The 43,423-nt window shown below is 46.1% G+C and carries 30 protein-coding genes and 2 pseudogenes; 22 read left to right on the top strand and 10 right to left on the bottom strand.

The window, feature by feature from the left end; genetic code table 11:
• Positions 1-95 precede the first annotated feature (95 nt).
• Complete coding sequence (gene ruvC / locus LAY57_RS23660) at positions 96-581, bottom strand: crossover junction endodeoxyribonuclease RuvC (protein WP_249069557.1); 486 nt, start codon at positions 579-581, stop codon at positions 96-98.
• 328 nt (positions 582-909) lie between these two features.
• On the opposite strand from ruvC, the gene LAY57_RS23655 reads away from it, so the two are divergent.
• From LAY57_RS23655 to LAY57_RS23645, 3 genes are all read left to right on the top strand, one after another.
• Positions 910-2,277 carry a gluconeogenesis factor YvcK family protein gene (locus tag LAY57_RS23655; RefSeq protein WP_249069556.1) on the top strand — a complete coding sequence of 456 codons (1,368 nt, stop codon included), beginning with the start codon at positions 910-912 and terminating at the stop codon, positions 2,275-2,277.
• Positions 2,278-2,308: 31 nt separating this feature from the next.
• On the top strand, positions 2,309-2,773 hold the full coding sequence (gene tsaE / locus LAY57_RS23650) for a tRNA (adenosine(37)-N6)-threonylcarbamoyltransferase complex ATPase subunit type 1 TsaE (protein WP_249069555.1): 465 nt from the start codon (positions 2,309-2,311) through the stop codon (positions 2,771-2,773).
• 71 nt (positions 2,774-2,844) lie between these two features.
• Positions 2,845-6,402, top strand: coding sequence for an AAA-like domain-containing protein (locus LAY57_RS23645; protein WP_249069554.1), 3,558 nt, complete (start codon positions 2,845-2,847; stop codon positions 6,400-6,402).
• Between the two features lie 506 nt (positions 6,403-6,908).
• Here the strand turns inward: LAY57_RS23645 and LAY57_RS23640 are convergent.
• Positions 6,909-7,319 carry a hypothetical protein gene (locus LAY57_RS23640; protein WP_249069553.1) on the bottom strand — a complete coding sequence of 137 codons (411 nt, stop codon included), beginning with the start codon at positions 7,317-7,319 and terminating at the stop codon, positions 6,909-6,911.
• Positions 7,320-7,322: 3 nt separating this feature from the next.
• Positions 7,323-8,654: a dihydroorotase gene (locus LAY57_RS23635; protein WP_249069552.1), complete on the bottom strand. Its 1,332-nt coding sequence runs from the start codon at positions 8,652-8,654 to the stop codon at positions 7,323-7,325.
• Positions 8,655-8,754: 100 nt separating this feature from the next.
• Between LAY57_RS23635 and lepB the strand changes: the two genes are divergently transcribed.
• Positions 8,755-9,357 (top strand): signal peptidase I, encoded by a 603-nt coding sequence (gene lepB / locus LAY57_RS23630; protein ID WP_249069551.1) that lies wholly within the window; start codon positions 8,755-8,757, stop codon positions 9,355-9,357.
• Positions 9,358-9,485: 128 nt separating this feature from the next.
• On the opposite strand, the gene LAY57_RS23625 is transcribed toward lepB, so the two are convergent.
• Positions 9,486-10,775 (bottom strand): dihydroorotase, encoded by a 1,290-nt coding sequence (locus LAY57_RS23625; protein WP_249069550.1) that lies wholly within the window; start codon positions 10,773-10,775, stop codon positions 9,486-9,488.
• Positions 10,776-10,870: 95 nt separating this feature from the next.
• Positions 10,871-12,247 (bottom strand): histidine phosphatase family protein, encoded by a 1,377-nt coding sequence (locus LAY57_RS23620; protein WP_249069559.1) that lies wholly within the window; start codon positions 12,245-12,247, stop codon positions 10,871-10,873.
• A gap of 310 nt (positions 12,248-12,557) precedes the next feature.
• On the opposite strand from LAY57_RS23620, the gene LAY57_RS23615 reads away from it, so the two are divergent.
• From LAY57_RS23615 to LAY57_RS23600, 4 genes and pseudogenes are all read left to right on the top strand, one after another.
• Positions 12,558-12,965, top strand: coding sequence for a hypothetical protein (locus tag LAY57_RS23615; RefSeq protein ID WP_249069549.1), 408 nt, complete (start codon positions 12,558-12,560; stop codon positions 12,963-12,965).
• Between the two features lie 127 nt (positions 12,966-13,092).
• Positions 13,093-13,416, top strand: a pseudogene (locus LAY57_RS23610) (hypothetical protein); the annotation flags it as partial.
• 58 nt (positions 13,417-13,474) lie between these two features.
• Positions 13,475-13,831: a hypothetical protein gene (locus LAY57_RS23605; protein WP_249069547.1), complete on the top strand. Its 357-nt coding sequence runs from the start codon at positions 13,475-13,477 to the stop codon at positions 13,829-13,831.
• Positions 13,831-14,286, top strand: a complete 456-nt coding sequence (locus LAY57_RS23600) for a pepsin/retropepsin-like aspartic protease family protein (protein WP_249069546.1) — start codon at positions 13,831-13,833, stop codon at positions 14,284-14,286. Before LAY57_RS23605 ends, LAY57_RS23600 begins: the two co-directional genes overlap by 1 nt.
• Before the next feature lie 104 nt (positions 14,287-14,390).
• Here LAY57_RS23600 and LAY57_RS23595 read toward each other — a convergent pair whose 3' ends face one another.
• Positions 14,391-14,792, bottom strand: coding sequence for a hypothetical protein (locus tag LAY57_RS23595; protein ID WP_249069545.1), 402 nt, complete (start codon positions 14,790-14,792; stop codon positions 14,391-14,393).
• 375 nt (positions 14,793-15,167) lie between these two features.
• On the opposite strand from LAY57_RS23595, the gene LAY57_RS23590 reads away from it, so the two are divergent.
• The 3 genes from LAY57_RS23590 (at position 15,168) to LAY57_RS23580 (ending at position 20,674) form a co-directional block, all read left to right on the top strand.
• Complete coding sequence (locus LAY57_RS23590) at positions 15,168-16,769, top strand: CPBP family intramembrane glutamic endopeptidase (protein ID WP_249069544.1); 1,602 nt, start codon at positions 15,168-15,170, stop codon at positions 16,767-16,769.
• A gap of 778 nt (positions 16,770-17,547) precedes the next feature.
• Positions 17,548-19,983 (top strand): heavy metal translocating P-type ATPase, encoded by a 2,436-nt coding sequence (locus tag LAY57_RS23585; RefSeq protein WP_249069543.1) that lies wholly within the window; start codon positions 17,548-17,550, stop codon positions 19,981-19,983.
• A gap of 265 nt (positions 19,984-20,248) precedes the next feature.
• Positions 20,249-20,674, top strand: coding sequence for an FHA domain-containing protein (locus tag LAY57_RS23580; protein WP_249069542.1), 426 nt, complete (start codon positions 20,249-20,251; stop codon positions 20,672-20,674).
• A 72-nt stretch (positions 20,675-20,746) separates the two neighbouring features.
• Here the strand turns inward: LAY57_RS23580 and LAY57_RS23575 are convergent, their stop codons facing one another.
• Positions 20,747-21,079, bottom strand: coding sequence for a hypothetical protein (locus LAY57_RS23575; protein ID WP_338022472.1), 333 nt, complete (start codon positions 21,077-21,079; stop codon positions 20,747-20,749).
• Between the two features lie 190 nt (positions 21,080-21,269).
• On the opposite strand from LAY57_RS23575, the gene LAY57_RS23570 reads away from it, so the two are divergent.
• The 4 genes from LAY57_RS23570 (at position 21,270) to LAY57_RS23555 (ending at position 28,662) form a co-directional block, all read left to right on the top strand.
• Positions 21,270-22,223 (top strand): DNA polymerase III subunit delta', encoded by a 954-nt coding sequence (locus LAY57_RS23570; protein WP_249069541.1) that lies wholly within the window; start codon positions 21,270-21,272, stop codon positions 22,221-22,223.
• A 788-nt stretch (positions 22,224-23,011) separates the two neighbouring features.
• Entirely contained in the window at positions 23,012-23,740 is a 729-nt protein-coding gene (locus LAY57_RS23565) for a DUF305 domain-containing protein (protein WP_249069540.1), read from the top strand.
• A 341-nt stretch (positions 23,741-24,081) separates the two neighbouring features.
• Positions 24,082-25,458: an efflux RND transporter periplasmic adaptor subunit gene (locus LAY57_RS23560; RefSeq protein ID WP_249069539.1), complete on the top strand. Its 1,377-nt coding sequence runs from the start codon at positions 24,082-24,084 to the stop codon at positions 25,456-25,458.
• 78 nt (positions 25,459-25,536) lie between these two features.
• Positions 25,537-28,662, top strand: a complete 3,126-nt coding sequence (locus LAY57_RS23555) for an efflux RND transporter permease subunit (RefSeq protein WP_249069538.1) — start codon at positions 25,537-25,539, stop codon at positions 28,660-28,662.
• Here LAY57_RS23555 and LAY57_RS23550 read toward each other — a convergent pair.
• The gene (locus LAY57_RS23550; RefSeq protein WP_249069537.1) at positions 28,641-29,807 is read right to left on the bottom strand and encodes a precorrin-8X methylmutase; all 1,167 of its coding nucleotides are present in this window, start codon (positions 29,805-29,807) and stop codon (positions 28,641-28,643) included. The genes LAY57_RS23555 and LAY57_RS23550 overlap by 22 nt on opposite strands.
• Before the next feature lie 55 nt (positions 29,808-29,862).
• On the opposite strand from LAY57_RS23550, the gene LAY57_RS23545 reads away from it, so the two are divergent.
• The 6 genes and pseudogenes from LAY57_RS23545 to rppB all read left to right on the top strand — a co-directional run bounded on the left by LAY57_RS23545 (position 29,863) and on the right by rppB (position 36,116).
• Positions 29,863-31,791, top strand: coding sequence for a heavy metal translocating P-type ATPase (locus tag LAY57_RS23545; RefSeq protein WP_249069536.1), 1,929 nt, complete (start codon positions 29,863-29,865; stop codon positions 31,789-31,791).
• A gap of 246 nt (positions 31,792-32,037) precedes the next feature.
• Positions 32,038-32,211 (top strand): annotated as a pseudogene (locus tag LAY57_RS36605) (efflux RND transporter permease subunit); the annotation flags it as partial.
• Positions 32,212-32,272: 61 nt separating this feature from the next.
• Complete coding sequence (locus LAY57_RS23540; RefSeq protein WP_249069535.1) at positions 32,273-32,776, top strand: hypothetical protein; 504 nt, start codon at positions 32,273-32,275, stop codon at positions 32,774-32,776.
• A gap of 338 nt (positions 32,777-33,114) precedes the next feature.
• On the top strand, positions 33,115-33,591 hold the full coding sequence (locus LAY57_RS23535; protein ID WP_249069534.1) for a DUF2808 domain-containing protein: 477 nt from the start codon (positions 33,115-33,117) through the stop codon (positions 33,589-33,591).
• 532 nt (positions 33,592-34,123) lie between these two features.
• Complete coding sequence (gene rppA / locus LAY57_RS23530) at positions 34,124-34,828, top strand: two-component system response regulator RppA (RefSeq protein WP_249069533.1); 705 nt, start codon at positions 34,124-34,126, stop codon at positions 34,826-34,828.
• A complete protein-coding gene (gene rppB / locus LAY57_RS23525) occupies positions 34,773-36,116 on the top strand; it encodes a two-component system sensor histidine kinase RppB (protein ID WP_476727023.1) in 1,344 nt (447 codons plus the stop codon). Before rppA ends, rppB begins: the two co-directional genes overlap by 56 nt.
• 104 nt (positions 36,117-36,220) lie before the next feature.
• Here the strand turns inward: rppB and LAY57_RS23520 are convergent, their stop codons facing one another.
• Complete coding sequence (locus LAY57_RS23520) at positions 36,221-37,372, bottom strand: quinone-dependent dihydroorotate dehydrogenase (RefSeq protein ID WP_249069532.1); 1,152 nt, start codon at positions 37,370-37,372, stop codon at positions 36,221-36,223.
• 152 nt (positions 37,373-37,524) lie between these two features.
• On the opposite strand from LAY57_RS23520, the gene LAY57_RS23515 reads away from it, so the two are divergent.
• Positions 37,525-40,455 carry a GAF domain-containing protein gene (locus tag LAY57_RS23515; protein WP_249069531.1) on the top strand — a complete coding sequence of 977 codons (2,931 nt, stop codon included), beginning with the start codon at positions 37,525-37,527 and terminating at the stop codon, positions 40,453-40,455.
• A 98-nt stretch (positions 40,456-40,553) separates the two neighbouring features.
• Here LAY57_RS23515 and secA read toward each other — a convergent pair whose 3' ends face one another.
• Positions 40,554-43,331, bottom strand: a complete 2,778-nt coding sequence (gene secA / locus LAY57_RS23510; RefSeq protein ID WP_249069530.1) for a preprotein translocase subunit SecA — start codon at positions 43,329-43,331, stop codon at positions 40,554-40,556.
• Positions 43,332-43,423 lie beyond the last annotated feature (92 nt).

The raw sequence follows: 43,423 nt of genomic DNA, 5'->3' as shown, positions 1-43,423 counted from the left end.
TTTTATTTCTTTTCTCCTCTCCCACTCTCCCCCTCTCCCACTCCCCCACTCTCCCCCTCTACTCAAATAGCATAGTAAGTACGGAAGAGCCTTATTTAGTCATGGCATTGAAACCACGCAGTCAACGCCACAGCCAAACCATCCGCCGCATCATCAGGTTTGGGAATATAATCTAAATTTAACTCTCGCGCTACCGCCAGCTGCACATCGTGCTTATCGGCATTTCCCATCCCAGTAAGCGCCTGTTTTATTTGCGCCGGTGTAAACTCGACTAACGGCATCTTATGCTGGGCCAATACCAACATCAGCACGCCCCGCGCCTGGGCCACAGCAATAGTATTCCCCATGCGATAAAAAAACAGTTTCTCGATCGCAACTAGATCTGGTTTCCACTGCTGCATTAGCGTATGCAAATCTTCATAAATTATGCAGAGGCGTTCCCCAATTTCCAGATCTGATGAAGTTTTAATAACGCCAAAATCGAGTAGCGTCACAGGACTCTGCTCAATTTCGGGGCAGAGAATTGCCCCAAAGCCAACAACTGCCAGTCCTGGGTCTAATCCCAAAATTCGCTGCCCCATAGGAATCAATTTTAGATTTTATTTCAATTTTGTTATCTGAAATCTACTTTATCCGCTAGCCCCTATTTTCTTTTGAATGAGTGACTTTTGAATGAGTGACTTTTCTAGCCCCTAGCCCCTAATTTTATTTTGCTCAAACACCCAGATTTCGCGGTATGCAGGCTGAATCTTATGGGATACAAGCCTACGGTTGATCTATAGGCAGCTACTCTGGTAACAAATACCTAGTAGAATATGCTGGACAAGTGGAGGTACTCGATCAATAGAGTAAACTCTCTATTATATACTTGTCTGCCCAAACCTTTGAATACTGTGCCCTAAATCAGTTATGTCAATCAGTATATTCAAACAAGCCCTTCTAGTTCTGTCGCATGAGTCACGCAGTCGCACTCCCCAGCGGGTCAACACATGGTTCAAGTGGTTGGCTCCTGGCTTGTCGGTAAAACGGTGGTTGCTTTTAAGTGCTGGTGGCGTCTTGATCACCAGTCTCGGATTGGCGATATGGACAAAGCTGACTCCCATTAATCGCCTGATTCAGTTCCTCATCGACATCTTGGAGAAAATTACGATTATTGTTCCCAGCTATATTAGCGGCCCGATCGTGGTAATCGGCGGCGTGTTGTTGATTTTGTGGGGTCACACCCGCAGTCTGGGTGCGATTACCGAAGTTTTGAACCCAGCAGGGGATGAAGAACTGATTGATATGCTGCTGGCTCATCGCCGCTTAAATCGTGGCCCAAAAATTGTGGCGATCGGGGGAGGTACTGGTCTTTCTACATTGCTGAGAGGTTTGAAGACCTACAGCGCCAACATTACAGCGATTGTGACGGTGGCGGATGATGGGGGATCTTCTGGGCGTCTGCGGCGGGAAAATGGGGTGCTGCCGCCAGGTGATATTCGCAATTGTTTGGCGGCGCTGGCAGATGAGGAAAAGTTATTGACGGAATTGTTTCAATATCGCTTTCACGCTGGGGATGGTTTGACAGGTCACAGTTTTGGCAATCTGTTTCTGACGGCGATGAGCGATATTACTGGGGATTTGGAAAGAGCGATCGCTGCTAGTTCTAAAGTCTTGGCAATCAGAGGACGGGTGCTACCCGCAACGCTTAGCGATGTCCGTCTTTGGGCAGAATTATCTGATGGACGCCGGATTGAGGGAGAGTCTAATATTACCAAAGCTAACGGAAATATTGTCAAAATTGGCTGTATTCCAGAAAATTCACCAGCTTTGCCGAAAGCTTTGCAGGCGATCGAGGAAGCAGATTACATTATCGTTGGCCCCGGTAGCCTTTACACTAGCGTGATTCCCAATCTGTTGGTACCGGAGATTCGGGAGGCTATAGCCAAACGAGAAGTTCCCCGTATCTACGTTTGCAACATCATGACTCAGCCTGGAGAAACTCAGGGCTATACTGTTTCAGACCATATCCGTGCGATCGATAATGCTTGCGGTGGTAAGCAGTTGTTTAACGCTGTGTTGATGCAGCGGAAAACACCATCGGCTAATGCGCTGACTCGCTATGCTTTGGAAAATTCCCACCCGGTTTTTCTCGATCGCGAGGCAGTCGTACTGTTGGGACGTAGAATTGTTTTGGCAAATGTGATGGATGAGGATAAAAATACTGCTCTGTTGCGCCATAATTCCCAGCGACTAGCACGAGTCTTACTGCGTTGGTACAGTCGCGCTCAATCTTAATGGATTTTCTTTTTTTGATTTTGGATTGGAAATGACGGTAGAGTCGAGGACAATTTCTCTTGCAGATGCTGAGGCGACGCGATCGCTCGGTCGTGCTTTGGGCCAGTCTCTGACCGCTGGTAGCGTAATTTTACTCGCAGGGGATTTAGGCGCAGGCAAAACTACTCTAGTTCAAGGTATTGGTGAAGGACTGGCGATCGCAGATCCGATTGTTAGCCCCACTTTTACTTTGATTAACGAGTATACCGAAGGGCGATTACCCCTATATCACTTGGATTTGTACCGTTTGTCCCCTGAAGAAGTGGATTCTTTGCATCTAGAAACTTACTGGGAAGGCGTCGAAGTGCCTTTGGGAATTGTCGCGATCGAATGGCCCGATCGATTGCAGTATCAGCCACCCAGCCACATACATATCTATCTTGCCTATCAAGAAGATAATAGCCGTCAGGCTAAAATAGCCTCAATGGTAGAATTTAACTTAGAATTTCTAGGCTAACAGTTATAGAACCCATTAGTCAAGTCAGAAAAGTAGGAAGTTAGAAAATCGTATTTGCGATTCTTCAGTTTATGGCCCCAGATAGATATCAGCTTGGCGGCAGTTTAACCATTAATGCACCTAGTTACGTACAGCGGCAAGCCGACTCCCAACTGTATCAAGCCCTCAAGCAAGGAGAGTTCTGCTATGTCCTCAACTCCCGACAAATGGGTAAATCCTCACTGCTGGTACGAACCAAACATCGCCTTGAGCAAGATGGCTTTCGCTGCGCTGCTGTGGATTTGAGTGTGGTGGGCAGCGAAGAAATTACTCCACTGCAATGGTACAAGGGATTCGTAGCTGACTTGTGGCTACAGTTGGGGCTACTGGAAACCTTAAACCTGAAAACTTGGTGGCAAGAACGCAACGATCTCGGTTTACTGCAACGGCTGCGGTGGTTTATTGAGGAATTGCTATTGGTACAGTTTCCCCAACAACAGTTGTTTATTTTTGTCGATGAAATTGACAGTTTGCTGGGGCTGAACTTTTCGATTGATGACTTTTTTGCCTTAATTCGCTTCTGCTACAACCAACGAGCAATCAACCCTGAATATGAACGCATTACCTTTGCCATTTTTGGGGTAGCAACTCCCTCGGATCTAATTCGAGACAGAACGAAGACACCGTTTAATATTGGGAAAGCGATCGAACTAAAAGGGTTTGAGTGGGATGAAGTAACTCCCTTAATTCAAGGGTTGGAAAAGACGGTGGATGCGCCAGCATCGGTTGTGAGAGCAATTTTAGACTGGACGGAGGGACAACCATTTCTGACTCAGAAGTTGTGTCGTTTAGTCGTGCAATTGAGCCAGCGGACAAGGGAAGGCGATGGATTCAATGGCATTCCACCCGGTACGGAATCGTTCTGGATTGAGAACTTAGTCAAAACTCGCATCATTGAACGTTGGCAATCACAGGATGAACCAGAACACCTGAAAACCATTCGCGATCGCATTGAACGTAACGGTCAGCGGGCTGGTAGAATACTAGGCATTTATCAACAAGTTTTGCAAGGAATTGAAATAAAAAGTGATGATAGTCGAGAACAGATTGAATTGTTACTCAGTGGCTTAGTTATTAGACACGAGGGAATACTAAAGGTAAAAAATCGCATCTATCAACAAGTATTTAATCTTCAATGGGTTGAAAAAAGATTAGCAGACTTGCGTCCTTACTCTCAGGCGTTTGATGCTTGGGTAGCTTCAGGGCAAAAAGATGAATCGCGATTGTTGCGCGGACAAGCCTTAAAAGACGCTTCATACTGGGCGCAGGGCAAAAGTTTAAGCGATTTGGACTATCATTTCTTAGCAGCTAGCCAAGAAGTAGACAGACAAGAATTGCAATTATTTTTAGAAGCGGAACGTCTTAAAGAAGTAGAAGCTAGGCTGGCACTCAAGAAAAAAAGCGCCAAACGCCAAACTTATTTAATTGCTGGACTTTCCTTCGCTTTAGTAAACGCGATCGCAGCGGGAATTTTCGCTTTCTCCCAGTATCAGAAAGCGCTTACTAGCCAACGCAATGAAGAAATTGAAAAAATTCAAGGCAGGGCTAGATATTCGGAAGCTCTCTTTGCCTTAGATAAAAGGTTAGATGCTTTAATTGAAGCGCTCAAGGCCAGAAGAGAACTCAAACACTTGGCACGAAGCGACCCGCAGACAGAAACAATGGTGGAGTTAGCTTTGCGACGATCAATTTATGGAGCTGTTGAATCTAACCGCTTTTCGGGTTATGCCTCCGTCAATAACGCCTTAGATGTCAGTTCTGATGGCGAAATTATTGCTGTGGCAACAATGGGAGATGGTGTCCAAATTTGGCAGCGCGATGGCAGGTTGCTGGGTACTCTCAAAGGACATCAAGGCCCAGTTATAGGAGTGTCCATCGGCCCCAACGGTCAGCTAATTGCTTCATCAAGCGGAGACACAACCGTCAAACTCTGGCAACGTGACGGCACTCTCGTAAAAACGTTGACAGGGTTTAAAGCTGCAGCTGGCAAAGTCAAGTTTAGTTCCGACGGAAAACTGATTGTTGCCTCCAGTGGGGACGGTACGATCAAACTCTGGCGCGGCGATGGCAGATTGCTAAAGACCTTGAAGCATGGCGTGATCCTGACACCAGTAGTTTTTAGCCCCGATGGAGAGCTGATAGCCTCGGCTGCTGACAACGGCACTTTAAAACTCTGGCAGCCCGATGGCACGTTATTGAAAACACTTTCAGATATGCCATCTCCTGTTTTCTCAATTGCCTTTAGTCCTGACAGCAAAACCCTGGCAACCGGCAATGGAGACGGTCAACTGCAACTGTGGGGGCGTGACGGCAGTTTGTTAAGGACTTTCACCGCACACGATGCGGCAATTAACGCCCTAACATTCAGCCCCAATGGGCAGATTGTTGTCTCTGGCTCTGACGACAAGATGCTAAAGTTTTGGAGCAAGGACGGTACTTTTTTGAATGCTATTAAAGGCCATGACAGTGGCATTCAAGATCTTGCATTTAGTCCCAGCGACGACACCCTATTCTCTGCATCTTGGGATGGCACTGTAAAACTATGGAAATTACGCAATCGGTTGCTGACAATTCTGCGGGGACATACGGCTGGAATTTGGGGAATCGCTTTTAGTCCCGACGGACAGTTCGTGGCTTCATCGAGTCCGAAGGAGACTCTCCTCTGGCGCAAGGACGGAATGATCAATAAGCGCTTAAAAGGGCCAAGCCCACGGTTTGGCTCAGTTGCTATCAGTCCAGATAGCCAAACGATCGCTACTGTTGGTGCAGACCAATCAGTCAAGCTTTGGAGGAAAGACGGTACATTGCTTCATAGTCTCAAAGGTCATCAGGGTAGTGTTAAGCGAGTCGCTTTTAGCCCTGACGGTAATATGGTTGCATCTTCGAGTAGCGATCGCACAGTCAAACTTTGGCGCATCGACGGCATCGAAATCGCTACTTTGAGAGGACACACAGCAGGGACTTGGGGGGTTGCTTTTAGTCCCGATGGTTCGACACTTGCATCCAGCAGTGGCGACAAGACAGTCAAGCTTTGGCCTTTAGCTGCGGTTTTGAACAACAAGCGCGAACTAAATTCTCAATCAGAGGTCAAAAGTGAAGATAGCTTATTCAAGACTCTTCAAGGTCATACTAATACAGTCATTGGTGTAGCTTTCAGCCCTAATGGTGAATTGATTGCTTCGGTGGGTGAAGACAGAACGGCTAAACTTTGGAGTCGTGACGGCAAGTTACTGCATACTCTTAAGGGACATGATTCTGGGATTTGGAGTGTAGCGTTTAGCCGTGATAGCCAGACGATCGCTACAGGCAGTAATGATGGCATAATTAAACTCTGGAAGAGTAATGGCACATTGCTAACAAATCTGATTGGACATAGCGCTGGGGTGAAGGGATTAGCTTTTGCTCCTGATGGCAAAACTTTGGCTTCGGCTTCTGAGGACAAAACGGTTATTTTGTGGAATTTAGAGCAGTCTGTAGAGCTAGATAAGGTAGTTGCAGTGGGTTGCGATTGGGTGCGAGATTATCTGCTCACTAATGCGGAGGTGAAGGAGGAGGATAGACATTTGTGCGATCGCTCTGCTCGCGATTAAGCTGTGGAAATAATAATTCTATAGAAGGGATTTTGTTTCTACAAAGCAACCAATGGGATTAAGCGGCATCTAGCCGTTGACACGCTTGGGTTTCCCTTCTTCACTCACTGCACAAAAGCCAATGTTTCAGATGATGCGGGATTGATTGAGATGCTGACGCTCAACATCGATTATTTCAAATTATAGCAACCGCCTTGGCGGTTAAGCCATAAATCTGGGGTAGGGGCGAGGGGCGAACGCGAGTGCGTGCCGAGTTCATTAGCATTCGGGTAGTAAATCTTCTGTTTTAACCAATAAATTATATGCCCGAATGCTTCGCCCCTACTGCCCTAATCGCCTTGGCGGTTGCTATATAGTAGGAGTGTTACGAAAGTTCGTTTTTCTTACATTTGGGATTTACGTTGTACCTAACCGTCAAATATTAGTGCTTTCGTTTTCCATAAACAAACTCAGTGCCGACAATAGTTAAAATAATTGTAGGTTGGGTTGAGGTAACGAAACTCAACCTACGCCTGAACCCTTTGCGATCGCACATACTCAATCATCACCAAGCGCAAATAATCCAGCATCCTAATATAAGCTTTAATTTGCTCGTATTCTCCATCGGGTGCAAAGTATAATTGAGAGACGGCAGAGAAATCCAAAAATTGCATATTTTGCAATTTTTCCATTGCCTCTTGTTCATTTTCAATCCAACCTCGTGCTTGAATTTGACTGGCATAACCTCGGATATCCACGGTTACCAGTTCGATTTGTTCTAAAAATGTAAATTCTTCATCAGAAGCTGGAAACTCAGAAGCAATTTTTTTTCGCTCTGCTTTGGTATTTTTATAATCAACAGTTAACTGTTTTAACAAATGCTCAATGTAGTTTCTGGCGATTTCAGCGGTTTGAGTATTAAGAGCGACTTCAGTCATAAACTAACCATCAAATGTCAATGCTTTACCTCGCACATCGGTGTACAACTTACCTTTTTCATAAACAACTTGACCGCCGACAATAGTAAATTGAGGCCATCCAGTCAAACTCCATCCCTCAAAAGGACTCCAACCGCATTTTGTTAGCACTTCCTCGCGCAAAACAGGCCGATAATTGTTTAAATCTACCAATACTAAATCGGCGTCGTAACCAGGTGCGATCGCACCTTTTTTAGGAATATTATACGCCTTCGCCACAGCGGTAGACATCCAATTAGAAACCTGTGTCACAGTACAGCGTCCCTGCATCGCCTGAGTCAGCATTAACGGTAAAGATGTTTCCACTCCCGGCATTCCAGATGGAGTATTCGGATAAACTTGAGCTTTTTCTGATAAAGTGTGCGGCGCGTGGTCTGTGGCGATAAAATCGATAACGCCATCCAGTAGCGCTTGCCAGAGAACTTCGTTATCGTGGTGCGATCGCAACGGCGGATTCATCTGCGCCAGTGTGCCTATTTTTGCATAAGCATCCGTATTTAACAGCAAATGCTGGGGCGTCACCTCAGCAGTTACCCAGCTAGGTTTATCCTGACGTAGCAAATCTGCTTCTTCCCCGGTTGATAGATGTAAAATATGTAAGCGTCGCCGATATTTCTTGGACAAATGTAGCGCCAACTGGGTAGCATTTAAGGCAGCTTGATTGTCCTGAATTTGGGAGTGAACGGCGGGATCGGTAATTCCAGCAAATTCTTGCCGTCGTCGGTTAATTCGGTCTTGATCTTCTGCATGAACCGCGATTAGTCGAGATCCCTTAGCAAATATAGCTTCCAGCGCCGCTTCTCCATCTACTAACAACGCGCCGTGCATCGACCCCATAAAAATTTTAATTCCTGGAGTGGGGTTAGCCGAGAGCAAGTCTGGCAAGTTTTCTGCCGTTGCGCCAATAAAAAAGCCATAATTAACTAGGCACTTCTGGGCTGCCCGTTGCAACTTATCATCGAGATTAGTCTGCGTTGTCGTGAGAGGACGAGTATTGGGCATCTCCAAGAACGAAGTTACCCCGCCTTTGGCACAAGCGCAACTGGCCGTAAACAAGTCTTCTTTGTGTTCCAGTCCCGGTTCCCGAAAGTGTACCTGGGGGTCAATTACTCCCGGTAACAATGTCAAACCCTGGGCGTCGATTTCCCGATCTCCCGTATTTGTGGCAGAATCTGATATTATGGGTGCGACTTCTACAATTTCGCCCCCACAGGTTTTTACATCTCCAACCAGAAATTCACCACTGGGTAAGAGAATAGTTGCACGGCGGATAAACAAGTATTGACTAGAAGACATGGTTATTAAAGGAGGGAATATTTTTAGTGTAATTATTAGATTCAGATCGCCTATCTTGACTAATTTGCTAATGTATATTATATCCAGTGATTGAAAGCTTATGACTCGCGTGCAAGATCAAAATTCAGATAAAAATCCTCAATCTACACCCGAAAGTCCCTGGTTGGAAGGGCTGAAAACCATCGGTCTAAGCGTAGTTTTGGCCTTGGGAATTCGCACTTTCGTAGCGGAAGCTCGTTATATTCCGTCTGGGTCGATGCTGCCAACGCTAGAGATTAACGATCGCTTGATCATTGATAAGTTGAGTTACCACTTCCAATCTCCGCACCGGGGCGACATTGTGGTATTTTCCCCAACAGACACGCTCAAAGAGCAAAATTTCAAAGACGCTTTCATCAAGCGGGTGATCGGTTTACCAGGCGACAAGGTTCAGGTCAAAGGAGGAAGGGTTTATATCAATGATAAACCTATACAGGAAAAGTATATTGAAGATAAGCCAGATTACCAATACGGCCCAAAAACGGTACCGGCTAACCAGTACTTAGTTCTAGGTGATAACCGTAACAATAGCTACGATAGCCACTACTGGGGTTTTGTACCGCGCGATCGCATCATCGGTCGGGCAATAGTTCGCTTCTGGCCCCTAAATCGCATGGGAGAACTCGATCCAGATCCACTCTATCCTTCTTCTTCTTCAAAATAAAGGAGCAGAGGAGCTAAAAAAGTCAAAAGTCAAAAGTCAAAAGTCAAAACAAAACAGGGGCTAGGGGCTAGGGAAAGAGAGAGAAGAATCCTTCTTTTGACTTTTGACTTTTGACTTCCCACTTCCCGCTATTGGACTACGCGACCAGTCACCTGCTGTCCCAGCCAAGGTGTGTTGCTGGAACGAGATTTAAGAGTTTGCTTCTCGACTGTCCAGGTCAACTGAGGGTCAAAAAGGATGAGTTCGGCTGGCTGACCGGGAGCGATCGCAGCTGGGGTTTGTTTCAGACATAAAGCTGGCTGAGTACTCAAAACTCGCCACAGTTCCAAGGCAGACCATTCCCCAGTTGCCACCAAAGTCTGCCAAAGCAGGGGCAAAGCCAGTTCCAAGCCGATCGCACCTGGAGGCGCTTCCGCAAAGGCAACGGTTTTTTCTTCATAGCTGTAGGGCCGATGGTCAATGGCGATCGCATCCAGTATGCCCTGCTGTACCGCCCGCCTCAACGCCGTGCGATCGGCTGGGCTACCCAAAGGCGGGTCTAAATGCAGACTGGGATTATAACTGCTAACCGCTTCCGTGTCAAGCAATAAGTGCATCCAAGTAGTGCTAGCCGTAACGGGTAAGCCGCGCACCTTCGCTTCCCAAATCAGCTGCACGCTGCGCCCAGTGGAAACGCGCATGATATGGACAGGCGTGCCAATGGCTTCCACCACTTCCAACAAAGCTGCGAGGGCGGACGTTTCAGAGATCGCAGGGATTCCCGGCAACCCCAACCGGATCGAATCGAAACCTTCGCGCATCACCCCATTTCCCGCCAGTTCGAGGTATTGAGGCCAAATAGCGATCGGTTTTTGCAAAGGTTTGAGATATTCCAACAAACGCCTCAGCAGAGCCAGATTTTGCAACGGCTGACCATCGGAAAAGCCCACAACTTCCGAATTAGCCAGCTCTGCCAATTCCGTCATTTGCTGCCCTTGGACGCCCAGAGTCATAGCACCCCAGAAATAGAGCGGGAGAGCGGGAGAGCGGGAGAGCGGGGGAGAAATTGATAACTTGTCGGTTATATCTGCTGCTAACTTCTGCAACCGAGCCAAACCCGCTGGGTTATCCAATGGCGGTTTCGTATCGGGTAAGATGGCGACGCGGGTAAAGCCGCCAGCTTGAGCCGCTTGCATCAAAGATTCCAGAGTTTCCCGTTCTTCAAAACCCGGTTCACCTGAGTGGCTGTATAAATCCACCAGTCCTGGGCCTAAAATGATGCCCCGGCAATCCCGCACCAATGTATCGGATGACAAATCAGAAATTGTTTCTTCGACAGCTGCGATCGCACCGTCTGCAATCAGAACATCGGCAATCCGATCATTTCCAGAAACCGGATCTATTACTCGTACTTGTTGCAGCAATTCGCTATTGGTCATCGGTCAAGCATAGCGGGAGGGATAAGGGAGAGGGGTAAGAAGAACTCACAAATGACAAATGACAATTGACTAATGACTAATGACTAATGACTAATTTACAACGCTCCAGCTGCTGTCCGATCGAGAACACCCCCACCCAAGTGAGTAGTGATATTCATACTTTGCAGCACAGGATAACCATCCGAACCTTGAGGATAGTCAATCACGCTAACTGCACCATTGCCTTGTTTGAAATTCCAGAAATGTTCTGGCCCCAAACCGAACACATGGCAGAGAATGGCTTTATTGATAGCGTCGTGAGCTACTACCAAAACAGTTTTGGGCTGTTTGCTGTATTTTGCTACGATCGATTCCCAAGCTGCGATCGCTCTTTCCCAAACCTGCGCCAAATTTTCCCCTTCCGGCATTTGCACCGTTTCTGGCGCTTCCTGCCATTCTTTTAGCAGACCGGGATACGCTTGCTCAATCTCTCCTTCAAATTTTCCTTCCCAAAGTCCATGACTGATTTCACTCAAATCTGTGAGCAATTCTAGTTCCACATTGGGATGATATTTCAGAATAATCTCAGCAGTTTCCTTCGGACGCAGCATCGGACTGCTAACGGCAGAGTCGATCGGCACATCCTTGAGAAACTCACCAGCTGCTGCTGATTGTTTTCTACCATTATCGTTGAGTGGAACATCTATTTGTCCCTGAAACTTTTTCTGGCGATTCCACTCAGTTTCCCCGTGACGCACCAGTAATAGACGCGGGCCTTGATGACCGGGACGAGGTTTCGGCAAAGGATCTCCCAAATGGTCAATCAAATTCATTGACTCCATCTGAACCGATCCACCCCCCCTTGCGTCCCCCCCGTCTACAGGGGGGAAAGAGGAAGATTCAGGGAAATTCAGCACATTGATACCGCAATTAGACTGCTGTATCGAGTGGTAGCGGGACGGTGGAATCCCAAGTGCAGTACTAATCAAAGCGCGATTAATACCGTTATGCGCCACCACGAGAATAGTTTTACCAGCATGGCGAGGCAAAACTTCCTGCCAAAACTGCTTAGCTTGCTCGTAAAGAGATAAGACTGGGAAATGTTCCCTTGTTCCCTCTGCTGCTGGTATCGGCATTCGCAGTTCGTGGGGACGTTCTTTCCAGAGGCGATATTGTTCGGCAAATTGCGCTTTTACCTCATCTTTTTGCAGACGCTCCCACAATGGCAGATCGATTTCCATCAGTTTATCTGCTACCTGCAATTTCGGGGGATTCGACAAACAGGACTGAACGATCTCTGCTGTCTCTTTGGCCCGTTGCAGGGGACTGCTGTAAATAGCATCGAATGCGATGCCAGTGAGGGCAGGGGCAACCTGACGTGCTGTGGCGCGACCTGCCTCAGTTAAGACAGACTCGTCAAGACGACCTTGGATGCGCTGCTGTTGATTAAAAGTGCTTTGCCCGTGACGGACAAGGATTACGCGAGTTGACAGGGGTTTATCCTCCACAAAGGTAGGGGACTGGGATGGTTAATCAGGATCAGAAAGATTTTAACCTTTCTGGGATGCGCTGGGGCTACCCTTGCCCCTGCCCCCAACCCCCTCCCCGTCTACGGGGAGGGGGCTTTTAGATTTAATCAAATTACTTATAATCCAGCAACTATCAGATAAAATTACATCCCAGTTCAAATCAGATAATAAAAATGTTAAAAAGTTTATCCTAGAAAGATTACCTGAATTAGGCTCTTAAAGATCCTATACACCGCTCCAAGTACAGATACTTTTTATTTTGGTCAACTTTGAAATGAAAGAGGGTGTGTGGTATAATATACTCGGTTGCTACAGAATTAACATCATGTACAACACACCAGAAGAATTTATAGTTGCCGCAGACAAAGAATTAGATCGCTATGACTGGAACGCCGCATGGAAGATAGCAACAGAAGGTCTTAAACATTATCCAGAACACGCAGAACTTCAGAAATATGCTTATATTTTAGCTCCTCCCAAGATAACATCTGTAGACCGAGGGGGTCATCCAGAAGTACAGGCAGATCACGAATGGATGAAAAAAAATCGCTTGGAGTATCGAGGACGCTGGGTGGCAATTAAAAACGGTCAGCTTTTAGCATCTGGCAAAAGTCACGATGAGGTAATCGCGCAGGTTGGGCCTGTTAAGAATACTGGTATATTGGTGACGGCGATCTACTAATGGTACTACTCTTTTCCAACGGTGATTATTTTGCAACGGGTGCTATCCCTTATGCTTATCGTCCCGCGACTGAAGGTGAGACGACAAATCGAATCATAATCCGGGCGGAGATTCAGGCGTTCCAACTAGAGCTGTAGTTGATACTGGGGCACCTTATGTTATCTTAGCGCCGAAAGTTGCTTCAGATGCAGGAGTCGATCGCGCTTCGGCACTGGAAACGAGAACAATGTTGATTCGAGGAATGCGACTGGAAGGGTTTGTTGTTCGTTTGAATATAAAATTAGTCGCAAGAGAAGGGCAAGATTTGGATGTTGACTCTACTGTTTTTGTGCCGGAAGTAGAGGAGTATTGGGGTGATTTTCCTTCTTTTATTGGGTTGACTGGATTTTTGGAAAGGATTCGGTTTGCGATCGATCCTAGTACCGACACTTTTTATTTTGGGCAACTGTGAGAGAACGATCGCTATCTGTTACAATTAGAAAAGCTTGTACTGCTACCAAATCTATATCATGTACAACACACCAGAAGAATTTATCAGGGCTGCTGACAAAGAATTAGATCGCTATGACTGGAACGCCGCGTGGAAGATAGCAACAGAAGGTCTTAAGCATTATCCAGAACACAAAGAACTCCAAAAATATGCTTATATTTTAGCTCCTGCTAAAGTGACAGTCGTGCAGCGAGATCCCAATAGAGACGTGCAGGGAAATCGTAATTGGACTAAGCAGAATCGGGCTGAATATCGAGGGAGATGGGTGGCATTAAAAAACGGTCAGCTATTGGCATCGGGAAATAGCCGCGATGAAGTAATCGCGCAGGTGGGCGCTGTCAAGAATACGGGTATACTTGTGACTTCGGTTTACTGATGACATTACTTTTTTTTGCCAACGAGGAAACTTTTGCTTGCGGGGCGACAGGATACGAATACCGTCCAGTAACCCAAACAGAAAACACAAATAGAATTATCCTTGAAGTAGAGATTCAAGGTATCCCAACTATAGCTGTGGTAGATACTGGCGCACCTTATGTAATCTGTGCGCCAAAAGTTGCTTTAGAAGCAGGAGTCGCTCGAGCTTCAGCATTGGAAACGAGAACTATGTTAATTCGAGGGATGCGACTGGACGGGTTTATTGTGCGTTTGAATATAAGATTAGTAGCAAGAGAAGGGGAAAATTTGGATGTAGACTCAACTGTTTTTGTGCCAGAAGTAGAAGAGTATTGGGGAGATTTTCCTAGTTTTATCGGATTGACTGGATTTTTAGAGAGAATGAGGTTTGCGATCGATCCAAGTACTGACACTTTCTACTTCGGTCAACTTTGAGAATCCCAGAAAACCCGGTTTCTTTTGCTGGTGGGAGAGAAGGTGCGATCGCGCTTTGGAGTTTGGGGGGGGAAAGGGGCGATCGCACCCTGACTGTCTAATTATTATCGCAATTGTTGTCTTAGTTCTCGCAATCTCTCAAAAGTTTCTCGTCTGCGTTGGTCATTTGCTGGTTCAATTACACTATATTGAAAACTGTCATCCCAAGCAGCCCCGAAAACAAAACCGACACGAGCAATTACTAAATTTGAATAAAATCCCGCTGGTGATACTGTTGTCGATCTCCAGGTGTCTTCGTGTAAAGTATATACTCTTGACCCTACAATCGTACCATAAAAAACACCTCCAAAGTCTCCCTGAAATAAATACACTGGTATTCCTCTTGTGTCTTGTACTCCCGATCTATACTGCTGAACAATCCCAGCAAGATTTCTGAGGGCATTATTAGAAAGTCTTGCTTCTACTTGTCTGCAATTTGTTGGGTTGTTGGGTCGCAGACGTAGCACTGACCGTTACTGTCGCAGCGTCCAATCAATGTTGGTCTACTCAAAACTTTCTCTGTAGAAATAGTTCCTACTGTTATTGATGTAAATAACAGTAACCCGGCTTTTAATAAATGTCCGCTCTTCATATTTAAACTCCTTTCGACTCAAAACACTGGTTTATAAACGATCTTCTCAGTATCTAGTATAAAAAAAAGCCCCAGTATTTCCACTCCGGGCAAGCAAATCTCGCAAATAGATAAAAAACTTAACACTCGCTCAAAAGCCCGCGTTTTTAAAGGGGGTTGAGGGTACCACTAGGTAAGTCCCCTAACCGCCAAGATCGATCGCTCCCCCCAGAAATGCGCTTCAATAGGTAGGGGTAGTGGGGAGATTGAAATGACACTGAAGCGGTTGATTTTAGGTTTGCTGACAATTGCGGTACTCTTCGTCTTTAGCCTTTCTTTAATAGGAAGTTGGAGTCAGCCGCAAATCCAAAGTCGTCTGGAACTGTACCAAACGAATTTTCTGCTGCACGCAGCCGAGTGGCAGGGCGAGATTGGCGACGTTTCCAGTGGAAAATCGGCCCGTGAAGCCCTAATCGGCACTGAACCTATCAAAAATGCCGAAAAGCAGTATCAAGTGCTGCGTAAAGAAGCCCAAACCAATCTGGAAAAAACCAGAGCTAAACTAAAAGAATTCCCGGAGCCAGATACTACGCCTTCACCAGCTGGAGAACCACCGCTGAAAGTCACTGCAAATCCTGACAGATCTGACTACCCCAGCGATCGACCTTTGCAGGCGTCTATCAACCAGCTGGAACAGTTAATTAATGAGCTTGACGTAAGACTGGGGATTTTACAGGCTCGACAAGGACAAACTGAGGCGGCGCTTACGACTTGGAAGGCGCAGATCGATCGCGCTACAACTGCAACTGGTAAAGAAGCCGTAGCAAAAACCGCTGCCATTTTGATTGGTTTGTGGAGCAATCCACCCCGCATCCTACCAGATGCCCAGGAATTAATTCAAAAAAATTTAGACGGATGGTTCCGCTACCAAGCATTAAGCCAACTTTATACATTCCAGCAACGCCAAGAGGCGCTAGCTAAACTGCAAGCAGCAGAACAGCAGATTGCTCAACAATCTGTTGTTAAATTAGCAATTGTGGGTGCCTTACCGACGTTAGGGTTGTTGATAGGCGTCGGACTGGTGATTTTTTTAGTGGTGCAGCGGTTGCTGAAGGGAAAGCAATCTCTGTTATCTCAGAATAGCGATGTTTCTTGGTCAACTCCGTGGGATGCCGAGACGGTTTGGCAGGTGTTCGTCGTCGGTTTTTTTGGAATCCAGCTGCTAGTCTCGATTTTGTTACTTCCTGTGGCGTTTCGGTTGCTAAATCTCCAACCCTCTACTTTTGATTTAAGGGCTAGGGTTTTATCTGTTTTAGTTAGTTACGTGCTAGTGGCGCTGGGTGGAGTGTTAGTGGTGTATTTGTCTGTGAAATCATTTTTACCTTTACCAGAGGGATGGTTTCGCTTCGATCTGTTCGGTAACTGGTTATTGTGGGGGCTCGGCGGTTATTTTGTCGCGTTACCGCTGGTGATTGCGGTGTCGCTGATTAACCAGCTTCTTTGGAAGGGACAGGGAGGGAGTAACCCGTTGTTGTCGCTGGCGCTAGAGGGGAAAGATGGAGTAGCGATCGCAATTTTCTTTGTCACCGCAGCTATTGCTGCGCCTTTGTTTGAGGAATTCTTGTTCCGAGGATTTCTCTTGCCATCCTTAACTCGTTATATGCCAGTTTGGGGTGCAATTCTGGCGAGTAGCTTGCTATTTGCCGTTGCACACCTCAGTCTTTCCGAAGTGCTGCCGCTGACAACTTTGGGAATAATATTGGCAGTAGTGTATACGCGATCGCGCAATCTTCTCGCTCCTATGTTGCTCCACAGCCTTTGGAATAGCGGCACTCTGTTAAGTTTGTTTATCTTGGGTAGCGGCTCTAATTAGGCTCTGATTGACTTTATTATGTCGATCGTTGACTCGCTACCGGATAAGGAAGGAAGGCGTCTAGTCTAATGCCAAATTTAGACTAAATAGGTGGACGTAAATAAACTGAATATCCAGAAACCCGGTTTCTCAAAGAAACCGGGTTTCTAAGGTGACTAATTATTTTATCCAAAATTGATTTAATCTTTCACAGCAATTGCTCAAGGAGATTGGAGTCAAGCAATAGACCAAAACTTATTCGGGCCTGTTCTGTTTGCTAGCTTTTTGGTGGCAAGTCTTCACTTGGCAATTGAGTTGGTGACAAAACGACATTTAAAAGCGTTTTACATTCAATTGATTGATAATCAAAAGTTACAAATACTGAGTTTTATTTGTGATTTTAATCTATCATGCTTCACGCTTGTATAAATTATCAATGAGTGGGGAATTGTCGGTGGCATTTTTGAGTTCACCGTTAGGAAATTTACTATTTTAAATATTTATAGTTTTATGGTTATGTCAACTGCCAAGTACAAAAAGCTGATGTTTTTAATGCTGCTAGCTGTGTTAGGCAGCGGTGCTTTCAGTGTTTTCTCCAACATAGAGATGAACGTATTCCTGAAGGGGTAAGGGTTGCTGCTAGTTCTGCAAACTGGTTTTGCGCTGATCTACCTCAGCTGTATTCACGATCGCGATCGCCAATCTTAAGTCGAGGACAGTTTTTTAAGAAAAGTTAACGTTTTTACGGCGATTTCGCCTGACTTGACCTACGCTCTAAGGAGGTGCTTAGAGCTTAGGAATGGAAGTGTTGCAGTCAGTTGATGGATCTTCTAAGCCGCTGTCTCCGCAGACAGCGATATCTGGGCGGTTCGGCGCTAACGCTGACCCAGCCGACCCGGTAGAGACAATTACTCTGGACGTGGGAGGGATGAAATGTGCCGGATGCGTGAAGGCTGTAGAGAATCAGCTGACACATTATCCCGGCGTTGTTTCAGCCTGTGTCAATCTAGTCACGGAGGTTGCAGTCTGCGAGGTAAAAGCCGGTGCGGTTGACCCGGCTGGTTTAGCCGAGAAATTGACAGAAGCTGGCTTTCCCACTCAACCTCGGTATTCTGAAACAAGAGATTCGATTTCGCCAACAGAACGGCATCGCCAGGAAATTAAGTCTTCTATTTGGCAGATTGCGATCGCAGGTTTACTGATTTTTCTATCTGGGATTGGCCATTTCGCTCAACACTCCTGGTTTGCCGATCATCCCTCCATCCTCACCTCATTTTGGTTCCACTGGGGTCTGGCAACGGCCACCCTATTGGGGCCGGGGCGATCGATCGTGGTAGATGGCTGGCGGGGATTGCGGCGGCTTGCACCCAATATGAATGCGCTGGTGGGATTGGGTGCGGTCACCGCTTATACTGCCAGTACGGTAGCGCTGCTATTCCCCCAGTTGGGTTGGGAGTGCTTTTTTGACGAACCCGTAATGCTGTTGGGCTTTATCCTCTTGGGTCGAACGCTAGAACAACACGCCAGAGGAAAGGCAGCAGCAGCTTTTGAGGCATTGCTTTCTCTTCAACCACGGATGGCCCGCTTAATTGCCGATGGGGATGTGGCAGCAGCTGGACAGTTAGGGGTGGAAATTCCCGCCGATCGCGTGCGCGTGGGAGAATGCTTGCAGGTTTTGCCTGGAGAAAAAATACCCGTAGATGGGAAAATTATCGCAGGTAGAACAACGGTGGATGAGTCGATGCTGACTGGTGAAGCAGTCCCGGTGCTGAAGCAGTGCGGCGATGCGGTACAAGCAGGAACGCTGAATCAGTCGGGTGCGATCGCAATTCGAGCCACTCGTACTGGCAAGGATACCACCTTAGCCCAGATTGTAGCCCTCGTAGAAGCAGCCCAAACCCGCAAAGCACCAGTGCAGCAGCTGGCAGATACGGTAGCAGGATATTTTACCTATGGCGTTATGGCAGCTGCGGCTTTAACGTTTATCTTTTGGTATTTTATCGGCACTCACGTTTGGCCTGATGTCACCATCCAGAGTGGAATGACAGAGATGGCCCACTCAGCACTTAGCACCCAGCACTCAGGACTCCTATTGAGTTTGAAGTTGGCGATCGCAGTTTTAGTAGTTGCCTGTCCTTGTGCCTTGGGACTCGCCACACCAACCGCCATCCTAGTTGGCACCAGCATCGGGGCCGAGTCGGGACTCTTAATCAAAGGCGGGGATGTTTTAGAACGGGTATGCAGTCTAGATACGGTGGTGTTTGACAAAACTGGCACTCTTACCACCGGCCATCCTACAGTCACCGATTGTGTCTCGGTTTCGGGACTCTTGACTGGGGAAGAAGACAATTCCCGATCCTTACTTCAACTGGCGGCGGCAGTTGAAAGCGGCACTTGCCATCCCTTAGCAACCGCTATTGTGGAGTCAGCTCAACGGCAGGGGTTATCTATCCCAGTTGGCCAAGATTTTTACACACAACCGGGTTTTGGAGTTCGTGCTGCGGTAGAAGGACAGCAGGTTCTTGTTGGCACTCAGGACTGGCTTTTAGAGGCGGGAATTGCGATCGACTCCCCCCTACTAGAGCGAGCTAGAACACTGGCAGAAGCCGGTAAAACCTTGGTTTACGTGGCATCTGAAGGAGTGAGCTTAGGGCTGATCGCTGTTACCGACAATCTCAGACCGGACGCTAAGGCAGCTGCCGACGAGCTGCGGCGTCTGGGATTGCGAGTGATGATGCTGACTGGTGACAAGCCCGAAAGTGCCGTAGAAGTGGCGCGGATGTTGGGACTCGACCCAGCTGACGTTTTGGCGGGAGTCCGTCCCGATGGCAAAGCAGCTGCGATCGCGACTTTGCAAACTCAGGGTCACCGAGTGGCTATGATCGGTGATGGAATAAATGATGCACCGGCACTAGCACAAGCGGATGTGGGCATTGCCCTGCACGCTGGGACTGACATCGCCATTGAAAGCGCTCAGATTATCCTGATGCGCGACGCTGTAACCGACATCGTGGAATCGATTCAGCTCTCGCGTGCCACTTTTAATAAAATCCGCCAGAATTTATTTTGGGCACTTGCCTACAACACTTTGGGAATTCCCATTGCTGCCGGTGTCTTGCTGCCTAGCTTAGGCGTTGTTCTCAGTCCATCTGCCGCCGGTGCAATGATGGCCTTTAGTTCCGTCAGCGTTGTAACCAACTCACTCCTCCTGCGTCGTTTGCCTTGGCGTCGGTAAAATCTCATTAAGGGAAGATTGTGGATTTCAGATTTTAGATTCAATTGAATATCAAAATCTAAAATCTGAAATTCCGGTTATACCATTTTGCCTTAGACTTGCATGGTTTGACTTGACTGAAACTCTTTCATAGCAAGAGTTCCTTCAATCTAAAATCTAAAATGGTATTATTTCCAAGTTGACACTGCCGCTTTGAGTTCATGAGAACTATTTGACGCCAGGGTTGCAGATGCCTTTAATAATTCATTGCAGGATAAATTATTCAATGCCTTTACCACAGGAACACAACCATCTATTAATTGTTGAGGACGATAAGGGACGCAAGGAGTTCGTACTCACTAAGTCCGCTTATTCTATAGGTCGCGATCAGGAGTGTACTATCCGTCTATCCTCCCAGTTTGTCTCGCGCCGTCATGCGACGTTGCTACAGCAACCCAAAAAAGATGGAAGCTACTACTACCGCATTGTCGATGGCGATGGCAAAGGTAGAACCAGTGCTAACGGACTGATAATTAACGGTCGAAAAAGTCCAGCTCATGACCTGAAAAATGAAGACGAAGTTGTCTTTGGTCCTCAGGTAAGAGCTATATACTACCAGCTCCGGCGAGATACCATGCCGTCAGGGCCTTTAGATGAGTTTGATATCACGCTGATTAACCCCGGTAGTATGTTTGATGAGCTAGAAGAGTGAATCTTTGCGGATTAAGCTAAACTAACCCAAGCTTGGTTTGACTAAATCCTGGATAGCTCTCCTGCTACATTTTCAACCAGTTGCCAATGGTGAATTGCTTTCGATCGCCTGATTTACCATGTCAAACATCTGGCGGCAGTGGTTGTCAATTTGCAGGGGCAATTCCTCATTTTTCATCACCAAAGTCATGCTAGTTTTTGTTGGGGTTGCGGTTGTTCGATCGATCAGCAGTTCGACGGTCACTAATTTGGGAAAGGAGACTTGCCCAGGGACTTCTCGCGCCATTATATAGTCAACGGTCTCATAAAGTATGTCCAAGGGACAAGTCTTTAGAACTTCCACCACCAACAGCCGAAGACGATCGAGGGGAAGGGCAACAGTGTACGAAGTAGTATAGCGAGCCATAGAAAACCTCCGGCCTGGGACTCCAAGACTCTCTTATGATATCCGAACATTAGTTGAGAGTTTTGAATGATTTCCAGCTTATAGTTACAGGTTTTCTAGATAAGTGTCGCATTTGCCGGGGCAAATGATTTATAGCCGGAATTTGCTCAAATGATACCAGACTGAGGCAATAATCTGATTAAATTTTTTGATGAATCCTTTTGAAAGGCTGATTGGGCAAGATCGGGCCCAAGAGATCCTCAAGCAGGCGATCGCACAAAACCGCATTGCTCCAGCTTATCTCTTTGCTGGCCCCGATGGCGTAGGACGAAGTTTGGCGGCTAAATGCTTTACAGAAGAGGTATTTTATGGTAATAACGACAAACAACTAACCTCACACAAACGCCAACAGCTGAGCAATCACCCGGATTTATTGTGGGTGCAGCCGACTTATCTCCACAACGGAGTCAGGCTGTCTGCGGCTGAAGCTGCTGAAAAAGGGGTGAAGCGCAAGGCCCCGCCGCAAATTCGCTTAGAACAGGTGCGGGAAATTGCCCAGTTTTTGAGCCGTCCGCCCCTGGAGGCGTCGCGATCGCTCGTAATCGTCGAACAAGCGGAAACGATGGCAGAGGCGGCGGCAAACGCCTTGCTGAAGACGCTGGAGGAACCGGGACAGGCGACGATAATTTTGATTGCTCCGGCGATCGAGTCTTTATTACCTACACTGGTGTCCCGCTGTCAGCGGATACCGTTTTATGGCCTGGATTTGGCCCGAATGGAGAAAGTGCTGCGGCAGAATGGTCATGAAGAGATTTTGCAGCATCCAGAGGTGTTGGGGTTAGCGGCGGGAAGTCCTGGGGAAGCGATCGCATCTTGGCAACAATTGCAAGCGATTCCCCCAGAATTATTAGCATCTGTGAAGCAAATTCCCAAAACACTTCGTCAAGCATTAGAACTTGCTCGCCAGATTGATAAAGCGTTGGATACGGAAGCGCAGTTATGGTTAATAGATTATTTGCAGCAGTCTTATTGGCAGCAATTTTTGGAAGGAAAGATTTATGAGTCGCCGTTAGAAAAGTTGGAAAAAGCGCGAAAGTGTTTGTTGAGTTATGCTCAACCCCGATTAGTTTGGGAAGTAACATTGATGGGGATGTGTCAAGGTTAGAACCCCCGCGTCTTTCGGAATTATTATACTAATGTTTACAGTAAACTTTTTTGTAGGGGCACGGCATCATAAATATCTTGGTCTTACAAAGTTTTAATTACGCCGTGACCCTACAGCATATTTGACCCAAAAGAACCAAACGTCCGCAGACTAAAGCCTGGGGCTACACAAACAAAGCCTGCCTACGCAGGCTTTTGACGTTGTGATTAATGGGATTAAGCAGCAGCTTGGTAGAATAGTCTTTAATATCATGTCCAGTGGCATCGGTTGTCTAAAAAAAATAACTCTCTTATCTGTGTTCATCTGTGTTCATCTGTCTTCATCTGTGGTTAAAATTTAACTCTCGATGACCACAGACAATTTCTCGCATCACGCTTACGCTACCGATGCAACCGGACATGATATAACTCATGAGGTACGCTCCTATCTCACTTAGGAGATAGTGATGATTTCCTACCAGTGCGGTACGAGGATTTGAGCTAATTTTCATCTCTCTAGTGTACCTAGTTCCGGTTAATAAAACCTCATAATTTAATCCAGATTTAATTTGTTTATTAAAAACCGAATGTATTGGGAAACTTTCTCGATGATATAGACAAGTCATCAGCCGGGGCGAGAATTTCATCCTAATTTCATTTCTGCGTGAAACACTGAGTAGTAGTACCGCCTGACGCTGTGAAATCTTGCTGTCTTTCATCAATAGCCAGCTACTGGGCGCGGGTGATTAAAGTTGTGCCGATCGTTGGCTGAAGAGTCAAGGATAGTAAAAAAGTTACCAGGTGTGTTAGATGAACTTCAAACCTATGCGACCAATTTTAGTGAGAACTAGCTTGTTAGCAACCGTTATAGCGATCGCTTCCATAAGTGGCGGAATCCTTACAGCCTGTTCTACTGCCTCCCAAAACCAAGTTCAAGCTCCAAACACTCCCCCTGCAAGCACTGCTAGTAGCAAGCAGGACAAGGGGCAAAGCGCTGGTACGGAGCATAGCAGTGACATGAACCACAACATAGCAATGGATTTAGGCTCTGCTGATGCTCAATACGATCTGCGGTTCATCGATGGAATGACTCCACACCATCAAGGGGCAGTAAAGATGGCAAAGGAAGCGCAGCAAAAGTCTCAACGCCCTGAAATTAAAAAGCTAGCAGACGACATTATCAAAGCTCAAAATAAAGAGATTAATCAGTTGAAACAGTGGCGCAAGGCATGGTATCCCCAAGCAAGTAGCACCCCAATGATGTACGACGCTCAGATGGGTAAGATGATGCCAATGTCTCAAGAGCAGATGAAGAACATGATGATGGACATGAACTTAGAAGCGGCTGATGCTGAGTTCGATCTGCGCTTTATCAATGCAATGATACCGCACCATGAAGGCGCAATAACGATGGCTCAAGATGCTCTGAGTAAGTCTAAACGTCCCCAAATCAAGCAACTAGCTCAAGATATTATCACTTCACAAAAGGTAGAAATTGACCAAATGAAACAGTGGCGGCAAACTTGGTATAAAAAGTAAATTTTTCAAGAATCGCATCAGGGCGATTCTGGAATACAACCAAGCAAGAGCTAGTTTAGCACGAGCCATTAGCGACAATCTAGGGCGGACTCAGTAACTAACAGCAATAACATGAGAATTTGCTGGTTAATTTGCTGACTGACTTTTTCAGGTACGCAATGCTAGGAGCCTTAATTGAGATTTCATCCTGATTTCATTTCTCCATGAAAAACTAGAGAATGAGAGTTTTATAGGCTCTGTAAGAAACTTGTTCCAGGGGAACGGGCTAGCTACCTGCCTTACTTTGTACAAATGCCCTCCTCAAAAATCCTGCTCCCTCGGTATACTAAAGGACATTCCCGATGATACCCAACTCTTACCGTTTTCAACGATCGACAGCGCGACTTTGCGTTTCTGGGACAATCCTGAGCCTAATACTACTAACGGCTCCTACTGCCGTTTTAGCCCACGGCGGACACGGGGATGAATTTCAAGGAGGAAGCGAAGCCACAGAGTCTTCTGGTTCAATTCAAGTGGATGCAGAAACTGCCAAAAGACTCTTAATTCAAGTGGAGCCAGCTAAGTCGCAGCAGCTAGCTATTGGCATTAAAACCACCGGGCAAATTGAAACCTTACCCAGCCAAAAAGTAGAAGTAACTGCACCAATTCCAGGGAAAGTTGTTGAGTTGTTAGTAGAACCCGGTACATCGGTAAAAGCAGGTCAACCCGTCGCCGTCGTATCTGCACCTGAGTTGGTTGAACTGCGCGCTCAGTCATCTCTTGAAGTAGCTAAATCTCGGATTGGGCTGAGTAACACCACCTATCAAACTCGGCTGCAACAACTGGGCACAAAAGCTAATGATAAGGGGCTAGTGACGGTAACTGCTCCTATTTCTGGTAAAGTTGCCGATCGTGAAGTTACCCTCGGTCAATCGTTCCAGGACGCGGGTGGTAAGCTGATGACGATCGTCAATGACAGCCGCGTTTTTGCCACCGCGAATATTTATGAAAAAGATCTAAATAAAGTTCAAATTGGTCAACGGGTAAGGGTGAAAATTGCTTCTTTAGGCGATCGTAACTTTGAAGGAAAAATTACGCGCATTGGCTCATTGGTGAACGGGGAAACGCGAGTAGTACCCGTGCAAGCAGAATTGAATAATCCAGATGGGGAACTCAAGCCGGGATTGTTCGCCGAATTAGAAGTAATCACAGATCGGACAGCTAATGCTATTTTGGCAATTCCCAGTTCGGCTGTGGTAGATGCAAATGGTAAAAAAGTGGTCTACGTCCAAAATGGGAATGCGTTTCAGGCGGTTGATGTAACGTTAGGTCAAACTTCTGGAGATTTAGTAGAAGTTAAAAGCGGTTTATTTGAAGGAGATTCGATCGTCACTCAACGCGCACCCCAACTTTACGCGCAATCTTTACGGGGAGGTAGTAAGCCAAAAGAGGGTGAAGCAAAAGAAGCTCACTCAGAAACAACAGATGTTAAAACTAACAATTTGCCCCTACCGATGTGGTTGATGGGAGTAGTAGGAGGAACAGCACTTGTTACTGTTGCTTCTGTGGCTTTTTGGGCTGGTCGTCGGACTCGTTTCCGTACTGTAGCAGCGGGTCATCCAGAATATGAAAATATGGACTATGAAATTGAACCTTTTCTCAACAACCATAAACAGCCAACCTTTTCTCAATCAGTCGCACTAATTGAGGAGCGCGAAAACCCTCACAAGCCGAACTAATTTCAGATTTAAAATGGCAGATTTTAAATTTGAAAAAGATTGTAATTTGAGAGCCAAAATCTAACATATAAAATCGTCATGCTCAATTCTATTATTAAATGGTCGATCGTCCAACGCTGGCTAGTCATTCTCGGTGCAGTTATCGTCACATTTTGGATATTTCGCACCATCATCCAAATGCCACTGGATGTCTTTCCCAGTTTTGCACCTCCCCAAGTCGAAATTCAAACTGAAGCTGCTGGACTGGCTCCAGAAGAATTGGAATCTCTGGTTACTTTACCAATTGAAAGTGCGATTAACGGTACTCCCGGAGTAACCGCAGTACGTTCTTCCAGTGCAGCGGGAATTTCTGTAGTCAAAGTTATCTTTAACTGGGGAACCGATATCTATCAAGCTCGCCAGTTAGTTACAGAGCGATTGCAACAAGCGCAGAGCAAACTTCCCGAAGGAGTAGAAACGCCGCAGATTTCTCCGATTAGTTCCCCCATCGGGACTGTACTTCAATTTGCTTTTACTTCGGAAACTACTCCTTTAATGGAAGTCCGGCGAATTGTTGATTGGCAAGTAACCAATCGCCTTTTAGCTGTGCCGGGAGTTAGTCAAGTAGTGGCGTATGGTGGCGACATACGGCAATATCAAGTATTAGTAAATCCAGCTAAATTAAAAGCTTTTGATGTTTCCTTAAAAGAAGTTACTGAAGCCGTAGCAGCCGCCAATGTAAATGCTCCTGGCGGTTATTTAATTACGCCCGATCGAGAAAAATTAATCCGGGGTATTGGGCGAATTGAATCTATTGAAGACCTCAAAAAATCAGTAATTACTGCACGTAATGGCATACCTGTCAAGATAGAAGATGTCGCAGACGTAGAAATCGGCGCAGCGATTAAACGGGGTGATGGTAGCTTTAACGGTCAAAAGGCAATCATCGTAATGATTAATAAACAGCCTCTTACCGATACTCCCACTGTCACTAAAGCTATTGAAGCAGCAATGGCAGAACTTAAAGCTGGCTTACCCAAGGATATTAAAGTAACTGCTACATTTCGTCAAGAGAACTACATTGATTCCTCAATTGAAAATGTTAGAGAAGCTTTAGTCGAAGGCAGTATTATTGTTGCCATTATCTTAATACCGTTCTTGATGAATTGGCGTAACCTCGCTGTTTGTCTAACTGCCCTTCCTTTATCCTTGCTTCTAGGAGTGCTAGCCCTAGACTGGTTGGGACAGGGTTTGAACACGATGACCTTGGGAGGGTTAGCAGTAGCAATTGGTTCGGCTGTCGATGATGCCATTGTTGATGCCGAAAACGTCTACCGTTGCTTGCGAGAAAATAAATATTCTCCTGATCCTCGTCCGGTATTAGAGGTAGTATTTGAAGGGTGTCAGGAGGTACGCGATTCGGTATTTGGAGCCACCATCATTACCATAGTTGTCTTCTCTCCGATTTTTGCTTTAACGGGTGTGGAAGGTAGCATTTTTATCCCGATGGGTATTGGTTATTTGGTGGCAGTTCTAGCTTCTAGTGTGACCGCACTAACTGTAACTCCGGCTTTGTGTGCTATTCTTTTGCCTCACGGTCGCTTGCCAGAAAGGGAACCTTGGGTGGCGAGATTTTTCAAGCGTCTTTATCATCCCCTGTTAACCTTTTCTCTGCGTGGTTCTGGAATCATCTTGAGCCTTGCCGCTGCTAGTTTGGTGGCGACAATGGTCATTGTTCCTTCGTTAGGACGAGTGTTTTTGCCAGAGTTTCAGGAGCAAACTTTGGTGAACACCCTATTACTCTATCCAGGTGTATCTCTGGACGCTACAAATAGCGCCGGTTTTGCACTCCAAGATGCACTTAAGGGTGACCCCAGATTTCCATTTGTACAGTTGCGATCGGGCCGTGCGCCAGGAGATGCAGATGCAGCGGGGGTGAATTTGGGGCATTTGGATATAGAGTTAAGTGAAGAAGGAATGAAAAACCGGGAAAAAACTTTAGAAAAACTCCGGGAAGAATTTGCCAAATTACCAGGGGTAGCGCCTAATATTGGGGGTTTTATCTCTCACCGAATGGATGAGGTGTTGTCTGGAGTCAGGAGTGCGATCGCTATCAAAATTTTCGGCCCCGACTTAGAACAACTCCGCACCCTTGGGCAACAAGTTGACGATGTAATGAAAACCGTTAATGGAATTGTAGATTTGCAACTAGAACCTCAAATACCAATCGAACAAATACAAATCAAATTCGATCGTTCGGCAGCGGCAAGGTATGGTTTAACAGTCGGACAACTTTCCGAAATTATTGAAACCGCGCTCAACGGACGAGTAGTATCTCAAGTATTAGAAAATCAACAAACCTTCGACCTCCTCGTCTGGTTAAAGCCTGAAGCGAGGAGCAACTTAAATACTCTTGAAAACCTGCTTGTTGATACGCCTTCTGGTACTAAAATTCCTTTAGCTCAAGTTGCTACAATTAATTATGGAACAGGGCCAAATACTATCAACCGCGAGAATGTTTCTCGTCTGATTGTTGTAGCTGCTAATGCTAAGGGGAGAGATTTGCGTTCTGTCGTTAATGAAATTCGCGAAAAAGTTAATCAACAGGTGCATCCACCTTCTGGTTATTATATTCAGTATGCGGGGCAATTTGAAGCGGAAGAACGAGCTACGCAGAATATCTTAATCTCCAGTGCGATCGCCTTTGTAGTCATTACGGTAATCATGTACCTTTCTGTTAAATCTATTCCCTCTACTGCCGCGATCATGATTAATTTGCCTTTAGCTTTGGTGGGGGGAGTAATTGCGGTAGCTTTGACTGGGGGCATTATTTCCATCGCCTCCCTAGTTGGTTTTATCACTCTGTTTGGGGTGGCTACTCGTAACGGACTGCTACTGGTAGACAACTACAATAGCAAATTTGCTGAAGGTATGCCTTTTAAAGAAGTTATCATTAGCGGGTCGATGGAACGACTTAACGCTATTTTAATGACTGCTTTCACCTCAGCTTTAGGGTTGGCACCTTTGGTATTTGAGGGAGGTGCTGGAAAAGAAATTTTGCAACCTCTGTCAATTGTAGTGTTAGGTGGTTTGTTTACTTCTACAGCTTTAACCCTATTGGTGTTGCCAGCTTTATATGCCAAATTTGGGAAGTTTTTACTAACTAAACCAAATCAGTCAGTTGTCGAAAATGGGAAAGTAGTTCAAGCAAGTTTTGAGAAGTGATGTTCTACTTCTAAATAACAATGACAGTCTGGTTTTTCTAGAAGGGATTCAACTAAAGCATTCAGTGCGATTGCTGCTAATAATCCCCCACCGAAGGTTCCTTCAATTGTGATATACGGAATGCTAGAAAGTGCTAATCTTCGTTTGGCTACAGGGGCGTGACTGAATCCAATCGGCATTCCAATGACTAAGGCGGGTTGAATTTTACCCTGCTCAATGGCTTCACAAACGGACATAAGTACAGATGGCGCATATCCTATTACCAGCACGCATCCTTCTTTTAGCTGCTGCAATTTTTCTTTCCAAGCCTGTTTATCCCAGAATACTTGCTCCGCATCGGCTGCACTTGTGATATGGGGGTCATCAATTAAAGTTTCAACCTGACATCCCAAATGAGCCAATCTAGTTCGATCGAGGGCAGCAACGACGGCTGGCACATCTCCCACAATTTGATACCCAGCTTTTAGGGTATTACGGGCAGCCGCGATCGCTCCTTTGCTCACCCGCACAAAATGCGCCAAACTAACATCCCCACAAGCCAATACCAATTTCGAGATTAAATCTACTTCAATCTCTGAGCGGTCAGATAGATCCGGCAGGAGTTGCTGCAAAGATTCCTCAAATGCTTCTGGGTGATCGTCAGCTGCCGCATCTAAATGATTCCAGAAATGTTTGAGTTCTCCTATCCCTTCAGAGGTTTCAACTTGAAATAATTTCAGTTGGGCTAGAGCTTCAGCTTGAGTAGTAAGACAAGAGCGATCGCGTCCCAGCAATCCTTCTAACGCCACCGCCGTTTGTCGCAGTCGCACTAGCTGCTGCATCACCGAGCGATATTGCAACTGCAACTGATTCATCAGCTTGTTGCCAGCTACCGCTTCTGGCTCGGTTTCTAGTAACTGGCGGATGTGGGATAACTGAAACCCTTGCAGCTTCAGCGCCACAATTCGCCGCAATCGCTGCACTTCAGCTTGACTGTAGAGCCGATAGTTGGCTTCAGAGCGTAGAGCCTCTGGTAGCAGCCCCAGCTGGTGGTAATGCCGCACCATTCTGGGAGTGATGCCCCCTCCCACAATTTCTGTAAGTTCTTTGATAGTAAAATGTTTGCTGACCATGCCCTCCATTTTAATTGATAGAAGCCTTGACATTGACATTAATGTCAATGTTTAGGGTGAAAGAGTCATCTACGACTGCTGATACCCTATGTCTTCCCCTTCGCTCTCTATCCCTCGCTTTTCCGAACTGTTTAAAGAACATCCAGATGCGATCGCCGCTACTATCTGCGGTCTACTTGTTCTCCTTGGTTGGCTAGCACTCCATGTCGGTTGGCTGGGATTGGGATTGTTAATTCTACCCGCAGCCTATGTAATTGGCGGATACTCTAGCGCCCGTGAAGGGCTGACAACCCTATTTCAAGAAAAAGAATTAGATGTCGATTTGCTGATGATTGTTGCCGCATTGGGTGCAGCCAGCTTAGGTTTGTGGCGGCGGGAGTATTATTTCATCGTTGATGGTGCAGTCCTAATTCTGATTTTCGCCATTAGCGGCGCACTCGAAGGCTATGCCATGAAGCGAACTGAGCGCAGCATCAAAAGCTTGATGAATTTAACTTCAGATAAAGCACGAGTAATGCTCAATGGAATTGAGCAATTTGTGCCAGTAGACCAGCTACAAATCGGTGATACCGTATTAGTCAAGCCTGGAGAATTAATTCCTACAGATGGCTTAATTACCGAAGGTTACAGCACCCTCAACCAAGCTCCTATTACTGGAGAATCTACACCAGTTGAAAAAACAATAGGAGATGAAGTTTATGCTGGTACCATAAATGGTTTTGGTGTCCTGAAACTGACAGTACATCAACCGCCTGAAAGTAGCTTAATTCAGCGAATCGTCCGTCTTGTAGAGCAAGCGCAGACTGAAGCCCCACCCTCACAGCAGTTTCTTGAACGCTTTGAGCGACTGTATGCTCGCATCATTGTTTTGACGGGGTTATTGCTAGCAATTTTACCGCCCTTTCTTTTGGGTTGGAATTGGGAAACTACAATTTATCGAGCGCTGATTTTTTTAGTAATTGCCTCTCCCTGTGCATTAATGGCAGCGATTATGCCAACACTACTATCAGGCATTACCAATGGCGCTCGCAATGGTATTTTGTTTAAAAATGGCGCTCAACTGGAAACCATCGGACAGGTGAGAGCGATCGCTTTTGATAAAACGGGAACTCTTACTACTGGTAAACCTCAAGTTGTCAAAATTGTCCCAGTCGCCAAAGAATCAGAAGCCCAATTACTCCAAGTTGCTGCTGCCCTAGAAAGCTTATCGGAACATCCAATTGCGAACGCGATCGTCCAAACTGCCAGACAACACCAATTAAAGTGGAGTGACGCAGTTGAAGTTCGGGCTGCAACCGGACAGGGAATTATCGGAATTATCGATAACCAAAAGGCTGTAGTTGGTAAAGCAGGATTTGTTCAAGCTGAGGTAAAAGAACTTCCAGTAAACCTAATTCAAATCAGCCAACAGTTAGAAAATGAGGAAAAAACAGTAGTATGGATTGCTCATGCTGGGGTTGTCTTAGGGCTAATTGCTGTAGCAGACACGGTAAGACCAGAGGCAACACAAGCTGTCGCAAAAATAAAAAACCTGGGCATCGAGCAAATCATCATGCTGACAGGAGATAACAATAGCACAGCTCAAATTGTGGCTAAAGAAATTGGGATAAACCAAGTGTACGCAGAACTTCTGCCCGAAGCCAAGGTAAATGTAATTCGACATCTAAAAAATCAGTATCAAACTGTAGCAATGGTGGGAGATGGGATTAACGATGCTCCAGCACTTGCTATCGCATCTGTAGGAATTGCAATGGGAGTAGCGGGTAGTGACGTAGCTTTAGAAACAGCAGATATTGTTTTAATGGCAGACCGATTAGAACAACTCGAACGCGCTATTCAATTAGGTCGCCGCTCTCAGGTAATTGTCAAGCAAAATATTGTATTTGCGCTTAGTTTCATTGTCCTGCTATTGGTTGCCAATTTTTTTGGCGATATTACCCTGCCCTTGGGTGTAATTGGGCATGAAGGGTCTACAGTTATTGTCACCCTCAACGGTTTGCGGTTACTGAGAAATTAGACAAGCTTTGCCCTCGCACTTGAATAGACATCGAAAAGTCACCGCTGTTTTGGTTGAAAAGTTCTCCTAGCTAATGAGATTTCATCCTAATTTCATTTGAGGATGTCATCTTAATGAAATGGCTCTTTCGGAGTTGCTATGCTTTTGTTCACTTAAGAACATTTTTATTGATTTTCTCCTCTCCCACTCTCCCCCTCTCCCCCTCTCCCACTCTACTCAAATAGCATAGTAAGTACGGAAGAGCCAGAAATCCTGCAACCGCTAGCAGTTGTAGTGCTAGGAGGATTGTTTACTTCTACCGCATTAACTTTGTTAGTTTTGCCAGCTTTATACTCTCAATTTGGCAGTTTTTTAGTTGACAAAAAAGCTACGCCATTGATTGAAGATGGAAAAGCAATTGGGGCAGTTTTTGAGCAATAATGTTTTTGATTTGCTTAAAAATTTTTAACCTACTAACATTACCTAAAGAGGAGTAAAGCTCATGAAATCGCTAAAATCAGGTTTGATTGTTCTCAGCAGTGTGGGATTGCTTTTTTTGGGAGCTTGTACTAAAGAAACCACAACGAGCAATCAAAGTAGCAGTCCTACCGCTTCTCCCGCTGCTTCAAAACCTGAATCTTCCAGTCCCGCCACATCTACAGAAACATCTGCCAAATCAGACCATTCCAAATCTTCAAAAGGAGGTCAAGTTGTTGAGTCGGGAGCTTACCATTTAGAGTTTGTCCCTGAGAAGGAAGATAACGGAACTCATTTAGATTTCTATTTGCAAAAAGGTGACAACCACGAAGCCATACCTAATGCCAAAGTAACAGCACAAATTCAATTACCCGATGGCACGCAAAAAACGCTAGACCTGAAATATGATGCTGAGGGCAAACACTATACTGTTTTGCTTCCAGGAACAGCACCAGGTCAGTATCAGGTAAAAATGAGCGCAGATGTTAACGCAGAAAAGGTTAACGGTCGCTTTAGTTTCAATAAATAGACAGGTGGTTACCGTTGCTGCCTAATTAGCTTAAAACGGCAAGGTGGGATACATAACCTACCTTGTCTGTTTCTAACCCAACATCTAAAACCTACTAGCGCTCGGAGAATATTAAATGAATCGTCTTCTCACTGCATTTACTATAACTTTAACCTTCATGCTATCGCAAAGTTGTTCGTTATCGCCTAGAAAAGTTTATCAACTAGAGAATTAGGTATAATAACTCTTTTTTGAAATCTAAAATTTCATCTTAATTTCATAACTACTTGTCAAGCTAGTTAATACCAGGTTAATTCCTCAATGATAAATCTGAAAGTTAATTAACAAGGAGTATTGTGATGAAAAAGCTAATTTATGCTAGTACATTTACCCTAATGCTAGCCTCTTGGATTCCCATAGCTTATGCCGCTGGAAGCAGTCGTGATTTCAAAGCTTCTCGCATTGTCCATAGCGCCGTACACGCTACTGGTACTCGTAACCTAGATGCTACTCATCATCTTGAGATTGATGTTCAGGGATCTGCACTTTCAGAACTTTCGATTGATTTGCCGGAGGAGGTAAGCATTCATAGGGGAATCAAGGTGACAAATCAATCCGGTCAGAAAATCCCAGCAACAGTTTCTATCGGTGACAAAAAAGCTACCCTAGTTTTCTCCCAACCTGTGCCTCCTCAAACAACACTATCAATTGAAATACAAGGCGTTTATACTCCACGTTATAGACACTTTTGGCAGTACATGGTCTATGGCAAGATGGTTGGCATAGATGCACAAATTCCCCTCGGAATCGCTCAAATGCAAACCCCTGGTCGCTAGAAAAATGCCGATAAATTCTGTGAAAGTTTGGCCTGGTTTTTAACTAGGCGGAGTTCTGCAATTATGTATTTCCAAGACCCCAATTTTCACCTACGGTCTTGGATTTTTAGTAATATCATGTTTTGAATGCAGAGGTCGGTAGTATAGTTTCTGTGATTTCGTATCGGCGCAATGCTCGTTTTTCCAAGGACGCCACTTTAATGGTATCCTTGGCTTTCTAGCATTTGGCAAAAGTACATTCAGTTATTGCTGCCATCAGTGGGACGCCGTTTGCAGCCTGTGACACTCAGGTAAGCTTCAAGAAAAGCTGGGATTTCATCGTAATTTCATAATAACCTGTTAAATTAGAAAATAATGGCTCAATAGGCTTCTGACCTACACTCCTTTTGATTAACCTTTTAATCCTCATACTTATTTTGGCAAGGAGCCTACGAGCTTTTCTTTATAAAGTTGCTGATTAAATACTTTTTATTTGAAAGGCTCAAAAAAGCGTATTTAATAAATTTAGTTTTACCATTGCTAGGTTGATTTTATGAGAGTGCTGCTAGTTGAAGATGAACCAGACCTCGGTGTAGCAATTAAGCGAATCCTGAACCAGCAAAAGTATCTGGTTGACTGGGTGATGGACGGCACAGAAGCTTGGAACTATCTAGACGACCAGAAAACACAGTATACCCTGGCTATCTTTGACTGGTTGATACCAGGAATATCGGGATTAGATCTGCTGCGTAAGTTGCGTGCTAAAAATAATCCTCTCCCAGTGTTAATGCTCACAGCAAAAGACAGAATGGAAGATAAAGTTGCTGGTTTGGATGCGGGGGCAGATGACTATCTGGTCAAACCCTTTGGTATGGCGGAGTTTCTGGCACGGTTGCGGGCTTTGCAGAGGCGATCGCCTCAAATCCAAACCGAACAACTTCACGTTGATAATCTCACTCTGGACTACGCAACGAGAAGCGTTTATCGTCTCGATCCTAACAGCAGCAAACAGGAGATTTCTTTAACTAATAAAGAATTCCAGCTATTAGAGTATTTCATGAAACACCCGAACCAAATTCTTACTAGCGACCAAATTCGCAATCAGCTTTGGGAAGTGAGTGCAGATACCATTAGTAATGTGGTAGCAGCTCAAGTACGCTTGCTCAGACGCCAACTGGCACAGGTAGACAGCGCTCATCTGATTGAAACAGTTCACGGCACAGGCTATTGTTTTAATCGGACTGATGAACCAAAATAAGCTTTTTTCTCACACTCGTTTACAACTCGCCACCTGGTATACAGTCGTGATGGGTTTCATTCTAAGTCTATGTGGTTTTGGGCTATATGAGGCGATTCTTCACGCTCACTTGCAAACCTTAGATCGAGAATTGGAGGCGGTTGCGGGAACTCTACACGATAGTATTGAAAATAAACTGAAACAACCTGGACACTTAGAACAGACAGAAAAGCAACTGTTGTCAGAACCGCAATCGAAACGCCATATTCTCGGAGCAATTTATCAAGGTAATTATTATCTACGGTTGTTAGACCATTCAGGACAGATTGTGACTGAGGCCGGTTTTGTGCCTCTTGGTTTACCTGCTACATCGACAGAAACTACTTGGCAAAATCTTAAAGACGCTGATGGAAATAGTTTTCATCAAATTTCTCTATTGCTGCATACTCAGGATAATGTTTCTTGGGGATATATGCAGATGGGGCGGAGTCTTAAAGACCTCGATGACTACCTCCAGACTGTCAAATTGATTTTGTTTTTCGGATTGCCAATAGCGATGATTTTGGTAGGTGGTTCTAGTTGGTGGTTAGCTGGTTTAGCGATGCAACCAATTTACCAATCCTACAGCCAGATCCAACAGTTTACAGCGGATGCTGCCCACGAGTTGCGGACGCCTTTAGCTGCTACGCAGGCGACGGTCGAATCAGCACTAGAAATGCCTCGGTTGGATGAAATTGAGGCGCGTGATATCCTACGAACTATAGAGCGTCAGAACCGCAGGCTAATTCAGTTGGTTGCCGATTTGCTGCTGCTGGCACGCCTGGAGCGACAAGCTGTGCCGATGCGACTTAAACTCTGTTGCCTAAATGATGTAGTTGGCGACTTAATAGAGGAATTAGAAGCGTTGGCAAGAACCAATGGCGTAACTCTCACTGCTGATATTCGGATGCCTCATCCAGTAGAGATTGTCGGCGATGAAGACCAGCTGTATCGCTTGGTTTCTAACTTGATGATCAATGCTATCCAATATACACCAGCCGGAGGGAAGGTAATAGTTGCTCTAGACCGCAGGGATCGGCATGGTTTGATTGAAGTTCAAGATACAGGTATTGGGATTGCACCCTCCGAGCAGAAGCTGATTTTCGATCGCTTTTATCGAGTCAATAGCGATCGTTCTCGCAACAGCGGCGGGTCGGGTTTGGGGTTGGCGATCGCAATTTCAATCGTTCAGGCATATAGGGGTAGTCTACAGGTTACTAGCAAATTGGGCAAAGGTAGCACTTTCACTATTCGATTGCCTTTAGGTTAGGGCAGAGGGGCAGAGCATTTCAGATTTCAGATTAAAAAGAAAAGATTTTAAATCTAAAATCTTAAATTTTGAATTATTTAATACCAAATGAGTATTAGCAATCATCATAACTCTTGCTGGCCAACGGCCTCAGAAATATTAGACAATCCCCGTTCATCTAACTTTTGCAACAAGCCTTCTAAAATTCGCCGTACCATCCACGGCCCTTCATATATCCAACCAGTGTAAACTTGAATCAAACTCGCACCAGCTGTAATCTTCTCCCACGCATCGTCAGCAGTAAAAATACCTCCCACACCAATAATCGGAAGTTTCCCTTTAGTTTCACGCCAGATAAATCGAATTACCTCAGTCGAACGCTGACGCACAGGCGTACCGCTAATTCCACCAGCTTCTTCGGTGATGGGGTTACCAGTTTGAGAAATCGTATGAGTTTTTAGTCCTTCGCGGCTAATTGTAGTGTTTGTGGCAATAATTCCAGCTAGCTGATGCTTAGAGGCTACTTCGATAAGATTTGCGATCGCATCCCACTCCAAATCGGGTGCAATCTTTACTAGAATTGGCTTATGTCCCTGATTTTCTGACTGCAAAGCTGATAAAATCGCACTTAGCCCAGGAGCGTCTTGGAGCGATCGCAAACCTGGGGTATTGGGTGAGGAAACATTAACCACAAAGTAGTCACCCCATTCTTTCAGCAGGCGAAAACTTCCCAAATAATCAGATGCAGCGTCAGATAAGGGTGTTACCTTAGATTTACCTAGATTAATTCCTATGGGAATCAGTCGGTGACGCCCCTGCCAAGTTGCTTCTAGCTTGCTGCTCATGACTTGGGCACCGTCGTTGTTAAAACCCATGCGGTTCAATGCTGCTTTATCCATTGGCAAGCGAAACAAGCGCGGACAGGGATTTCCAGGCTGGGCCAGTAAAGTTACAGTCCCCAGTTCAGTAAAGCCAAAACCAAAACTAGACCAAATGCCAGAAGCTTTACCATTCTTATCAAACCCAGCGGCTAACCCTACCGGGTTTTTGAAGAGTAAGGGCGTCACCTTTTCGTCGCCCCACAGTTTTTGTTCCAAACGTGGATCTGCTCTAGCACAAGATCGTTCTAATTGGTTTCGCATCCAGCTGAGGGGAAGGCGATGAGCATTACGATCTAACCAGCTTAAAAATTGAATGGTTTCCTGATGCAACCATTCGGGATCGCTCTTTAAAGCATCAAATAAAAGAGGACGTAAACCTAATTGATATATATCCAAGGCTCTTAGGTTAGGGAATGGGGTTAGGCAGAGGCGTGGAAATTTCAGATTTGAGATTTGAGATTTCAGATTTATTTTAAATCTAAAATCTCAAATCCTCTCATCTCAAATCCAAAATCCAAAATCCAAAATCCAAAATCCAAAATTCTTAGATGAGTCAGCAGCAAAAACCGAATTCTGACGATAAAAAACTTGTTAGCTTGGGGCGTGTCCTCCAGACCCTGCGGGAAGAGGATAATGTCGATGTTTTGATTGAAACCAGCCTCAATTATCTCCAGGCTGAGTTTGACTACAGCCTCATCTGGATTGGTTTCTACGATCGCTTAGATCATCGCATTTTGGGCAAGGGGGGGATTGCGCCTGGTGGCGACATCAGCTTTTTGAAGCAGCGAATTTTCCTGGGTCCAGGGGACCTTCTGGAGCAGGTGGTTATTCAGCTAAGACCGATCGGGGTGCCGGATTTGCGTCAAGAGACGCGAGCTGGGGAATGGCGCAAGGCGGCGGCAAATTTCGATATTAAGGGAACGCTGATTTTTCCGATTCGTTATCGCGATCGCTGTTTTGGGGTAGTGATGCTGGGTTCGAGCATTTGGGGAATCTCGCCTCGTTCGGAGGAGAAGGCGCGACTCTCTATGCTTTTGGGGGGATTCGGGGCGTCTCTAAATCAAATTGAATCTGATTGGAATCGCTCCCGAACCAAGCGACCGGACGAGCCGATGTTCCGAATGCTGGGGCGGTTGCAGGAAAACGGGACTGTGTTGCAGAAGTTGGAGATGGTGGTGGCGGAAGTCCATCAATTTGTATCGCCAACGCGAACGAGCGTTTACTGGTTTGAGCGAGAGCGACGCTATTTCTGGCGACGGATGAGTAACCGCGCTACTGGTGGTGGTTTCTCTGAGGGCTCTGCTAAGGCTTCTGGGATTACGGTGCAGGAGTCTGGTGGCTTTTATGATGCTTTAGTGGCGGATCGGATGGTTTCGATCGGAGAAGCCCAAAGTTCTCTTAAGGCTGATGTGACGAGCAGGTTGTTGCAGAGGTTGGGTGTGAGAAGTTTGCTGGCGTCTCCGATTTGCTTGGGAGATGAGTTGCTGGGATTTTTGGCAGTGGAGGGTAATGAACCCCGGATTTGGAAAGAGGAGGAGAAGAGTTTTGTCCGGGGAACGTCTCAGTTAATTGCTTTGTTTTCCCCTATTGAACGGATGGAGGCGACTATTGAGCAAACGAAGGAGGATCAGTTTCTCACGGCTCAGATAGCAACGGCTGTAACGACTCAGGAAGATTGGCTTCATATTTTAAAGGTTTGTGCGGAACGGCTGACGGCTCGGCTGCGGGTGGAGCGGTGTTTGGTGTTGGTTTTCAATTCAGATGAAAAACAATTTGAGGTTTGTTATCAGAGCCAGCCGGTAAATCGGCGACCTTTAGGTGTGACTCCCAAGGGGGGAGAGGGGGAAAGGGGGTCTAGAGGGGGGTCGGAGGGTAATTTTTTTCTGCCTGTATTGAGCGAGGTGGACTGGCAATTGCTGGAACGGAGTGCTGAGGCGGTGGGTGTTGAGGATTTGTCAACGGATTTGAAGTTCGTTGTTTGGCGCGATGGGTTTTTGGAGGGGGGGGTACGATCGCTTTTGGCGTGCAATACGAGTTTAAAACGCCCGCTGACGGGACTCCTAATCGTGACTGGCGAAAATCCGCGTTCTTGGACTGCGGCTCAGCGAGAAATTTTCTCTTTGGTGAGCCAACAGGTGGGTCTGGTTCTTAACCAGTGGCGACTGCTGGAACAAAATGATGTCCAACAAAGGGGTTACGATTCTCTCCAATTGGCTTTGAGTTCTATGCAAGTAGCTCAATCTCTCTCTGAGATGGAGGGGGGGGCGTTGCGATCGATGCTTTTGATGTTGGAAGCTCCGGTTGCTGCTTTGGTTACTTGGTCTGGGGGGAGTGAGGACGGTCGTGTGGTGACTGAGGGGGCGACTAATTCTCAATTTGCTCTAGATTCAGATTTTGTTGTTCGGGTACGCAGCGATGAGTTGATTCAAGAGGCACTTGCTACTGATGGCTTTTTCGTTAAGGATGTAACAACTCTATCTTCTCTTAGCCGAAGCTGGATTTCTGGTTCTGGCATTAAGAAGGTTCTGGTTATGGCTTTGCGGACGTCGGTGGATTATGCTCCGACAGGGGTGGCTGTGGTAGTTGCAGGGTCGTCGGGTGTTTGGCGATCGAGTGTTTTGCCGATGTTCGGTTTGTTGGTTTCTCAATTAGCTTGGTTTCGTCGGTATATGATGCTGACGGTTTCTTTAGGAGACGATCGGCAGAAGTTGCAATGTTTAAATTGGTATAAGCATCGTCTAATAGAAGATTTATATGTTAAGGGTTCGGGGGTAGATAAGGGTTCGGCTAATGCTCTATTGTCTATGCCTTATGCGAGAAGTTCTATTTCCGATCTCCTGGCGAAAGGTTTGTGGAATATGGGGGGCGATTTGCTCATTCAGGGGGATGCTTCTCCAGGTAAAGGAGATTCTTCTTTTTCGGCAGCCCGAGATTCGATTAGGTTAACAAGTTTGCTGTTGCGATCGCTCGATCGGATTGATGACCGGATCAAACAAAAAGGTATCTGGACTCAAATACACGATGCTGGTGGTGAAAATGCGCTGATCGGCAATTTTGGCATTGATGTAGATATTCTGAAGGTGGAGTTGGTGCTTTATGAGGTGTTGATGGCTGCGTGCGATCGGGTTAAGAGCGGCGGTCGCATCGATATTTGGTATCGCCGATTGGGGAGGGGTAATAAATCAGGCATTGGGCGCGGTCTTGAGGAAGAATACCCAATGCCTGATGCTCAAGATCCCACGGGCGACAGCTTTATAGAGTTGTCGGTTACGGACGATGGAGTTATTGACTCCCAACTGATTGCGGAGCTGCAAGAGCTAGTACCTTCTGACGATCTGGCTCCTTCGACTTTGGCAAAACCTCCAGGACTGCATTTGCGGATTTGTCAATCTATTCTCAGACGAATGGGCGGCGACCTTAATTTCTACCATATCGATGATGGTCGCGTTCTCAGTCGCCTGTTAATTCCTCTCTCGTAGAGGCTAGGGGCTAGGAGAAGAAGGGGGTCAATCCAAAACCAAAATTCCCTCTTCCCTCTTCGCCCTAGCCCCTAGCCCCTAGCTCCTAGCCCCTCTCTTTACTGCATTTGGGGTTGAAACTGGAACAAGGAATACACAACGTTGCGACGAATTGCGGTCATCATTTCCAGGAAGGTTTCATATCCCTCGCTCTTATATTCAATCAGCGGGTCTTTTTGGCCGTAGCCCCGCAAACCAACGCTTTCCCGCAGAGCGTCCATTGCTTGCAAGTGTTCGCGCCAAAGGGTGTCGATTTGCTGCAAGATGAAAAACCGTTCGGCTTGACGCATGAGTGCTGGCTGTACTTGTTCTATCTGGGCTTCTTTGAGGTCGTAGGCAATCCTGACTTGTTCGTGGAGAAAGGCTTTTATTTCGCCTACGGATAAGTCTTCTAGTTGATTGGGTTCCAAATCGGCGAGCAAATAAACGAATTCTTTGACTTTGCCGACCAGCTTACCCAATTCCCATTCTTCCGAAGGCAATTCTGGATTGACGTAGGCATCTACGATGTCGTCCATCGTTTTTTCGGCGTATTTGATGACTTGCTCTTTCAAGTCTTGACCTTCCAAGACGCGGCGGCGTTCGGCGTAGATGGCGCGACGTTGATTGTTCATCACTTCGTCGTACTCAAATACTTGTTTGCGGATGTCATAGTAGTAGGTTTCTACTTTTTTCTGGGCACCTTCTAGGGAGCGAGTGAGCATACCGGATTCGATCGGCATATCTTCTTCTACTTTAAAGGCGTTCATCAAACTGGCAACGCGATCGCCTCCAAAGATCCGCAATAAACTATCTTGCAAACTCAAGAAGAATTTGGTAGAACCTGGGTCTCCTTGCCGTCCGGCGCGTCCCCGCAGCTGGTTATCGATCCGGCGAGATTCGTGTCTTTCTGTACCAATGACGTGCAAACCGCCTAAGCGTACTACTTCTTCGTGTTCGCTGCTGGTGTAATGTTCGTAGTTTTCTTTAATTAAGTTGTAAACTGACCGCAGTTTTTGGATGGCGGGGTCGTCGGAGGGAGCTTTTTCTGAGGCGACTGCTACTTTGTCTTCGGCTTCCAGTTCCGGTAGACTGCGTTCTCCATACGAGAGGCAAGCGAATTCTACGGCGTCTTTGAGCATCTTTTCCGTTTCGCGGGAAAGTTCGATGGGGAAAATTTGTGGAGAAGCTTTCCAAGTCTTCACTTTTTTACCCGGTGCAAAGCCGACGCCGCCACCACGGTCGGATTCTGTCCCAGGAACGCTCTTGACAGCAAATTCTTCTTCATCTAGCTGTACGATCCGGGGCATAAAGTATTCTCGCAATTTCAGCCGCGCCATGTAGTCGGCATTACCGCCCAAGATGATATCTGTGCCCCGTCCGGCCATATTTGTGGCGATCGTCACAGCGCCTTTGCGTCCTGCTTGGGCGATAATTTCCGACTCCCGCTCCACATTTTCTGGTTTGGCATTCAGGAGGTTGTGAGGAACTTTTAGCTGGTGTAATAGGGAACTGAGAACTTCCGATTTTTCGACGCTGGTAGTACCTACAAGGACTGGGCGACCGAGTTGGTGCATTTCGGCACATTCATCTGCGATCGCCTGCCATTTCGCCTGCTCTGTTTTATACACCACATCGGACAAGTCTCGCCGACCCGTAGTCCGATTTGTGGGGATAATGGTGACTTCTAGCTTGTAAATCTTTTCAAATTCTGCTTCTTCTGTCTTGGCAGTGCCGGTCATGCCAGCTAACTTGGGATAAAGCAGAAACAGGTTTTGATAAGTAATAGTAGCCAGAGTCTGCGTTTCCGGTTGAATCTCGACCCCTTCTTTCGCCTCTATAGCCTGATGCAATCCGTCGCTCCAACGCCGACCGGGGAGTACGCGACCCGTAAATTCATCCACGATTACTACTTCGTCGTTGCGGACGATATAGTTCACGTCGCATACAAATAGTTCTTTGGCTTTAATAGCGTTAAAAATGTAGTGAGCCCAAGGGTCGTTGGGGTCATACAGGTCGTTCATTTCCAGAAGCTTTTCGGCTTCGGCAAATCCTTCATCGGACAAGATGACGTTACGAGCTTTTTCGTCTACTTCATAATGGTCTTCTTTGTTCAAGGCTGATGCTACTTGTGCAGCCCGCATATACTTTTCGCTGGGTCTTTCTACCTGTCCTGAGATAATCAGGGGGGTGCGAGCTTCGTCAATTAAGATTGAGTCAACTTCGTCAATCACGCAATAGTTAAAGGGACGCTGCACCACTTCTGACATTGATGTAGCCATATTGTCCCGCAAGTAGTCGAAGCCGATTTCGCTATTTGTGGCGTAGGTGATGTCGCACTGGTAATTTTTCTGGCGTTCTGGGGAGCCCATACCCGATTGGATCAACCCTACGCTCAATCCGAGGAAGCGGTGGATTTGTCCCATCCATTCGGCGTCTCGTTTGGCGAGGTAATCGTTGACGGTGATGATATGCACGCCTTTGCCAGTCAGGGCGTTTAAGTAGGCGGGGAGGGTGGCGACAAGCGTTTTGCCTTCGCCGGTTTTCATTTCGGCAATTTGTCCCTTGTGGAGGATGATTCCGCCCAATAGCTGTACGTCAAAGTGTCGCATTCCCAAGACGCGGCGACCTGCTTCTCGGACTACGGCAAATGCTTCGGGGAGGATTTCATCTAGCAGTTCTTTCTCTTCGATGAGGGTTTTTGCTTTGGCAAGACGTTCTTTGAACGCGGCTGTTTTGCCGATTAGCTCTCGATCGGAAAGGGCTTCTATTTCTTCTAGTACGTTGATGTCGGCAACCCAAGGTTTGTATTGTTTGAGTTTACGAGCGTTTGGATCGCCCAGCAAAGTTTTTAGCATGGCAGTGGTAGTGGGTAAAAGTCAAAAGTCAAAAGTCAAAAGTCAAAAGTCAAAAGTCAAAAGTCAAAAGTCAAAAGTCAAAAGTCAAAAGT

Source organism: Argonema antarcticum A004/B2, from assembly GCF_023333585.1.
GTDB lineage: Bacteria > Cyanobacteriota > Cyanobacteriia > Cyanobacteriales > Aerosakkonemataceae > Argonema > Argonema antarcticum.
Note: the sequence above shows the minus strand (reverse complement) of the source record. Positions and strands in the feature narration are given on the sequence as shown.

Coding starts and splice junctions, on each gene's coding strand:
- LAY57_RS23585 (WP_249069543.1), top strand. CDS start 17,548: ATGGAAGTGTTGCAGTCAGTTGATGGATCTTCTAAGCCGCTGTCTCCG.
- LAY57_RS23540 (WP_249069535.1), top strand. CDS start 32,273: ATGAAATCGCTAAAATCAGGTTTGATTGTTCTCAGCAGTGTGGGATTG.
- LAY57_RS23545 (WP_249069536.1), top strand. CDS start 29,863: ATGTCTTCCCCTTCGCTCTCTATCCCTCGCTTTTCCGAACTGTTTAAA.
- LAY57_RS23565 (WP_249069540.1), top strand. CDS start 23,012: ATGAACTTCAAACCTATGCGACCAATTTTAGTGAGAACTAGCTTGTTA.
- ruvC (WP_249069557.1), bottom strand. CDS start 581: ATGGGGCAGCGAATTTTGGGATTAGACCCAGGACTGGCAGTTGTTGGC.
- LAY57_RS23600 (WP_249069546.1), top strand. CDS start 13,831: ATGACATTACTTTTTTTTGCCAACGAGGAAACTTTTGCTTGCGGGGCG.
- LAY57_RS23655 (WP_249069556.1), top strand. CDS start 910: ATGTCAATCAGTATATTCAAACAAGCCCTTCTAGTTCTGTCGCATGAG.
- LAY57_RS23580 (WP_249069542.1), top strand. CDS start 20,249: ATGCCTTTACCACAGGAACACAACCATCTATTAATTGTTGAGGACGAT.
- LAY57_RS23555 (WP_249069538.1), top strand. CDS start 25,537: ATGCTCAATTCTATTATTAAATGGTCGATCGTCCAACGCTGGCTAGTC.
- secA (WP_249069530.1), bottom strand. CDS start 43,331: ATGCTAAAAACTTTGCTGGGCGATCCAAACGCTCGTAAACTCAAACAA.
- LAY57_RS23570 (WP_249069541.1), top strand. CDS start 21,270: ATGAATCCTTTTGAAAGGCTGATTGGGCAAGATCGGGCCCAAGAGATC.
- LAY57_RS23645 (WP_249069554.1), top strand. CDS start 2,845: ATGGCCCCAGATAGATATCAGCTTGGCGGCAGTTTAACCATTAATGCA.
- LAY57_RS23590 (WP_249069544.1), top strand. CDS start 15,168: ATGACACTGAAGCGGTTGATTTTAGGTTTGCTGACAATTGCGGTACTC.
- LAY57_RS23515 (WP_249069531.1), top strand. CDS start 37,525: ATGAGTCAGCAGCAAAAACCGAATTCTGACGATAAAAAACTTGTTAGC.
- lepB (WP_249069551.1), top strand. CDS start 8,755: ATGACTCGCGTGCAAGATCAAAATTCAGATAAAAATCCTCAATCTACA.
- LAY57_RS23615 (WP_249069549.1), top strand. CDS start 12,558: ATGAAAGAGGGTGTGTGGTATAATATACTCGGTTGCTACAGAATTAAC.
- LAY57_RS23560 (WP_249069539.1), top strand. CDS start 24,082: ATGATACCCAACTCTTACCGTTTTCAACGATCGACAGCGCGACTTTGC.
- LAY57_RS23625 (WP_249069550.1), bottom strand. CDS start 10,775: ATGACCAATAGCGAATTGCTGCAACAAGTACGAGTAATAGATCCGGTT.
- rppA (WP_249069533.1), top strand. CDS start 34,124: ATGAGAGTGCTGCTAGTTGAAGATGAACCAGACCTCGGTGTAGCAATT.
- LAY57_RS23550 (WP_249069537.1), bottom strand. CDS start 29,807: ATGTCAAGGCTTCTATCAATTAAAATGGAGGGCATGGTCAGCAAACAT.
- tsaE (WP_249069555.1), top strand. CDS start 2,309: ATGACGGTAGAGTCGAGGACAATTTCTCTTGCAGATGCTGAGGCGACG.
- LAY57_RS23605 (WP_249069547.1), top strand. CDS start 13,475: ATGTACAACACACCAGAAGAATTTATCAGGGCTGCTGACAAAGAATTA.
- LAY57_RS23535 (WP_249069534.1), top strand. CDS start 33,115: ATGAAAAAGCTAATTTATGCTAGTACATTTACCCTAATGCTAGCCTCT.
- LAY57_RS23640 (WP_249069553.1), bottom strand. CDS start 7,319: ATGACTGAAGTCGCTCTTAATACTCAAACCGCTGAAATCGCCAGAAAC.
- LAY57_RS23575 (WP_338022472.1), bottom strand. CDS start 21,079: ATGGCTCGCTATACTACTTCGTACACTGTTGCCCTTCCCCTCGATCGT.
- LAY57_RS23635 (WP_249069552.1), bottom strand. CDS start 8,654: ATGTCTTCTAGTCAATACTTGTTTATCCGCCGTGCAACTATTCTCTTA.